Raw genomic sequence first — 57,671 nt, 5'->3', positions numbered from 1 at the left:
CAGCTTGATACCTTCAACCTTAACATCGGTAAAATTGATAGCCTGTTGGCCAATTCAAACACCGGATTATCCGGTGGCTTTGAAAGCTTTTTTGCCGCGTTGCAAAGTGCGGCCGATGACCCGTCTTCAACGCCGGCGAGGCAGTTGGTGATCGACCAGGCCAAAGGGTTGGCTTCGCGCTTTAACAACTTGTACGACCGCTTTGCCGTTATTGAAAACGGTATCGAGAGTGAGATTAATGTTGTTACCGGGCAAATCAATGGCCTGGCGGAGAACATTGCCGAGCTGAATAAAACCATTGTGCAGTTGCGTGGCGCCAACGGCGCGGAGCCAAACGATTTGCTGGACAAGCGAGATGAAGCGCTGCGTCAGTTGTCAGAGCTTGTGGCGGTTAATATCGTGCAGCAAGACGGCGGTGATATGAATGTCTATATCGGCAATGGTCAGCCGCTGGTCGTGGGCAGCAACACCGCATCGGTTAGCAGCAATGGCTCCGGCGACGTATTTTTGGGTACCACCGCAGGCGCCACCAACATCAGCGAGCAACTCTCCGGCGGAAAGTTAGGTGGCTTACTGCAGTTTAATGCCAGTGTACTTGAGCCCGCCCAAGCCCAGTTGGGCAAGCTTGCGGCGGTTGTCTCTTTTGAAATGAACAGCTTGCAAGCTCAGGGGATCGACCTAAACAGTGAATTCGGTGAAAACCTGTTCTCACCGGTCAGTGCCGGTGATGTGACCAGTGTGGCCGGTGGTGGCAGCTTAACGGTAGAAGTTACCGATGCCGGTGATTTAATGGACAGTGATTATCAGGTGGATATCGTCGCCGGTCAGGTCAATATTACCCGCCTTGATGATGGTGAGGTGACGAGCTTTGCCGGAGCGCCACCGCAGTCTTTGACCCTGGACGGCATCACCTTTGATATAACTGGTGCGGCGGGTGACAGCTTTAGGTTAGACACTAATCTGGCGGTTAATGCCAGTAACATTGCGGTTAACGAGTTAACCCCGCGGGACTTGGCGTTGGCCTCCCCGGTGCGCACAGAGGCCGCGGCGGGTAATGCCGGCTCTGGTGTTATTAGTGCTGGCAACGTGATTCGCGGCTTGGGGCCTGATACCCCCAACGTTGGTCCGCTCGCAGGGGCGCCAGTCACCATTGAGTTTATCGCCACCGACGAATACCGCTTTGTGGATAGCGCAGGCAATGAGCTTGAACCTGGCGTAACGCACGCCTACACACCGGGCGAGCCAATTTACCCGGAGTTTGCGGCCGTTGCGGGCGCCGAGAGTTATGAAATAAACATTCAAGGTAATCCGGCTCCGGGCGATAGCTTTACCATTAGCTTTAATGACAATGCGGCTAACGATAACCGCACCGCGCTTAAAATGGCGGGGTTGGAAACGGCTATAACGATGGCCGGCGGCTTAAGTTTGTCCGACGCTTACGGCCAAATGGTTGAGCAGGTGGGCGCCAAAGCCAATTTGGCACGTATGAATACCGATGCGGCGCGCAGTGTTCTGGAGCAAACCCAGTCTTTGCGTGACAGTATCTCTGGGGTAAACCTCGATGAAGAGGCGGCTAAATTGATTAAGTTTGAGCAAGCCTACAATGCCAATTCGCAGGTCATCTCCATCGCGCGCGACGTTTTTGACACATTGTTAAACGCTTTTTAATGTGACTGTCGCGCGGATAGTGATCGCGGCTGAATAAAGGGCACCTTAAGGGCATTAGGTACAGCATATGCGAGTATCAACATCACAAATCTATACCATCGCCAACATTGGTATGCGCGATGCGCAGGCGGCTATTAACAAAACCAACTCGCAAATGGCGTCGGGCCAGCGTGTTTTAACGCCCGCCGACGACCCGGTGGCGGCCACGCAAATTATGCAGTTAACCCAGCAGTTGGCGCGGCTGGAGCAATTTAACAAAAACATCGATGTGGCCGAAAACAAGCTGTCGCTTGAAGAGGTCGCTCTCGATAGCATTACCTCGCTGGTGCAGGGCATGCAAGAGCTCGCGGTAAGCGCAGGTAATACGGCAACCTTAACGCCCTCAGAATATAAAATGATGGCGGCCGAGGTCGACAGCCGCATTAAAGAGTTGCTCAATTTACAAAACACGAAAGACTCTTCGGGGCAGCATATTTTTGCCGGTTATCAGAGTGCTCAGCCCGCCTATGCCGAGCAGGGCGGGGCGGTTGCCTACCAGGGCGATGACGGCTCGGTATCACTGCAAGTGTCCGAGAGTGTCACTATTCAGGCGAGCGACCCGGGGCGCAAGATATTTGAAGGCATTAGTACGTCCCATAATACGTTTAGTGCCTATGATTTGACGGCAACCAGTGAAGTCACTGGTTTTACGGTGGCCGATCAGGACGCGCTGGATCAGATGGTGCCTGGCACGCTTAAGATAAGCGTGGCGGGCGGTGTGATATCGGTTACGGATAACAACGGCAATTCCGTGCCGCCTATTCCTGCCTCGCAGCCGAATACGGCCCCCATCGAAATTGCGGGTATCAGCATGAGTTTAGCCGACGGAGATACTCTGGCGCTTAATATTAAGCCCGAAGAGTCGAGCATCATGCAGACGCTGACTAATTTTCGTGATGCGATGCTAAACGCGGCTAATGTGACCGATGCCGAACTCTCCGGGGTTATCGATAAAACCCTTGGCACCTTAAATAATGCTGTTACCCGCATTGGCGAGGTTCAGGCCGAGGTGGGCGCGCGGTTAAATACTCTGGAGTCGACTAAGAACCTTAATGCCGATAGTGCGCTCTACACCCAAGAGGTACTGGGCTCACTGCAAGATTTGGATTACGCTGAGGCCACCACCCGGCTGCAAATGCAAGAGTTGGTGCTAAGCGCGGCGCAACAAAGTTTTGCCAAGGTCAGTAAGCTGACGTTGTTTAATTATTTGTAACACGGGCTTTTAGTAAACGGCTGCGACGCGGCTGTATAACCCGATCGACTTTGAGACTTTTATGGCTGACGATTCAACCTCCGGTACGGCAGACGATAGCGCCCTGGCACGGCAGTTCTCGCTGGCGATTAAAGCCTCGCACGAGCTGCTACAGCTGGCTCGCGCTGAACGCTGGCAGGATTTTGAGCGGCAGTTTCGCCAGCGCGACGCACTGCTGCAACGTATCGACGCCGAGGTGACCGGCATGCTGCCTTTATCCGAGCAAGATTCCGCGATAATTAGTGAAAAGCTGCAGCAACTGCGTGAATTGAACGATCAAATATTAACTGTGGCAGAGCTAAGTAAAAGTGCCACTCTGGGTGAGCTCGCCAAAGATCGCAGTGCCCGTAAAGCCTTAGCCGCTTACAACAAGCCCTAGTATTGCCAGTATCCCGCCGTGTTTTAATCCTCACAGCCTACCATCTGTAAAACAGCTCTGAGCTTACACCCTAACAGGGTTGAGTTCGCTGCTCTGACGCGTTGTAGCTACCGTTGCTTAGCCATTATCTACAGTCAGATTGAACCTCTAAGTGCCTGTAAAGTATAGGAATTATATATTTATTGGCGCCTGAGTTAAAAAAAGCCTAAAGCAATCAAACCTCCGGACGATAACCTACACAGAAGTGCTGCAAACACGCAACTTCATCATCGGCTGATCACAGCTGGCAAGACTGTGAACAGGAATAAAACTTAGGAGATTACTCATGGCTCTAGTAATTAATACCAACGTTGCCTCCCTGAATACACAGCGCCAGCTGTTACAATCAGGCAATTCGCTCGATCAAGCCACCGAACGTCTGTCGTCCGGTAACCGCATTAACTCGGCCAAAGACGATGCCGCCGGCCTCGCCATTGCCAACCGTATGACCTCGCAAATTCGCGGTCTGGACCAGGCAGTACGTAACGCTAACGACGGCGTATCCATGATTCAAACCGCTGAAGGTGCCCTGCAAGAAGCCACCAACATGCTGCAGCGTATGCGCGAGCTGTCGGTACAGTCTGCTAACGGCATCTACTCTGACTCTGACCGCAGCCGTCTGGACGCTGAAGCCCAGCAGCTGAAATCTGAACTTAGCCGTATCGCCGAAGAGACTACCTTTAACGGTAAAAATCTTCTGGACGGCAGCCTGCAAGAGACTTCTCTGCAAGTAGGCTCTGAGCAAAACCAAACCATCGAAATCACTGTTGGCTCTTTCGCGGTTGACAAGCTGGGTGGCGGTGCTGGTGGTGATATTGTTGGTAGTGAGCTTACTCTGGCTGGTACAGGTGATGGGTCCGCACCTTTAATAGCATTGGCAGGCGCGAGTGTCACTATTAATGGGCAGGCCTTAAGCGACACTGACTTGGAAGGCGCTACCACAATGGATGAGTTGCGTGATGTGATTAATTCGGGTGTGTCTAATGTTCAGGCTGATGCCGTTACTGAGGCAGTTGCTACCTCTGAGGGCGATGGGGTTATTCGCGGCACTGACTCACTAAACCTTAGTGTTGTTAATGGTGACGGTTCAACCTCAACTTTCCAAATCCGCGACACCGGCAGTATGGATGAGTTGGTTGCGAAGATTAACTCTGAGTCTGGCGGAACTATCGAGGCAAGCCTGAATGACGATGGTCGTTTAGTATTGGCTAACGAGGGCGGCGCTTCGATTACAGTTGGGTATACCGGCGGTACAAATACGTCTACAGGCGCAATTGCGGCTAGTACCAGTGCAAGCCTCACATTGTCCTCTACGGACGATAGCGGTGTTACTGTTGCGTATGACGCCGCCGCAGACGCTGGGGTTTTAGGTATCGATGCTCGTTCCGAAGCAGGTGATATCACGGGTCAGGCGTTAACTGCAGCGGATCTAGCTGAAGGTGATATCAAAATAAATGATGTAAGTGTTGGAGCGACTGTAACAGCTGATGGTGCTCAAGGCATTGCTGATGCGATTAACGAAATATCTGATCAAACAGGAGTTGTAGCTTCTGTTGATACCGGCGCGCTGGTATTAAACTCAGTCGACGGCACTGAAATGTCAATCGAATTGAGTGGTGCGGCTACCTCGGTAAACACAGGTCTCCAGAACGTTAATACCGCCACCACCGTAGGCGATAGCGTTGCTAACATCGATATCACCACTCAGGAAGGCGCGCAGAAAGCCATTGGCATTCTCGACCGTGCGATCGACCAGGTAGGTGAAACCCGCGCTGATTTGGGTGCGGTTAACAACCGCTTAGACTTTACTGTGTCCAACCTGTCTAACGTAAGTGAGAAGACTGCAGCGGCCCGCTCGCGGATTACCGATGCGGACTTCGCGGCCGAGACTGCAAACCTCAGCCGTTCTCAGGTGCTGCAACAGGCCGCTACGGCAATGCTGGCTCAGGCCAACTCTCGTCCGCAGCAGGTACTGTCGCTGCTGCAGTAAGTCCGAATCATCCCGCCGGGTAACCGGCGGGATTTTTTGCTTGAGGGTTAAGCTATGAATGAAGTGAACGCAACCGCCGCGGGGCATTTGGTTCCCGTTTCCCCGGTGACGGCTTCATCAGCACCCGCCAACCGCGAAGCCAGTAGAGACGGCAAGGAGTTGCCGCCGGCAATCACCGAGACGTCAAAATCGGCTTCGCGCGAGGCTCAAAAGGAAGCAGACTTTCAAAGTAGTGTCCAAGAGGCTGTGGCTCATATGAATGAGTTTATTCAGTCTACCCAGCGCGATTTACAGTTCAGCTACGACAGTGACACGGGTGACACCATAGTGAGAGTCGTGGATAGCGCCACGCAAGAGGTGATACGCCAGATTCCTGACGAGATTTTCGTAAAGTTGGCCCGCCAATTGAATGCCGATGAACCGGTACAGCTATTGTCTGCCCAAGCTTAATTTACTGGCCTGAACAGACCGATGAGGGGGTACCTATTTGGGGCCCCCTTTTTTGTGCTCGGGTTTTGTGAACTGAGTGGCTAAAGTTTAGCCTTTGGTGGCCGATAGCGAGAGACCAGTACAGATATTTGGCTATTAAAGTACTCACTTTGGCGGGCGGTTATGGCGACGATTGGCAACGATATCATCAACACCATTGGTTCTGGCTCGGGCATTAACAGCTCGCAGCTGATCAACGATTTGGTCGAGATCAACGATTTGCCCCAGCAGCAGCGGTTGGATAGCCGCGAGACCCTGCTGGACGCGCAAATATCCGATTACGGTATGCTGCGCAGCGCCATGTCAGAGCTCGAAGCTTCTATCGCTCAGCTCAGCAGCGCCGACACCTTTGACGCCAAGGCGGTGTCGATTCCCGATACCTCACTGCTGGCGCTGACCAAGCTTGACTCAAGCGCCGCGGCCGGAAATTACCAAATTAAAGTCGAGCAGGTGGCTCAATCGCAATCACTCAGCAGTGGTGGCTACGCCAGCGCCGACGCGGAAATTGGCACCGGCGAACTCACCCTGCGTTTTGGTGCCTGGAACGGGGCGTTGGATGCCTTTACGGTAGATGCCGAAAAGACCGGCGCCAGTATTACCATCGATGAGACCAACAACACGCTCGAGGGGCTGCGCGACGCCATCAACGACGCCGACATAGGCGTTCAGGCCTCTGTGGTCAGCGATGGCGGCCAGTACCGCTTACTGTTAACCAGCCCCAGTGGTGCCAGCAACGAGCTGGAAATCAGCGTTGCCGAGGACGGTGTTGTGCCCGGGCTCGGCGATTTTGCCTTTGCCGAGTCTGGCCAGTCGCTCACCCAGCAGCAAGAGGGGCTCAATGCCCGTCTGCGTGTTAACGGCCTGCAGGTAGAGCGCGATAGCAATAATATTACCGATGTGATTCAGGGGCTTGAGTTTGATATTTTTAGTGCCTCGACCAGCGAGTCGGTGAGCATCTCGATTAGCGCCGATCGCACCCTGGCGGAAACCGCCATTCGCGACTTTGTGGCCGCTTACAACACCTTTTTGGGTGAGACCGAGAAACTGGTGGGCTATAACGAAGAAACCGAAGAGTATGGTTCGCTGCGCAGTGACTCGCTGGCCAATAATATGGTTGATTCGGTGCGCAGCTTTTTAGGCGCAGCCGTGCCGGGTATTGGCGCGGGCTTTACCAACCTCGCTAACCTGGGTATTCAAACCCGTCTGGATGGCACCCTCGAAATTAATGAAGATCCGGATCGCCCCAATACTAACTTTCAGGCGGCCATGGGCGAAAACTACGACTTAGTCAAAGCGCTGTTTACGCCACAGGTAAGCTCGGATGACAACAAAATTGAGGTGGCAAGTTTTAGTGGTGCCACCACCCCCGGGGACTATGAAGTTGTTATTACTCAGCAGGCCACTAAAGGCTCGCTAACGGCGAATGCACCCGCCGGCGGCTTTCCGCTCGATACCACCGGTAAAGATTACAGTTTTAGCATTGCGGTTGATGGTGTAGTGGCCGATATCACGCTGCCCGACGGCGTCGTTTACAACTCGCTAGAGGACGTGGCGGTCGAAATTCAATCGCTGATTAACCTCGACAGCTCGGTGCAGCAGGCCGGTGTCTCAATCGAGGTTGACGTTGTAGGTGGCGCACTGCAGTTTGGCTCGGACAGTTACGGCCACGACAGCAGTGTCGCTATTAAAACCGTGGGCGCTGACGCAGGCGATTTAGGCTTACAAGTGGCGACCGGCACGGTGGGGGTTGATGTGGCCGGGACGGTCAACGGCGAAACCGCGTTTGGTTACGGCAACGTTTTACTGCCGGCTATTAACACGGCGGCCGAGGGCCTACAGTTTATTGTTAAAGACGGCGCCACCAGTGCCAACGTGAACTTCTCCCGTGGTTTTGCCGGTGGAATGTCGAGCCTGATTAATAGCTTTTTAGACAGCAAAGGGCTGATCGCCGAGCGAGAGTCCAAGTTTGAAGACGAGCGCACTGAGATTGAGGATGACCGCAGCGATGTCGAGCGCCGCTCCGATGCCTATCGCGCCCGGCTCGAGAGTCAGTTTTTGGCGATGGAGCTGATCGTTAATAATTTAAACAACACGCAAACCTTTCTGGAAGGGCTCAACGACAGGCTGCCTTTTACCGCGCCTAAATAGCGGTCAGTAAAGCGAGTAAAAGCCGCTCCAAAAGCCCGTGCCGCGATCGTGGTGCGGGCTTTTTTACGCTTTATGGCGCGGCGGCGGCGAGCAAAAAATTGGCAATTATGGGTAAAGTTTCGCGCCCGGTTGCCGAAAGCTAAATAACCCAGGCGTTAACGCCTTAACGATAATCTGAGTTAGCGGTCGAGACCTATTTATGAATTCTTACAGCGCCATTCAGAACTACCAGCAAGTTAATGTTCAGTCGAGCGTGGTGGATGCATCGCCTCATCGTTTGATTCAAATGCTCTTTGAAGGTGCCCTGGAGCGTATTGCCCAGGCCAAGGGCTCATTGGCGCGCGGCAGTTTAGTGCAAAAGTCAGAGCGTATCAGCAAAGCGGTTGCCATTGTGCAAGGCCTGCAGGGCAGCTTGAGCGATACTGAAGGGGGCGAGCTTACCGCCAACTTAGACGCACTGTACGATTATGTTATTCGCACTCTGATTCAGGCGAACCAAAGTAATGATGTGGCAAAGCTCGACGAGTGCGCGAAACTGCTTGGTGATGTGAAGTCAGGCTGGGATCAAATGCTCGACAAACAGGCGGCCGCCGCCGGAGCTTATTTGTGAGATTGCTTAACGCCCCGAGCTTAGCGGGCACCGATGGTATTGCCCAGCTGCAGCAGCTGCAGGGGGATATGCGCGAGGCTCTAAGCAACGGCAATTACACCCGCGTGCGCCAGCTAGATGATACTTGTACGGTAGTGCTTGATAAGCTGATCGAGCTGCACCGGGAGCAGCCTGGTGCACTGCTGCACACAATGCTCGATTTAAAGCAAATGTACGCTGAATTGCTCCGTGAATGCAGCGCTCGCCCCGCGCAAGTCTGTTAGCCGCCGCCCCGCACAGCCCGCTAAGCCCCTAACGCCAAAAGTCGCGCTAGGGGCTTTTTAATTGTTAATCATCCGCATTTAAAAGTCGCTTAACCCCTTGATTTATTTGCTTTTGCAAATCAACGCGTCAAATGTTTGACTATCCGGAATAAAACCGCTATCTATAGTGTTACTAGGTATTTTTACGTTCTTTGGTCTTTGCGGTTTCTTGTATTTAACCCATAGATCGGCTGCTTTAAGGTCCGGTATGTGTCGACACCATAAAATTTTAGTTATTGACGATAATGAAAACAGTCGCAACCAATTAGCCACGATATTTGCATTTTTAGAGGAGGACGCGGTACTCATCTCTTCTGACCAATTGGAGGAGACTCTGGAGGATGAGCAACAGGCCAAAGAGTGCCTGCTGGTAATGGTGGGCGAGCAGTGCCGTATTTGGGGCGAGTCGCTGCTTGAGCGGTTAGAGCACTGGAATGATAAGACCGCTGTGGCGCTGCTTAGCAGTGCTTACCTGCCAAGTATCGAGCAGTTTTTACCCAAGTTGCGAATTAAAGTGGTGGGGGCCGTCGCCAGCCCACTGAATTACACCTCGCTAATCGATATATTGCACCGTGCCCGGTTGTATTCCGATGCCCAGGAGCAAAACCGGCAACGCGCCCAGCGCCGACCGGTACACTTATTCCGCTCTTTGGTGGGCACCAGCCGCGAGGTGCAAACCGTACGCGAGATGATGACTCAGGTGGCCGACAAAGAGGTGTCGGTATTGATCACCGGTGAATCGGGCACCGGCAAAGAGGTGGTTGCCCGCAATTTGCATTATCATTCGGCTCGCCGGGAAAGCCCGTTTGTCCCGGTCAACTGTGGCGCCATACCTGCCGAGCTGCTCGAGAGTGAGTTGTTTGGCCACGAAAAAGGCGCCTTTACCGGTGCTATCTCGTCCCGGGCCGGGCGCTTTGAACTGGCCGAAGGCGGCACCCTGTTTTTAGATGAAATTGGTGATATGCCGCTGAATATGCAGGTTAAAATTCTGCGGGTGCTGCAAGAGAAGTGCTACGAGAGAGTGGGCAGTAATCGTACGGTTGCCACCAATGTTCGCATTATTGCCGCTACTCACCGCGATCTTGAGTCAATGATTGCAGAGGGCAGTTTTCGCGAGGATCTTTATTATCGCCTCAATGTGTTTCCTATCGAGCTTCCGTCGCTTAAAGAGCGCGCGGAGGATATCCCTCTGTTGATCAACGAGCTGGTGTCCCGCATGGAGAGTGAAAAACGCGGTTCTATTCGTTTTAACTCGGCGGCTATTTTGTCGCTGTGCCAACACGCCTGGTCCGGCAATATTCGCGAGCTTGCCAATTTGGTCGAGCGTATGGCCATTATGCACCCCTATGGTGTGGTTGGCGTGCAAGACTTACCCCCTAAGTACCGGCATATTGATGTCGAAGATGAATCTTTCACGCTGGAAGAAGAGCCCGGCCATGGTGCGGCGGTGGTTAGCCTAAACGACACCGCGTTACTGCCAGAGCAGGGCATTGATTTGCGAGAGTATTTAACCAACCTCGAGCGCGATTTGATTCAGCAGGCGCTGAACGATTGCGGCGGCGTGGTAGCCCGTGCGGCCGATAAGCTCGCTATCCGCCGCACCACGCTGGTGGAAAAAATGCGTAAATACGACCTCCAGCGCTAAACTAAACGGGTCGGTCCCGCCGGCCCTGTAGGTCCCGCTTGCGCGCCCTGCAATGCGGCGGCCGCTTTGTTTTTTTACCACTCAAGTTTTGAGTTGGCTGCCAAAGATTTGACTCCCCTCGGTTTTTATTTTCTCTAAGTCTTTGATATTTAATAATAATATTTGTTGGCATTGAGCTTGCAGTTACCCGTTATAACAACGCAATAACGATGGATTTCCGTTGCCTGGTTACCCCTATAGGGGCGTGAACTGAGCCATAAAGGTACTGTTATGACGGCCAAAGCCGACATTCTAAAAATTGATCAGCTGAATCAAAACGCCGCTAATACCCCGGATAAAGCCGCGGCGTTGGCCGATGCGTTTGAGTTGTTCTCGCAAATGTCGGATCAACTGACCAGTTCTTATCGGGCACTGGAGCAGCGGGTAGCAGACTTAAACGAGGAACTGACAGAAGTCACACAGCAGCGGCTCGAAGAGCTGGCCGAAAAAGAGCGTATCGCCAACCGGCTGGAGAGCCTGTTAAATGTGTTGCCCGGTGGCGTGGTGGTATTGGACAGTAAAGGCCGGGTGCGCGATTGCAATCCGGCGGCAATCGAATTGCTGGGTGAGCCACTGGAGGGAGAGCTTTGGCGCGATGTTATCGAGCGCTCATTTGCGCCTCGGCAGGATGACGGCCATGAAATTTCGCTGCGTGACGGCCGGCGTATCAGCCTGGCTACCCGCAACCAGGGCAGTGACGGGCAAATTATTTTACTGACCGATCAAACCGAGACGCGCCGTTTACAAAGCGAGCTTAGTAAGCACGAGCGGCTGTCGGCGCTGGGGCAAATGGTGTCGGCGCTGGCACATCAAATTCGTACACCGCTTTCAGCTGCGATGCTCTACTGCGGCCATTTGCGCAAAGAGCAACTGCCCCTCGAGCAGCGCCGTCAGTTTGCCGAAAAAGTATCCAACCGCCTGAACCATATGGAGCGGCAAGTACAGGATATGTTGCTGTTTGTGAAAGGTGAGCTGCCGATTAGCGATCAACTGCTTGTTCGCGACTTGCAGACCGAATTAGCCGAGGCCATGGAAGTGCCGGTAATGACGTCACAAAGCACGGTTAACTGGAATGTCAGTGGCGGCGAGTACGGCCTATCGTGCAACCGCGATGCCCTGGTAAGCGCGTTACTGAACCTAGTGAATAATGCCATTCAGGCGTCGGGGCGCGCGGCGCGGATCGATATCACCATGAGCGCTCAGTACGTGGCGGGCGAACACTGGTTGGCGATAGAGGTGCGTGACCACGGCCCCGGTATTGATGCGGAATTACTGCCCAGCTTGGGCGAGCTGTTTGTGACCACCAAAGCTCAAGGTACGGGTTTGGGGTTGGCGGTGGTTCAAGCCGTTGCCCGCGCTCACGGTGGGCGATTTAATTTGCGTTCTACGAAGGGTGAGGGTGCCGAGGCACTTATGCTGCTGCCGGCAATAGCGCCCGCTCTTAACACTACGGATTAAACTCCTGCGGAGATTTTGTTATGTCAAACCCAGCCACTTCGCTCACTCAGAGCTGCGCGCCCGCCATTATGGTGGTCGAGGATGACCCCAGCCTGCGCGAGGCGTTAGTCGATACCTTGATGCTGGCTGATTACTCTGTGGTCGAGGCCGACAGTGCCGAGTCCGCCATCGGCCAGTTAAAAAATGGCGCCGAGGTGGCGATGATTGTCTCGGACGTCAATATGGGCGTGATGAGCGGTTATGACCTGCTCAAACAAGTGAAAACCGAATACCCGCATATTCCGGTACTGCTGGTTACGGCCTATGCCAGTATTGCCGACTCGGTCTCGGCCATTAAAGAGGGGGCGGTGGATTATCTTGTGAAACCCTTTGAGCCCGAGGCCCTGCTCGAGTCGGTTGCCCGCCACGTCGGTGGGGTGGTGGCGCTTAGTGATCAGCCGGTGGCCGAAGCGCCCGGCAGCAAGCAGTTGCTGCAGTTAGCCCAGCGGGTTGCGCAATCGGAGTCCACGGTGTTGATTATCGGTGAGTCTGGCACCGGTAAAGAGGTGCTGGCGCGCTATGTCCATGATCACTCGCCCCGTCGCGATAAACCTTTTGTGGCCATTAATTGCGCGGCAATACCCGAAAACATGCTCGAGGCCACGTTGTTTGGCCATGAAAAGGGCGCTTATACCGGCGCGCACACCAGCGCCCCCGGTAAATTTGAGCAAGCCAATGGCGGCACTTTGTTACTCGATGAGCTCTCGGAAATGGATGTCGGCCTGCAAGCCAAATTATTGCGGGTACTGCAAGAGCGTGAGGTAGAGCGGGTTGGCGGGCGCAAAACCATCTCGCTCGATGTGCGGGTGATTGCCACCTCAAACCGCAATATGCGCGCCGAGGTGGTCGCCGGTCGTTTTCGTGAAGATTTGTACTTTCGCCTCAGCGTTTTACCGCTGGAGTGGGCGCCACTGCGCGATCGCATTGAAGATATTGTGCCGCTCGCCACTAAACTGCTCGAGCGTCACGCCCGCAAGCAAAAACGCGGCCGCGTGGTGCTCGATGCTTCCGCCAAGCAGGCGCTGTTGGCCTATCGCTGGCCGGGCAATGTGCGCGAGCTGGATAATATTATGCAGCGCGCTTTGATATTGCAGGCGGGGAACTACATCGGCGCCGCGGATTTAGGTTTACACAACAGCTCCAGCTACAGCGATAAACCCAGCTTGCTGGATGAGCCCGATGCCGCATTGGCGATTAGTGCGGCCGAGCCTGCTACCTCGGTTGTTGCGCCGCCCCCCATTGACGCTGCCGCAGCGCCCGGGCCCGCCGAGCTGGGTAGCGACTTGCGCCGCCACGAGTTTGAAATTATCGCCGAGGCCCTGCGGGCCGAGCGCGGCAGCCGCAAAAATACCGCCGTACGTTTGGGGATTAGTGCCCGAACTTTACGCTATAAGCTGGCGCGATTTAAAGACGAGGGTTTTGCGCTCGATTGTTAAAGCGCTACGGTGCCTAATCTCGGCCGCCGGGGAAACTCGTGCGGCCGTTTTTTGTGGTGGGCCGTGAGCGGGCCGCAATCGTAAAATATGGTTTTGGCCCAGTTTGTGCACTATTGGATGTAAACGCGACAAATTAGGAAAAACGCCAAAAACTTGTCGCCGGTTCATCAACCCCAATAGCGAGTATAAGCATGAGCAACCGGGTGGATATCAGTAATTTACTGACCGAGATGCGAGCGCTAAAAGCGCAAACCAACGCCTTTCAGAAGCCAGAAGCACTAGCCGATGTAAACCGCCCAAGCCGCCCAGGTGAGGTGCAGGCGGGCACTAAAGTGCCGGGCTTTTCTGAGGTGATGAGCGACGCTGTTAATAAAGTAAACGACTTGCAAAGTCAGGCCGGCGCCAAAGCCGAGGCCTATCAGCGCGGCGAAGCCAACGTCGACATCACCGATGTGATGATTGCCTCGCAAAAAGCCAGCGTGTCTTTTGAGGCCGCCGTGCAGGTGCGCAATAAACTGGTAGAAGCCTACCGCGACATCATGAACATGCCTATTTAATAGTAGGGATTGGGTTACAAGCTTATGGCACAGACAGATACCGCGACAATGGCCGATGAAGCGCCGGGTAAAATGGCCCGCGGCAACGATTTAATTGAAGGATTTGGCGGTTTATCGCTATTGCGCCAGATTGGTTTGATGCTGGGTTTGGCCGCCTCGGTTGCCATCGGCTTTTACATTGTGCTCTGGAGCCAGGGCGAAGAGTATCGGCCCCTGTATGGCAGTCTCGACCGACTGGACTCGGGCGAGGTCGTGTCGATTTTAGAGCAAAACCAAATCCCCTATAAAATTGAGCCCTCAACCGGCGCTTTGCTGGTGACCAGCGACAATATTCACACGGCGCGTTTAAAATTGGCCGAGGTGGGCATTGGGCAAAATCAATCGGTAGGCTTTGAGCTGTTGGAACAAGAGCAGGCTTTGGGCACCAGCCAGTTTATCGAGAGCGCGCGCTATCAGCGCAGCCTGGAAGGGGAGCTTGCCCGCACCATCACCAGTATTAACTCAGTGCGTTCGGCGCGGGTGCACCTGGCCATTCCCAAGCGTTCTGTGTTTGTCCGCGATGCCAGAAAGCCCAGCGCCTCGGTTTTTTTAGAGCTGTTCCCGGGGCGTGATATTGACCCCAAGCAAGTGAAAGCCATCGCCAACATGGTGGCCTCAAGCATCAGCGAATTAAACAATCAAGACGTTACCGTGGTAGATCAGTACGGCAATTTATTGTCGGTCGGGGAGGAGTCGCCAGCGTTGATTTTGGCCGATAAACAGCGTCAATACACGATCAACCTGGAGGACAAACTTGCCAGCCGCGTCGACAGTATTTTAGCGCCGGTAGTCGGTGCGGGTAATTTTCACGCCGAGGTGAGTGCCGATGTTGATTTTACGGCAATCGAGCAGGCCGAAGAGGCTTTTGATGATGCCGAGCCAGTGTTGCGCAGCGAGCAAAGTCAAACAGAAACGCGTATAGGTGATACCTCTATTGGAGGCATTCCCGGCGCGCTGACCAACCAGCCTCCTGTGGATGGCGAAGTGCCGCAACAGGTAAACCCAAACCTCGCTGGCACCGAGGCGGCACAGCCACAACATAGCCGCGAGAACGTAACACGCAATTATGAAGTTGACCGTAAGATTAGCTATACCCGCCGGCAGCAGGGCAATATCGAACGTTTAAGTGTCGCGGTAGTACTGGATAATAAGCGCGCGGTTAATGCCGATGGTGAAGCTCTAAGCGAGCCCTGGAGCGATGCCGAGCTTGAGCGTTTTACCACGCTAGTACGCGACGCAGTAGGGTTTTCGGCCGCGCGAGGCGACAGTGTCAATGTCATTAACTCGCCCTTTATTGAGCGCGAACCCATTGATACTGGCGCCTTAGAAGTGCCTTGGTGGCAGCAAAGCTGGCTCACGCCTTACATTAAACCGCTGGTTGGTTTCTTGTTGGTGATGGCGTTAATTTTTGGCTTGTTGCGCCCGGTACTAAAAACCATTGCCCGCTCGGGTTCGCGCTCGGCCGAAGAAGAAGAGGCCCGCCAGCTGGCCGCGCTTGAAGCGGCCGGTTTGGGGGGCGACATGTCGGCCGACTCTGTGACATTGACCGGGGGCGCCGTGGCTTTGCCCGGGCCGGAGGAGGGCTACGAGCAGCAGTTGAGTGCGATTAAAGGTTTGGTGGCCGAAGACCCTGGCCGGGTGGCACAAGTGGTTAAATCCTGGATTAACAAAGACGAGTAAACGATTGTGGCTGAACAAAAAACAGTAACCACTACACAAATGAGCCCTGTCGATCAGGCGGCCGTTTTGTTGATGTCATTAGGTGAGCAGGACGCGGCCGAAGTGCTAAAACACATGGGCCCCAAAGAGGTACAGCGTATTGGCGCCGCTATGGCGACCCTCACCAACGTTCAGCAAAGTGATGTGCAGCAAGTCATGCAAAACTTTCTTGAAGAGGCCCGTACCTTGACGGGGCTGGGCATGGGCTCCGACAGTTATATTCGCAATATGTTAATCACCGCGCTGGGCGAAGATAAAGCGAGCTCACTGGTCGACCGAATTTTACTTGGCGGTAATACCACCGGCCTTGATACCCTAAAGTGGATGGATCCGCGCTCGGTGGCCGATATTATTCGCAATGAGCACCCGCAAATCCAGGCAATTGTGATTGCCTATCTCGATGCCGATCAGTCGGCCGAAATTTTAGGCTACTTTACCGAAAAAGTTCGTACCGACATTATGATGCGGGTGGCCTCGCTCGATATGGTGCAGCCCAGCGCTTTGCAAGAGCTTAACGATATTCTCGAGAAACAGTTCTCGGGTAAAACCGGTTCGCAAAACAAAGCCATGGGAGGCTATAAAGTGGCGGCCGAAATTATGAATCACCTCGACGGCAGCATCGAGACCGAGCTGATGGACTCGATTAAAGAGGTTGATGAAGATATGGGCAACCAGATTCAGGATCTGATGTTTGTCTTCGAAAACCTAAAAGACGTCGACGACCGCGGCATTCAAATGTTGTTGCGCGAAGTGTCGTCCGAGGTGTTGATCGTTGCCCTTAAAGGGGCCGATGCTACGCTACAGGATAAAATATTTAAAAATATGTCTAAGCGTGCCGCCGAATTGCTACGCGATGATTTGGAAGTGAAAGGCCCGGTTCGTATTTCCGAGGTGGAGTCGGCGCAAAAAGAAATTCTTACCATTGCTCGGCGCATGGCCGATGCCGGTGAGATCGTGCTCGGGGGCAGCGGCGAGCAGCTGCTATAGTACCGCAGCCTATAACGGAGCGCCTTCATGGTCGATAAACCGAGAACCAACCCCAACCGTATTCCCGCCAGCCAAACCTCGGAGTGGCAGTCCTGGGCGGTGCCCGCCGTGGGTGGCAGCGCTAAAGTGAGTAATGCAAGCGAGCCCGAGAAAGGCGCCCGGGGCCCGGGTGCCCAGGCCGGTGAAACCATTGAAGATGTCGAGATCGACGGCTTAACGGCCAGTGGTTTAACCGCCGAGCAAATGTCTGAAATCGTTCACGAGGCCGAGCAAGAGGGCTTTAATCAGGGGTTTGAAAAAGGCCAGCAGCAAGGCTACGACGACGGCTACCGCCAAGGTCAGGAGCGCGGCGGGGAGGATATCCGCCAGTTGCTCACGATTGAGCAGCAAACGTTTGCCAGTTTAGTGCAGGCGTTAAAAGAGCCTGTCGATACACAAGATGAAAAACTCGAAGTACTTTTGCTTACGATGATCGAACGGATAAGTCGTGCGGTGGTTGGCCGCGATTTACTCACGCAGCCTGTGGATATTCTGCCTTTGGTACAGCAATCGATTGCCGCGCTGCCAAGCCCCGGTAACAATGTGACCTTGCATTTAAACCTTGCCGATCACGACTGCGTGCAGCGCTACGCCCAAGAGCATGGTCACGACTGGACATTGCGGGTTGACCCCGGCATTAGCGCCGGCGGTGTGCGTGTAAATACCGCCGATAGCCTGGTTGATTTTACCGTTGAGCGCCGCCTGGAAGAAACGCTGGAGCGCTTTGTACAGCGTCAAGATTTGGATGAAACCACCAGTGACGAGCAGTTACTGGCACGGGAGCTTCCGCGGGGAAACCAGAGCGAAGTGCCTAAGGGCGCAGAGGCCTCCGGGGACAATACCGATCAATCCGTGGTACCGCCAGATTTTGATGACGAGGGCGAGCCAGGTGTCTGAGCGCCGCGACTTGTGGTACAGGTTGCGCCCCTATCTGCCAGATCCGGTACCAGTGGTGCCTGAGGCCGAGGGTCGCTTGATTCGTTCGGTGGGGCTCACGCTCGAGGCGGTCGGGCTTAATTTGTCCGTGGGGCGTCAGTGCGTGCTCTTGTCTCGCGACGGCCGCCGGGTCGAGGCCGAGGTGGTGGGGTTTTCGGGTAAAAGTGTTTTTTTGATGCCGGTCAAACGGGTCGAAGGGTTAGAGCCGGGCGCGCGTGTCATTCCTCTGGCGCACAGCCAGGCCATGCGCATTGGTTTGCAAACGTTAGGGCGGGTGCTTAATGGCCTCGGGCAGCCGCTCGATGGTAAGGGCGCGCTGCAAGGCGGTGATTTTCTCGATTTTGCCCCGAGCGATATTAACCCGCTGAAGCGTCACCCTATCCACGAGCCACTGGATGTTGGTATTCGCGCGATTAATGGGCTGGTTACTGTGGGCCGTGGTCAGCGCATGGGGCTGTTTGCCGGCAGCGGCGTCGGTAAAAGTGTTTTGATGGGCATGATGACCAAATACACGACGGCCGATGTCGTGGTGGTGGGGCTGGTGGGTGAGCGCGGCCGCGAGGTAAAAGAGTTTATCGATCATATTTTGGGGCCAGAGGGCATGGCCCGTGCCGTGGTGGTGGCATCGCCGGCGGATGACGCCCCTTTGATGCGGTTGCGCGCCGCCCAACTGTGCAGTCGTATTGCCGAGTACTATCGCGATCAGGGCTTAAATGTTCTGCTGTTGATGGATTCTCTCACCCGCTTTGCTCAGGCCCAGCGAGAGATTTCGCTCGCTATTGGCGAGCCGCCGGCGACCAAAGGTTATCCGCCCTCGGTGTTTGCGCGAATCCCCGAGTTGGTAGAGCGCGCCGGTAACGCCGCTGAAGGCGAGGGCTCTATTACGGCGTTTTACACCGTGTTAACCGAGGGTGACGACCTGCAAGACCCGATTGCCGATGCGTCCCGGGCGATTCTCGATGGCCATATTGTGCTGTCCCGCCAGCTCGCCGAGGAGGGGGTTTACCCCGCGATCGATGTCGAGGCATCCATCAGCCGGGCGATGCCGCAAATTGTCTCGGCCAACCATTTATCGCAAATGCAAAAATTTAAACAGTTGCTGGCGAAATACGAGCAAAACCGCGATCTGGTGGCGATTGGCGCCTATAACGCCGGCTCAGACCCACAAACCGATGAGGCCATCGAAAAGTTTCCCAGGTTGCGCCAGTTTGTTCAGCAATCGTTAACTCAGGCGGTAAGCTTAGGCGAGGCGCACAAAGGTTTGGCCGATTTGTTACAGACTAAGACACAGGCGTCACGTCCGAGCCCTCTGGCGGCCGAACATGGACGCACGGGCGGGCCGGTAAATGGCTAAACCGCGCTCAGAGCGGCTAAAGGTAGTACTTAGAGTGGCCGAGCACCAGGAGCAAGAGGCCGCCGGTTATCTCGCACAATACCAGCAGCAACTGGCCGCAGAGCGGGCACAGCTGGAACAGTTGCAGCAGTATCGCCACAGTTACCTGGATGAATATGGCGATAGCTCGGCCTGCCACACAGTACAGGATATGATGCGCTACAGTGATTTTATTGGCCGGCTGGCCGGTGCCATCGATGAGCAGCACCAGAAGCTTGCCAATGCCGCCGAGCAGTGTGAAAAAGTGTTACAGCACTGGCAGATTAAGCGCCATAAGCGCAAATCACTGGAGTCGTTAATCGAGCGGCTGCGCCTTGGCGAAAACACCGAACTCGAGCGCAAGCTGCAAAAAGAGCTCGATGAGCTGTCGAGCCTCAACCGGCAATCGCCTCCCTACGGTTAAAGCCGCTATTGTTGATCGTAAAAATAGTCTATTCTCTAGGCACTGGGCTCGCGGGCGTGCCTATCGCGCGAGCCACCAAGGAATATCCACCTCGTTATCGGGGGGAACAACAGGTAAATAAGTGAGGCGAGTTATGACAGTTACGTCGACGGTAACCAGTGACGGCAGCGAACTGACCATTGTCATCAAAGGGCGTTTTGATTTTAGTGCCCATCAGGATTTTCGCAGCAGTTACGAGACGCTTCCGGCAAAACCCGATCGTTTTATTATCGATATGTCAGATACCGCGTACCTCGATAGTTCGGCGCTGGGTATGTTGCTGTTGCTGCGCGATTACGCCGGTGGCGATGCGGCTGATATTAGCATCATTAACGCCAGTAGCGATGTTAAGCGAATATTAAGCATCTCGAATTTCGAACAGCTCTTTACCATCCAATAACACATGGAGCCTGCTAAAAAAGACGAGCGCTTGATTACGGTGCTAGTTGCCGATGACACCGCCACCGACCGCACGATTTTAGAGGCCATATTGCGCAAGCACGGTCACCGGGTGCTAAGCGCGGCTGATGGTGAACAAGCCGTGGCCTGCTTTCGCGACGAGCGCCCGGATATTGTTTTACTTGATGCGCTAATGCCGCGGCTCGATGGCTTTGAGGCGGCGCGACACATTAAGTCTTTGGCCGGCGAAGAGCTGGTTCCTATTATTTTTCTCACCTCGCTGACCGATACCGACTCGCTGGTTAAATGCCTGGAGGCGGGCGGGGATGACTTTTTATCCAAGCCCTACAACCCGGTTATTTTACAAGCCAAAGTAAAGTCGTTTTTTCGCATGCGCTCGATGCAGCGTACGATGTTAGAGCAGCGCGATCAGATCGCCCAGCACAATGAGCATTTTTTGCAAGAGCAAACCGTTGCAAAACAAGTGTTCGACAATATTACCAGCAGCGGCCATGTTGATACCGAACACTTGCGTTACTACCTGTCGCCGTTGGCGGTATTTAATGGCGATGTGATGGTGGCCTCAACCACGCCGGCGGGTAACTTAATGGTGTTGCTGGGGGATTTTACCGGCCACGGTTTGCCGGCGGCCATCGGGGCCATGCCGCTGGCAACGACGTTTTACGGTATGGTGGACAAAGGCTTTGCCATGTCCGACATCCTCGCCGAAATTAACGGTAAGCTAAAAAGTATTTTACCCGTCGGGCTGTTTTGTTGCGCGGCGATGGTGGAGATGAACTTTCGGAAAAATACCGTACGTATCTGGAACGGTGGCTTACCCGCCGCCTACGTGTACCGCCGCGATGGCAGTGTCGAGCAAATTAAATCGACCCATTTGCCGCTGGGAGTACTGAGTAATAAAAAGTTTAAAGCCGATCCGGCGCTTATCAGCATGGAGCATGGCGAGCGGCTGTACCTGTGGTCTGACGGTATCCATGAGGCGCGCAATGCCGAGGGCGACATGTTTGGCGAAGAGCGCTTACTGGCCGCCTTTGCCCAAAACACAGAGGTTCCGGCGCTGTTTGACGAATTACTGCAACGGGTAAAAACCTTTGTCGGGCAGGGGCAGCGAAGCGATGATTTGTCGTTGATAGAGCTGCTGATGGCACCGGTTAGCTCGACTTACGTTACGCCGGGTACAGAGCAGGCAAACGCGCAATCGCAGCTGGCCGAGTGGAGCCTGAGTTTTGAGGTCAAACCCTCGAGTTTTGCGATGTTTGACCCGCTGCCGCTGCTGTTAAGTGTACTGCTTGAGGTGCCCGGGTTACGCAATCACAGCGGCACCTTGTATACCATTATCTCCGAGCTCTATACCAATGCGCTCGAGCACGGCGTGCTCGGGCTGGATTCGTCGATTAAAGACGACCCGGACGGGTTTGAACACTATTATCAGCTGCGCCGTGAGCGCACCAAAGCCATAAGCGAGGGCTATGTCAAAATTGATTTGGCCCACAGCACGGATATCGAGGGCGGCTCGCTGGCGATTGTTGTGGCCGACAGTGGTAATGGCTTTGACCCGGCTGCCCGCCCCGAACCTACCGGCAATGAGTACAGTGGCCGCGGGCTCAAAATGATTGAGTCTTTGTGTGATTCACTAGAGGTACGCGGTGCGGGTAATGTCGTTGCCGCGACCTATTGCTGGCACAATGATGACTAGATCGCATTTTGCCGGTCTATAACCACTTGATGCGCCAAGGGAAAAGGTTTAAAAGTGGTGCTAAGGATTTAGCCGACGAGTAGGGAGAGGCCATGAGCGATAGGCAGTTAATCGATCACGATACATTACTCACATTACAGGAGGTGATGGAGGATGACTTTGGCCGCCTGATCGAGACCTACCTTAACGACTCGGAAGACCGCCTAAGCGCTATGCAAAAAGCCCTTGCCAGTGGCGATGGCGAGGCTTTGCGCCGCGCGGCTCACAGCTTTAAAGGCAGCTGCAGTAATATCGGTGCGCAGACTCTGGTGGCACACTGCCAGCATATAGAGCAGGCGGCGGCCAACAACCAACTGACGGGGCTGGAGACTACTCTGGTGACACTGCAGGGAGAATTTGCTCAGGTGCGCCATCAGCTTATTATTTATCAATAGCATCAAACGGCCGGGGCGATAAACGCTAACCGGCACGCCCGCCGTACTTTTTACGACCAGCGTCAAGTGGCGTATGGTTTTGCCTTAATTCTGCAAGTTGCTTGTTTGCCAATCTGCCAATCCACCTTGGCACTGTGTTTGCTATATCCCTCCTGTTATTAAAGATGTTGTTCGCAAGCGGCAAGTGCTTGCCGCCCATGGTCTACAGGAGCACACATGGCAACGAATGAACCCTCTCTTCTGAGTATGCTGTTACGGCCGCAAACTGGCGTCCAATCGAGTCAGGCCCGCACCGATGCGACGCGAGATGCCAAGCTGTTTAGCGATTCGTTAAATACCGCTTATCGCGATCAGCGCAGTAGCCGACCCGAGCCTGCGGCGCGGCCCAATACCGGCCCCGATAACACCGAGCGCCCAGCGGTAAACGATAACCGCAATACGACAAATTTTGACGCGCGCGCGCGCACCCAGCAGCTTGAGCAGACACGCGCCGGCAAAGCGCAATCCCAGGAGCGCCTGAGCGCCCGGCAGCGGGAAACTCTAGAGCGCTTAGAGCCCGCTCAGCGAGAGGCAGTCGAGGCGCTGGAGCCGGCCCAGCAGGCCAAAGTGTTGGATGAGCTTGCCGAGCAAAGCGATGCCGGTATTAGCGATGAATCGCTACAGGCCATACTTGAGCGTCTGGACCCACAGCGGCGCGAGCAACTCTTGGCACTGATGCAATCGCTTACCGATCAGGCCGCCGCTGGAGAGGGGGTAGAGTCACTGTTGGCGAAGGTCGAGCAAGCGCAGCAGGCCGGGCAAGTACCGCCGGAGCTAGCCGCCTGGCTCAGCGGGCAAATCAAAAGCGAGACTAAGGGGGCCGACTTAGCGTCTTTGACCGCCCGCCTGGAAAGTGTCCAAAGTAACCTCAAGCAGATGCTGAGCAGCATTAGCCCCGCCGCTGGGCAGCCTCCTGGCGCCAGCCTGGCTAAAGAGGGCAGTGGCGCGATGGTCAATCCGGAGTCGGGGCAGGCGCCGTTGCCCGGCGGCCAATTGCATGTGGCCCAGCAAACGCCGTTAAGCCTTGACGGGCAGCGCGAGCGGGGCGCTTTACTGGAGACCGCCAAACTGCACAATCTGTTGGCTGGGCGTGCCGAGCCGGTTGATAAGCCCACGGCCGGCAGTATTACGGCACTGACTGAGTCGCTTGGTTTGGCAAATCGCACACCCGCCGCACAGGCCGCCCCTCGTGTGGCCGCCTCAGTGCTGCCTGGTTTTAATCAAAGTGGTTGGGGCGATGCGGTGGGGCAAAAAGTGATTTGGATGGCGCGGCAAAATATCACCAGCGCCGACATGCGGCTGGACCCGCCTGACCTTGGCAGCATTCATGTGCGGGTGACCATACAAAACGATCAGGCACATGTCAGTTTTAGCAGTGCGCAACCGGTGGTGCGCGAGGCTCTCGATCAGCACTCGGCGCGGTTGCGTGAGATGCTAACTGAACAGGGCATGAGCAGTGTCGATGTCGACGTCTCGGACGAGCAGTCGTTTGCCGACTCTGACTCGCGGGGTACCGGTGAGCGAGACTCCGGCGGCGCTGGCGCCTCCCGAACGGCCAGCTCTGAGAGCGCAGACGATGGCCTTAATGACGTCACCTCTAGCCTGCAGCAAGGCTCCATATCGTTGGTTGACCACTACGCCTAGCCCCACATAGGCCTATTGGCGGGTGGCGAGTTCTCGCTCACCGCCAATAGGCTCCACGCTGTAAATTCTCGCTTTTCCTCCTTTTTAGGCCGTTTTCTCCCTGCGCTTGTGTTTGGGGCAGGTGCTAATGTCTGTATGGCACGTCTATTGCTGATACCCCAGCAGAACAACGCAGACGACGGATATTTGACATGGCGGAAGACGAGCTAGAAAACAACGGGGAAGACGGCGAGCAAGAAGAGGGCGGCAGTAAACCGGGCCGTAAAAAAAAGCTGATTATCGCGCTGGCAATTCTTTTGCTGCTGGTAGTGGGCTCGGTTGCCGTGACCCTATGGATAATATCGGATGCTTCTGAGGCAGAGACTGATACGGAAACCAGCGAGGCCACCGAACAGCCCGCGCGCGAGGCCGCTATTTATTTTCCGCTAAAACCTGAATTTATTACCAGCTTTGAGGTGCGGGGCCGGCAGCGTTATATGCAAGTCGAGATGAATTTAATGCTGCGAAATAACAGCGCCGTTAAGGATATCGAGCTGCACATGCCGGCCATTCGCAATGCTCTGGTCATTTTATTGCGCGGGCAAATTTATGCCGAACTGCAAACCCCCGAAGGTAAAGAGCTACTGCGCCAGCAGGCGTTAAATACCGTGCAACAGGTGCTGGAAGCGGAAACCGGACAACCGGTGATCGAACAAGTGTTGTTTACCAACTTAGTGCTGCAATAGAGGCGGGCCGACGTGCAAGACTTACTGACACAAGACGAAATTGATGCGCTGTTGCACGGCGTCGATGAAGGTGATATCGACACCGAGACTGACTTAGAGCCGGGCGCGGTACGATCTTACGATCTCACCAGTCAGGACCGCATTGTTCGCGGTCGCATGCCGACGCTGGAAATGATTAACGAGCGCTTTGCCCGCTATACCCGGATTAGTATGTTTAATATGTTGCGGCGTACGGCGGATGTTTCTATTGGCGGCATTCAGATTCAAAAATTCGGCGAGTATGTTCATACCCTGTATGTTCCCACCAGTTTAAACATGGTTAAGTTTCGCCCGCTGCGGGGCACGGCTCTGGTTATTTTAGATGCTCGCCTGGTGTTTAAATTGGTGGATAATTTTTTTGGCGGTGACGGCCGTCACGCCAAAATTGAAGGGCGCGAGTTCACCCCAACCGAGTTGCGCGTTGTACAAATGGTGCTGAATCAGGTATTTGTCGATTTGGGCGAGGCCTGGAAGGCGGTAATGCCAATCGAGTTTGAGTACATCAACTCGGAAGTCAATCCCTCGCTCGCCAACATTGTCAGCCCCAGTGAAGTCGTTGTGGTAAGTACCTTTCATATCGAGCTCGACGGAGGAGGTGGTGATCTGCACTTAACCATTCCCTATTCGATGATCGAGCCTATTCGCGAGGTCCTGGATGCCGGCTTGCAAAGCGACTCTGACGAGCAAGACGACCGCTGGGTTAAAGCCTTGCGCGAAGATGTGTTGTCGGCCAAGGTTGGTCTCGAGTGTGAAGTCGTTAACCGTGAAATTACCTTGCGGGATATTGTCGATCTGGATGTAGGGGATGTGATTCCCATCGAGTTTCCACCGCACCATGTGCTTACCGCTAATGGCGTGCCGGTATTTCGCACTCAGCTCGGGCAGCACAAAGGTAATCTGGCGTTAAAAATAAAAGAATTTATTGATCACAGTAGCGCACACAATATTAGCGCTGCCGAAGGAGGCCCCAATGGCAAATGATGATGAAAACGTTGGCAGCGAAGAGTTAGACCAGCAGGCAATGGCCGATGAATGGGCGGCCGCTATGGAAGAGCAGCAAGCCGTAGATGACATCGTAGACGATGCGGGCGCGGCGCAAGAGAGTAATGCGCTGGCCTTGGACGAGCTGGAAAGTGAAGGGTCACCGCGGGAACTTGGCCCCGAGCTCGATTTAATTTTGGATATTCCTGTGAGCATTTCTATGGAGGTGGGCAGTACCGCGATTACCATCCGCAACTTGCTGCAACTGAATCAGGGCTCGGTTATTGAACTTGATCGCCTGGCGGGTGAACCCCTGGATGTAAAAGTAAACGGTACGCTCATTGCTCACGGTGAAGTGGTGGTGGTTAACGAGAAATTTGGTATTCGTATGACCGATGTTATCAGCCCGTCTGAACGTATTAAAAAGTTGCGTTAAACGTGAGCCGGTTACTTTTTCTCACTGTCGCGTTATGTGCGTGGCTTGGTTTGACAACACTGGCTCAAGCCGCCACCAAAGGGGCCGAAACTCAGGCAGCGGTTGCTCCGGTCGGGGCCGATACACTGCTGTCGGTGTTGTTGGGCTTACTGGGTATTGTCGCGCTGATACTGGGGCTGGCGTGGTTTGCCCGGCGCGCCGGTGCAACCGGATGGGCCCGCTCTAGCGATATGAAAGTGGTGGCAACCTTGGCGCTTGGAACACGCGAGCGGTTGCTGGTTGTCGATGTCGCAGGCACGCAAATTTTACTTGGGGTTACCGCGCAAACGATCAATCAGCTGCATGTGTTTGCTGAGCCGGTTATTGCCGCCGACGGTACCCAAAGCTCCGAGTTTAGTCAAAAATTAATGAGTATTATGAAAGGTAAGTCTGGTGGGTTTCCCGGGCAGGGCGACGTTAAGGCAAGCCGCGAGACACAAAATGGCCGTTAATTTATTGACATTACAATCGACTTTAAAGGTGCGATTGCGGCAGTGGCTGGTGTTGTTTTGTGTGCTCTTAATCAGCAGTCTTCCGGCGTATGCGCAGAATAACGACACGTTAGAGCCGGCTCCGGCACAGTCCAGTCAGCCGCAGTCAAGCGACATCGCCGGTAGCGCGCTGCCGGCGATTCCCGGTTTGCCGGCTTTTACCGTTACGACTCAGCCCGACGGTACGGAGGAGTATTCGGTAACTCTGCAAATTCTTGGCATCATGACGCTGCTGACGTTTTTGCCTGCGTTGCTGATGATGGTGACCTCGTTTACCCGAATTATTATAGTGTTTGCCATACTGCGGCAAGCGTTGGGGTTACAGCAGTCGCCCTCCAATCAGATCTTGATTGGCCTGTCGCTGTTTTTAACTCTGTTTATTATGAAGCCGGTATTCGAGCAGGCCAACGCCGATGCGCTGCAGCCTTATATTAATGGTCAAATTAATGCCCAGCAGGCTCTGGCATCGGCCGCTCAGCCGTTTCACAGCTTTATGTTGGCGCAAACTCGCGAGAGTGATATTGCCTTATTTGTCGGCATTGCCGGCAATGAGCCCATTGCCACACCACAGGACACACCGTTTTCAATTTTAGTGCCGGCCTTTGTCACCAGCGAGCTTAAAACGGCGTTTCAGATTGGCTTTATCATTTTTATCCCGTTTTTGGTGATCGATATTGTTGTGGCCAGCGTGCTTATGGCGATGGGGATGATGATGCTGTCGCCACTGATTGTGTCGCTGCCCTTTAAAATCATGTTGTTTGTTTTGGTTGATGGGTGGGCCATGATCATCGGCACCCTGGCCGCCAGTTTTGGGGTGTAGGGGGACGTTATGACTCCAGAGATTGCTCTGAGCTTATTTGCCGACGGGCTTTACCTGACCATTCTTATGGTGTTGGTTATCGTCGGTCCGAGTTTGATTGTCGGTTTGGTTGTCAGTATGTTTCAGGCAGCTACTCAAATTAACGAGCAAACCCTAAGCTTTTTGCCGCGTTTGATTGTGATGCTGATTACTATCATGATCGCAGGCCATTGGATGGTCATACGCCTAAGCGATTTATTTAATCGTTTGTTCAACGCTATACCGCAGTTGATTGGGTAACAAGATGGAGCCTATCGTACTCAGCGAGACGATGCTTTATCAATTTATTGGGCAATATTTATGGCCCTTTATTCGTATTGGCGCCATGTTTATGGCCGTGCCGGTTATTGGCGCGCGCACTGTACCCGCCAGAATCCGTTTGGTATTGGCCCTGGTGGTTACCGCTCTGGTTAGCCCGATGTTGGCGCCGGCGCCGGTTATCGAGTTGCTGGGCCTGCCTGCCATGCTGCGGGTTTTGCAAGAGGTGCTGGTCGGTCTCGCCCTCGGCTTTAGTTTTCAGGTGGTATTGCACATTTTTGTGCTCTCCGGTCAGTTGGTCGCCATGAAAATGGGGCTGGGTTTTGCGTCAATGAACGACCCCAGTAATGGTATTTCAGTGACTGTGTTGTCGCAGTTTTACCTGTTACTTTCGACGGTTTTATTTACTATATTTAACGGTCATTTGCTGGTTATCGATTTAATCGTTCGCAGTTTTTCCAGCATCCCTATTGGCACCGGCATTGGCTATCAAGAGTTCGCCATGATCGCCGGCATGGGCTCGTGGATGTTTAGTGCGGCTTTGGTTTTTGTGTTGCCACTGTTTACCGCCTTGCTGGTGATTAATATGGCTTTTGGCATTATGAATCGCTCGGCACCGCAAATTAACGTGTTTACCGTGGGTTTTCCCGTCGCGCTTATTTTTGGTTTGATTTTCATGTGGGTTAGCTTGGTGGCTTTTTTGCCGTACTTTACCTATGTGTTTGATGCGGCGGCTGTGTTTGCCGAGCAACTGTTGAGGTTACCTTAATGGCCGAGGGCGGAGACAGCAGTCAGGAAAAAACCGAAGAGGCCACCCCGCGAAAACTCGAAAAAGCGCGGGAAGATGGCCAGATTCCCCGGTCGCGAGACCTGACCACCACCTTTATTTTACTCGCCGGCACCATCGGTTTGTACACGTTCGGTCAAGCCATTGCCGGCAGCATGATGGACTTAACTAAAAATAATTTTAGCATAAGCCGGGTCGAGGTGTTTGATACACAGGCGATGTTTGCTCACCTGGTAAGTTCGTTTGCCGAGGGCTTATTCTCGCTTATCCCACTGTTTATTTTATTGTTGATCGCCTCGGTGGTGGGGCCGATTGCGCTTGGCGGTTGGCTGTTAAGTGCCAAAGCGATGGCGCCCAAATTTAGCCGAATGAACCCTGGTGCCGGCCTTAAGCGTATGTTCTCGTTCAAGGCCTTGGTCGAGCTGGCCAAATCGCTGGGCAAAGTGGCCACAGTGATGATCGCGGCGCTGTTTGCATTAAAAGTATGGCAGCAAGATATTCTACAGCTTGCCGGACAAGAGACCCGTACCGGGGTGGTTGAGTCACTCGAAATTAGCGGCATTACCACTATTTTAATGGCCGCGGTGACCATTTTAATTGCCTTGATTGATGTGCCATTTCAGATAATGGATCACAGTAAAAAACTTAAGATGTCGCGCCAGGAAGTAAAGGACGAACACAAAGACAGTGAAGGTAAACCCGAGGTAAAAGGCCGTATTCGCCAGTTGCAACGCGAGATGGCCCAGCGGCGGATGATGGCGCAGGTGCCGGACGCCGATGTGGTGATTACCAACCCAACGCACTATGCCGTGGCCTTAAAATACGACCCGGAAAAAATGGCGACCCCGGTAATGTTGGCCAAGGGGGGAGATCAAATTGCGTTAAAAATCCGCGAGGTTGCCAAAGCCCACGGCGTGGAAATTATCGAGTCGCCAGTGCTGGCGCGCTCGATTTTCCACACGACGGAGATTGATGAGACCATACCCACCGGCTTGTATGTGGCGGTGGCTCAGGTATTGGCCTATGTGTTTGGTCTGCGTAACTACCGCCGCGGCAGAGGGGAGCGCCCGCCATACCCCCGGGTCGATGTTCCTCGCGATTTACGCTATGACTAATCGTTCGCGCTCTGTTGAATAAAAATTTTCTAAAACGCTAAAACAGGTACAGTTCTTGCGATAGTCACCGGGTAACTCACTGGGGGCGTCAAAAAACCGTACACATGGCCATTTCACTCGCACACTTTAATAAAGAAAACGGCAAAAATGCCTTGTTGCAGCTGCGCGGTATGGGGCAGGGCAACATAGGTATTCCGGTACTTTTGATCATGCTGCTTGGCATGATGATTCTCCCCGTGCCAGCGTTTATGCTGGATGCGTTCTTCTCGTTCAATATCGCACTGTCCATCGTCGTTTTGTTGGTTGGCATCTACGCCATGCGGCCGTTGGACTTTGCGGCTTTCCCGACGATTTTGCTGGTGGCCACCCTGATGCGCCTTGCGCTTAACGTGGCCTCAACCCGCGTGGTGCTATTAAACGGTCACGAGGGGGGCGACGCCGCCGGTAAAGTGATTCAGGCGTTTGGTGAGGTGGTGATCGGCGGTAACTACGCGGTTGGTTTGGTGGTGTTTTTGATTCTCATGATCATTAACTTTGTCGTGGTAACGAAAGGTGCCGGCCGGATCTCTGAAGTAAGCGCGCGCTTTACCCTGGATGCGATGCCCGGTAAGCAGATGGCCATTGATGCGGACTTAAACGCGGGGTTAATCGACCAGGAAGAAGCCCGCCGGCGCCGTGAAGACGTGGCCAGTGAGGCCGATTTTTACGGGGCAATGGACGGTGCCAGCAAGTTTGTACGCGGTGACGCTATCGCCGGCATTTTGATTTTGGCCATTAACATCATCGGCGGTATTGGTATCGGGATGGTGCAGCACAGCCTGGAGTTTTCTGACGCGCTGGAAAAATACGTTCTGCTCACCATCGGTGATGGCTTGGTCGCGCAAATCCCCTCGCTGTTGTTGTCGACAGCCACGGCGATTTTGGTGACCCGGGTAAACAGCTCGCAGGATATGCGCGCGCAGGTGATGACCCAGATGTTCGACTCGCCTAAGGCATTGCTTATTGCCGCTGCGATTTTGTTTATTATGGGGGCGATTCCCGGTATGCCCCATGTCGCCTTTTTGGGGTTGGCGATTATCTGTGGCGCTCTGGCTTATTTTATTCACTGGCGCAAAGGCCAGCCCGAGGCCATGGACGAAGATTACATCCCTAAAAATCAACAGCACCGCGCGCCCAATGCGCCGCAACAATCTGGCAGTCAGGCGCAAATTTCCCAGCCGCACACAGCTTTGCCGGCTGGCGAGCCAGCGGTCGAGCTTAATTGGGACGATGTTCAGCCGGTGGATATTATTGGGCTCGAGGTGGGCTATCGATTAATCCCGCTGGTGGATAAAAGCCAGGGTGGGGCGCTGCTTGGTCGCATTAAAGGCGTGCGTAAAAAGTTGTCACAGGACATGGGCTTTTTGGTGCCGACGGTGCACATTCGCGACAACCTAGAGTTAGTGCCCAACGGTTATCGCATTACCTTGATGGGGGTTACCGCAGCCGAGGCCGAAATTCACCCCGACCGCGAACTGGCGATTAACCCGGGCCAGGTGTTTGGCGATTTAGACGGTATTAAAACCCAGGACCCGGCCTTTGGCTTAGATGCCATATGGATAGCCAGCTCACAAAAAGAGCAAGCGCAAACCCTTGGTTATACCGTAGTGGATGCCAGCACCGTGGTGGCAACACATCTCAATCAGATACTGCAGCAGCATGTGCACGAACTGCTGGGTCACGAGGACGTACAGCAACTGTTGGATATGCTGGCGAAGTCATCGCCAAAATTGGTCGAAGAGCTGGTGCCCAATACCCTCAGCCTTAACGCGCTGCTTAAAGTGCTGCAAAACCTGTTGCGCGAGAAGGTGGCTATTCGCGATATGCGTTCAATCGCCGAAGCATTGGCGGCTAACCCCGGTAAGAGTCAAGATCCCGCCGCTTTAACCGCCGCGGCGCGCGCGGCGCTGGGCCGGCAAATCGTCCAGAACATAGTCGGGACGGCGCCCAGCGTACCGGTTATCACCCTGAGCCCAGAGCTGGAACAGTTATTGCTGGGTACGGTTGTGCAAGCACAAAAAGCCGGCGTTGAAGATGGCGCGTATGTCGAGCCGGCACTGGCGGAAAAACTGCAACGCTCCCTGCAAGAGGCGGCACAAAAGCAAGAGATGGCCGGTAAATCAGCGGTGTTATTAGTGGCCGCGCCGCTGCGCCCAATGCTCGCACGCTTTTGTCGCCACAGCTTGCCGGATATGCCGGTACTGGCTTACACAGAGATACCAGATAACAAACAGATTTCGATTGAGGCGTCGGTTAACGCCGACCGCTGAGTGCGGGAAGAGGGTCAAACATGCAAGTAAAACGTTTTGTTGCGACAGATATGCGCCGCGCCTTAGAGTTGGTGCGACAAGAGCTGGGCTCAGACGCCATCATTTTGTCCAGCCGCCGGGTGCGCGAAGGGGTGGAGATTCTCACCAGTGCCGCGCAAACGGATACGGCGAGTGCGCCATCCGGGCAAGCGGCCGCACCGGCTGCCGGCTCTGATGCGGGTGTATTTGCCGGTGTCGGTGGTGACAAGGCGGCCCTCAGCGCCCGTGAAATACACGATGAAATTGCGTTGGCCAGTCGTCAGCGCATCGCCAGACAACAAGCGGCTGAATCGGCCGATGAGTTTCTCGGGAGCAATCAAGTGATCAATGCGGGTATTGCTCGCCGTGACACCGCGCCCGAGATTGCCCCTGTCAGCGCTGGGCCGCAGTCGGCGGCCGAGCGTTACGGCTTACTGGACGAGGCGCCAGCCATCACGGCTAAAGCCGCCAACGATCGCGATGAAATTGGCCAGCTGCACGAAGAAATTGCTCAGATGCGAGAGTTGTTAGAGGAGCAGCTTAGCCGCCTTGGTGCGACTCCGTCTGGCCCAAACAATGCTCAGGTGACAAGTTTAACGCGTCGCTTTGAGCGCATGGGGTTTAGTGCCGATATCTGTCAGCCGCTGTTACAGCAGCCCTTTAAAAGCCGGGTAATGGGCAAAGCCTGGCCCGAGGCGATGGCGCGCGTAGCCAAAGCTGTGCCGGTGCTGGAGCAGGATGTAACCGCGAACGGTGGTGTATTTGCCTTAGTGGGGCCAACGGGGGCGGGTAAAACCACCACAATCGCTAAGCTTGCGGCGCGCTATGTACTTGAGCATGGCGCCGATAAAGTCGCGCTGGTTACCACGGATACATACCGTTTAGCCGGGCACGATCAGTTGCGCTCGCTCGCCGCTATTTTGCAGGTGCCCGTGCGGGTGGTCGATGACAATAACTCACTGTCGAGTGTGTTGCGCTCGCTACGCCGTTGCGAACTGGTATTGATTGATACGCCCGGAATGCGCCACGGCGCTCCGGAGCTAAAACAGCAAATGGCGCAACTGGCCGATATCGCTAAAATTAACAGCTTGTTGGTGTTGCCGGCGAACAGCCAGATGCAGATGCTGCAGGCGTCGCGTCACGCCTACAGTGCGGCGCGTTTGGCCGGGTGTATTTTAACCAAGCTCGATGAAACCTCGAGCCTGGGGGAGGCCCTGAGTTGCGCGATTGGCGCAAAATTACCGATTGCCTATACGACCGACGGGCAAGATATACCGGCGGATATTGCGCCTGCGCGGGGGCATCAATTGGTGGCTAAAGCGCTGCAGTTGGCGCAACAAAATCAACAGAGTATGCAAGCGCGCGGCTAGCGGCTTTGCATGAGTATTTGCCTAATAAGGGCGGCCGGCGTTGCCGGCATGGTCTAGATTTATAAAGAGATGAATAACATGAGCCAAGCTCGCCCAGTGCAAGTCATCGCGGTTAGTGGTGGTAAAGGCGGTGTCGGAAAAAGCAATATATCGGTCAATCTTAGCCTCGCGCTGGCGCAGCTGCGCCGTCGGGTTGTACTGATGGACGCTGACCTAGGATTGGCCAACGTCGATGTTCTGCTGGGTTTAACTCCCAGTCACACCCTGGCCGACGTATTGGCTGGCACTCACTCGTTATCCGAGGTGCTGCTTAGCGGCCCGGGCGGTATAAAAATTGTACCGGCCGCGTCGGGTTTACAGCGTATGGCGCATTTGAGCGAGGCCGAACACGCGGGGCTGATTACCGCCTTTAGCGAGCTAAGCCAGCAACTGGATGTGTTGATTATCGATACCGCAGCGGGTATCTCTGATGCGGTGGTGAGCTTTGCGCGCGCCGCCAATGAGGTGATGGTTGTGGTGTGCGATGAGCCCTCGTCTATCACTGATGCCTACGCGCTTATTAAGCTTTTAAATAAAGAGTACGATGTTCAGCGGTTTCGGGTAGTGGCTAATATGACCCGCACCGCCTCTGAAGGGCAGCTGTTGTTTAACAAACTCGCGGGTGTCTGCGAACGCTTTTTAGATGTGGCCTTACAATATGTGGGGGCGGTGCCCTTTGATGAGTCTGTGCGCAAGGCTGTCCAGCGCCAGCAGGCGTTGCTGGAGTACGCGCCTCACTCTAAGGCGGCGCAAGCCATTCGCCTACTGGCCGACAAGGTGGATACCTGGCCTTTGCCGGTCGGGCCTAGCGGGCGATTAGAGTTTTTTGTCGAGCGGCTGTTGCAGGTAACAGCCCCGGAGTATTAAACCATGAACGCGGCAAGTGGGTTAGCTATGTACACACAGACAAAAGAGCAGGGTAAACAGATACGTGTGGAAGAGTATGCGGACCTTGTTAAGCGTATAGCCCATCATATGATGGTGCGAATGCCCGCCAGTGTGCAGCTCGATGATTTGATTCAGGCCGGCATGATCGGTTTACTTGAGGCCTCGCAGAAGTACGATGGCACCAAAGGCGCTAGTTTTGAGACATACGCCGGTATCCGCATTCGTGGTGCAATGGTTGATGAAATGCGCCGCGGCGATTGGGCGCCACGCTCAGTACACCGCAACAGCCGGCGGGTTGCCGAAGCGATTAGCCGGGTGGAGGGGCGCGAAGGGCGCGATGCCGAAGATGCCGAAGTGGCGGACGAGCTTGGGGTCGACCTCGACGAGTACTACAGTATTTTAAACGATACCAATGCCAGCCGGCTGTTTAGCTACGAAGAGACCTTTGATGACGACGCCAGCGCCGTGGATATCGCCTCGACCAGTGAATTTGCCAATCCCCAGGAAACTTTTACCTCATCAAGCCTAAAGCAATCGCTCGCGCAGGCGATAACCCTATTACCGGAGCGAGAAAAGATGGTGTTGGCGCTCTATTACGACCAAGAGTTAAACCTTAAAGAGATTGGTCAAATATTAGGCGTTAGCGAGTCGCGGGTTAGCCAGATACACTCTCAGGCGGCAGCACGGTTGCGTGCCAAGCTATCGGATTGGGGTCGATTAGATTGACCAATGGGTAAAATCCCAGTAATTTCTCGGCTCGCAGAGGTTGAGCGCAGGCGTTTACGCTAACGCAGCTCGCTCGGCGTACCATCGAATTTGAGTTACACACACTCCCGCGCGGGTAGACGGAGGACGCATTGGATAAAAACATGAAGATTCTCATTGTCGATGACTTTTCGACAATGCGACGGATCATTAAAAACCTGTTGCGCGATTTAGGTTTCGCCAACACCCACGAGGCGGACGACGGTGTTACAGCCTTGCCGATGCTAAAAAGTGGTGGGTTTGATTTTTTAATCACCGACTGGAACATGCCCGGAATGAGTGGCATTGAGCTGCTGCGCGCGGTGCGTGGCGATGAAAAGCTCGGCTCATTGCCGGTGCTAATGGTTACTGCCGAAGCAAAACGCGATCAGATCGTGGAGGCGGCTCAAGCCGGTGTTAATGGGTATGTGGTGAAACCTTTTACGGCTGCGGCCTTGAAAGAAAAGATCGAAAAAATCTTCGAACGTGTCGGTTAAGTTACCGCCGCGTCGTTGTCAACAATAAGGCACAGCGATGACTTCTGATATCCAGGAAAGGGACAATCAATTTTTTGTCCAAGAGATTAAAGAAAGTGCCGGTCTGCTGGTAGAAAAGCTACAGGGCAATGACTTTGATGCAGCCTCCCGCTTAATCGAGTCAATCACCGAATCACGCAATCAGCACCTGTATCAATCCGTGGGTCGACTGACCCGTGGCTTACACAGTGCCATCGTCAATTTCAATGTTGAAGGCGACCTTGATGGCGAGCCTCCCTCCATCGAATCATCGGAAATCCGCGACGCCTCTGATCGATTAAAGTACGTTATTGAGCTAACGCAAAAAGCGGCTGACAAAACCATGGACATGGTGGAAGAGGCCGCGCCTATTGCCATGAACCTGGGGCAAGAGGCAAAGTCATTGCGCAGCGAATGGGTGCGCTTAAAAGATGGCGACATGAACGCTGAAGAGTTTCGCTCGCTCTACTCGCGCATGGATGACTTTTTAATTCAAATGGACTCGGGCACCGAGCTGTTAGGGCGCAACCTACAAGAAATTATCCTGGAACAGGGGTTTCAGGATTTAACCGGCCAGGTGTTGAAGCGAGTCATGGGGCTTATTGCCGAAGTCGAGCAAGATCTGGTGAGCCTGGTGCGTATTGCCGGCCAGGTCGAAGAAATTACAGGTTTGCAAGTTGAAGCCGATAACGAAGGTAGAACGCGTGTGGTTGATCGCTCCAACGGCGAAGGCCCACAAATAGATACCAGTAAAAATGATGTGGTTTCCAGTCAAGATGATGTGGACGACTTGCTTTCCAGTCTCGGCTTTTGAGGGTTTCATAAATGGGGTTTGGTGACGACGAGGAAATTCTCCAGGACTTTTTAGTAGAGGCCGGTGAAATACTTGAAAATCTCTCTGAGCAACTGGTGCAGCTCGAGCGTCAGCCGAATGATGCCGATCTTCTCAATGCGATCTTCCGTGGCTTTCACACCGTTAAAGGCGGTGCTGGGTTTTTACAGCTGACCGAAATGGTCGAGTGCTGTCACGTCACTGAAAACTTGTTTGATATTCTGCGCAACGGTAAGCGATCGGTCACCCCCGAGCTAATGGATGTGGTGCTGGAAGCGCTCGATGTTATTAATCAGCAGTTTGATAACGTCTCGCAGGGGCAGCCGCTTAACGCTCCGGCCCCGGAGCTGATTGCAACGCTTGAGCGCTTAGTGGCCTGCGAAGATTTACAGGCGCCTGCGTCTGCCGCCGAAACACCGGCGCAGCCATCAAACGTCGTCACACCGGCACCAACGGGCAACTCTGGCGCGATGATTCGCGCTGGAAGTGACATCACGGATGACGAATTTGAAAACCTACTGGATGCTTTGCAGGCCGAGCCCGCGCAAACGCCCAGCGCGGCGGCCTCAGGTAATGCCAGTGTAGGCGCCGGCCGGTCAAGCTCAAACAGCGATGAAATGTCGGAAGACGAGTTTGACGCGCTGCTCGACCAGTTGCATGGCAAAGGTCAGGGCCCCGGTGTGATAGCCGACAGTGATCTTGCGACAAAACAACCCGGTAGTGATCAAATCAGTGACGATGAGTTTGAAGCGTTACTCGATGAGCTGCACGGTAAGGGTAAGGCGCCGACCGTGGCCGCCTCTGAGTCTGAACCAAGCCCCCAAGCGGGTACCCCTGCCACAAGCGGCGATGAGATCTCCGATGACGAGTTTGAGGCGCTGCTCGATGAACTGCACGGCAAGGGTAAGCCCCCTGCAGTGAGTGCGAGTAACGCGGCCGAGAAATCGGTTAACGAGCCTGCGCCGGAACTCGATAAGCCGGCAGCACGTGCGCCAGAGCCAGAGGCGATAGCGAATGAGGGCTCTGCAGCCAAAGCCCCCTCTGCGGTTCAGCCAACGTTAAGCGCCGCGCCTAAGCCTCAGGCGCCAGAGGCGGGCGGAAAAAATGCCGTGCAAGGCGAAACCACAGTGCGGGTTGATACTCAGCGGCTCGATGAAATTATGAACATGGTGGGCGAGCTGGTCTTGGTGCGAAACCGTCTGGTTCGGCTGGGTGATAGCGCGCAAGATGAGGCGTTAAGTAAAGCGGTCGCCAACCTTGATGTGGTGACGGCCGATCTGCAGACGTCGGTGATGAAAACCCGAATGCAGCCTATCAAAAAGGTGTTTGGCCGCTTTCCTCGGGTAGTGCGAGATTTGGCGCGCAGCCTTAAAAAGGAAATTAATCTCGAGTTGGTTGGCGAAGAAACCGACCTGGATAAAAACTTAGTAGAAGCACTTGCCGACCCGCTGGTCCACCTGGTGCGCAACTCAGTGGACCACGGTATTGAATTGCCGGAAGTTCGTGAAGCGAGCGGCAAGGCTCGCCAAGGTAGCGTTATTTTAGCCGCCGAGCAGGAAGGGGATCATATCTTGCTGTCGATTACCGACGATGGCGCCGGTATGGACCCGGATAAGCTGCGTAAAATCGCTGTTAACAAAGGCTTGTTTGATGAAGATGCGGTACAGCGTTTAACCGATGCCGAAGCATTTGATTTGATTTTTGCACCCGGCTTCTCGACCAAAGTTGAGATCTCGGATGTGTCTGGCCGTGGCGTCGGCATGGATGTGGTAAAAACCAAAATCAACCAGTTAAACGGCTCGATCGAAATCGAATCGACCATGGGTAAGGGCACACGCATTAACATCAAAGTGCCGCTTACGCTTGCCATTATGCCGACGCTGATGATTATGCTGGCTAACCAGACGTTTGCTTTGCCTCTGGTGAGCGTGAATGAAATCTTCCATATGAATCTGCGCAAGTCCCATGTGGTGGACGGCCAGGAGTGTGTCGCTGTTCGTGATCAGGCGATACCTATCTTTTATTTAAAAAACTGGCTGATTAAAGGTGAAAGGGTGGATGCCCGCTCGATGGAAGAAGGGCATGTGGTGATCGTCACTGTTGGCACCCGTCGAATTGGTTTTGTCGTCGACCAGCTTATTGGTCAGGAAGAAGTCGTGATTAAGCCGCTGGGTAAGATGCTTCAGGGCACCCCGGGTATGGCCGGTGCCACTATCACGGGCGACGGCACCATCGCCTTGATACTCGACGTGCCAAGCCTGCTTGCACATTATTCTAACTCGTAGCGTCTGGGGTCGGTCGCGGGCGTCCTCCAGACGTACAAGTTGAACAGCCATTTTAGTGGAGTACTCCCATGCCCGTACGGGTGTTGATCGTAGACGATTCGCAATTTTTTCAGACTCGTCTTAAACAAATTATCAGCCAGCATCCCGGGCTCGAGGTTGTTGGCGTGGCGAGTAATGGCCAGCAAGGCGTAAGTTTGGCCAGTTCGCTGAAGCCCGACGTGATCACCATGGACTTTGAAATGCCGGTCATGGACGGCGTTACCGCAGTGCGCACGATTATGGCCGAGCGCCCGGTTCCCATCTTGATGTTCTCCTCACTTACCTACGAAGGGGCTAGAATTACCCTCGATGCCCTGGCGGCCGGTGCGGTAGACTTTTTACCAAAAGATTTTGCGGAGGTCTCGCGTAACTCTATTGTCTTAACGCAAAAGTTACACGAGCGGTTGCTGACCTTGGCGGCTGGCGCCAAAAGTGGGGCGCCGTCTGTGGCAAAAGCTCCCGAACCGAAGCGCCCTCAAGATATAGACTTTACTCGTCAGCCCAGCCCTGCGCAGCTAAAGCCGCGGTCTCGCCCCAGTGGCGCCAAGCCTAGTTTGGTGGTGGTGGGGGCCTCTACTGGTGGCCCGGTCGCGCTTATGGAGGTGCTGGCGAGTTTACCCGCGGGTTTCTCGGTGCCAATTTTATTGGTTCAGCATATGCCGGAAAATTTTACCCGGGCATTTGCCGAGCGACTTAATAAGCAGTGCGCCATTGAAGTTCGTGAAGCCGTCGACGGTGATTTGGTTAAGCCCGGTCTTGCCTTGTTGGCCCCGGGTGGGAAGCAAATGATGATTGACCGGCGCGGAGTGGTTAAAATTTTGCCCGATGACGAGCGGGTAAATTATAAGCCGAGCCTCGACATTACCTTTGGCGCAGCGGCCAATGCTTATGCCGATCGCGTGTTGGGTGTAGTGCTCACCGGTATGGGCTCAGACGGCTGCAAAGGTGCCGGTTTATTAAAGCAGCGCGGCGCTCAAATATGGTCGCAAGATAAAGACAGTTGCGTGATTTACGGTATGCCGATGGCGGTTGCGCGTGAGAACTTAACCGATCGTGTGTTAAGTCTGAAAGAGATAGGCCCCGCCTTGGCCGCCGAGGTGCGCTAGTGGATGTTTTAAGTATTATTGGCGTGTTGATGGGGTTTGCGGTCATTATTGGCGGCAACTTTATCGAGGGCGGTACCTTATCATCGCTGGCAAATTTTCCGGCGGCGTTTATCGTGCTTGGTGGCACCGCGGGTGCCGCCATGCTACAAACACCTAAAGAGTGTTTGATTCGTTCACTGCGTATGATTCGCTGGGTGTTTCGCCCCCCGGAATTTGACTATCAGCAAGGCGTCAATAAAATTACTGAATGGTCATTAACCGCTCGCAAAGAGGGGCTGCTTGGGTTAGAGCGTTTGATTGATAGCGAGGCGGACCCGGTTGCGCAAAAAGCGCTGGCGTTACTGGTGGATGGCAACGAGCCAGATACTATCCGCCGGGTCATGGAGGGCGACTTGATACTCGCCGAGCAAAATCATCTGGACGCGGTTAAGTTTTACGAGAGTATGGGTGGCTATGCGCCGACGGTGGGAATTCTCGGGGCCGTTATGGGGCTTATTCATGTTATGCGCAATTTGGCCGATCCTGAACAGCTAGGCCCCGGCATCGCGGTAGCATTTGTTGCCACCATCTACGGGGTGGCACTGGCCAATTTATTTTTTCTTCCTATCGCTAACAAATTGCGTATGTGCGTCGACCGTGAAATACGTTATGGCGAAATGTTTATCGAGGGTGTGTTAGGTATCGCCAATGGCGAAAACCCGCGTGCGATCGAGGTTCGGTTAAGTGGTTATCTCGATAAATAGGTCTGCTTATGCCTAGACGCCGCAACCGCGAGTTGAGCGTTAATCACGAGCGCTGGTTGGTGAGTTACGCCGATTTTATTACGTTGCTGTTTGCTTTTTTTGTGGTGATGTATTCCATATCTCAGGTGAATGAAAGTAAGTATCGGGTACTTTCATCCACACTGACCGATGCATTTGACTCGCGTACACGGACACCCGCTGCAGCCAAAGGGGAGGTGTCACCATTACCGATTCCGCCGCCGGTTGCGGCACCTGATGCCGGTAATTTACCGCACTTGGAGCAAGCGTTTAAAAACGAGTTTTCGGGCCTGATTGATGAGCAGCTTATGCAGGTCTCCAGCAATGAGATGTGGTTGCAGGTCGAGCTGCGCGATAGCATTTTATTTTCGTCGGGCAGCGCCGAGGTGAGTGCTACGGCCGGGGAGATTTTTACCCGGGTAGCCCAGATCATTGCCAAGGTTAACAATCCGGTGCAAATCGAGGGGTTTACCGATAACGTGCCGATTCAAACCGGGCGCTACCCCAGCAACTGGGAGTTGTCATCAGCGCGTGCGGCGGCCATTGTCAAGTGGCTTATTGACGATGGCGTGGCGCCTGCCAGATTGGCGGCTGTGGGCTATGGCGAGTACCAACCGGTTGCGTCAAACGCCACCGAACAGGGTCGCATGCAAAATCGCCGGGTGGCCATTATGATTGCGCGGGATCAGCGGGTTCGGCCGCAGGCGGTTAAACCGACTCCGGCACAAGAGCGCGAGCCGACGGCTGCTGAGAGTAGTGTTGAGCCCGTCGAATTGGATGATGGGGAACTGCTCTATAGCAGTGATCCGGATTTGCCCCGTGTTAATAACGGCAACTAGCAAAACCTGTTTGGCGCAGGCAGCAGGGCATGAACTTTGCTGAAGGATGTAAATACCGGGATCTGCTAACGCTAAATTGACGCTTGGCATTTGAGTTAACTTTTGATGAGAAGAGTGTTGTGAGAGTCTGGACAGTGGCCAATCAAAAAGGTGGTGTGGGTAAAACCACCACCAGCGTTACGCTTGGGGGCTTAGCCGCCGAGCACAAACGCGTTTTGCTGCTCGATCTGGATCCCCATGGTTCTCTGACCAGCTATTTTCGTCAAGATCCCGACACTTTAACGCGCAGCGCCTATACGCTGTTTTCTCAGCGCGAGCGCCTTGGCGAGGGTGCGGGGTTTGTAAAATCTTTGATTTTCGCGACGGACTACCCGAATCTTGATGTTTTGCCAGCGGCCACGTCTTTGGCGACTTTGGAACGTCGCGCACTGGGCCCCGATGGCTTGGGTTTAGTGGTTAAACGTGCCCTGGCGCTGTTAGCCGATGACTATGATCTGGTTATTATCGACACACCGCCCTTGTTGGGCGTATTAATGGTTAATGCGTTGGCCGCTTGTGATGAGTTGCTAATACCCGTGCAAACAGAGTTTCTTGCCCTGAAGGGCCTGGAGCGGATGGTTAATACCTTAAATATGATGGCTAAGTCCCGGCGCCAAAAGCTCGAGTACACGATACTGCCGGCTCTATTTGACCGCCGCACACAGGCATCGGTCAGCACTCTGCGCACCATTCGGTTCGATCACCCAGAGCATACCTGGGCTGGTAAAATTCCGGTGGATACTAAGCTGCGCGATGCCAGTAAAGTCGGCGTCCCGCCGAGCCTTTACGAACCTGAAAGCCGCGGGGTTGAGGCTTATCGCTCGCTCTATAAGTGGCTGAAAAAACGCGAGCAGAATGTTGCGCAAGGCGACACTCAAGGGGCGGTAATCGGGGGTGGAGTGTGAGCGCCAATAGTGTAAACGACCTGCTGCAAGACTACTTTGACGAGCTTTTGAGTGAAGCGCCGGGTACTGCCGAGCCCGCAGCGTCGCAACCGCCTGCTGCGTCCGGGCGAGAGGCGGAGCAGGCGGTTGCGGCGCCGCTGGATGTGCTCGACAGTGACGTGCGTCGCGATCAATTGCAGCAGTTACTTTATAGCGCCCGGGCATCACTGACCCAGCACATGTCTGAGCCCGAGGCGAGCGGGCAAGCGCATTCTGAGGCAACGACAGCGCCAGAGCCGGCAGCGCTTAAGCCTAAAGCGCCCATCACTCACGAGGTGCCGGCCGATGTGTTGCAGCCAGTTGCCGAGCCGTCGTCTGTGCTCGATCAGGCCTTGCAGTGGCACAGCAATGGTCGGCCCGTTTGGGCGCAGGAGTCGTTCGAGGTTTTATTGTTTACCGTTAGCGGCTTAACCTTGGCCGTGCCCTTGATTGCGCTGGGGCAAATTCAGCCGCTCACCGACGAGTTGACCCCACTGTTCGGTCAGGCGGATTGGTTTATGGGGCTACAGCCAACCCCGTCCGGCAAGGTGCGCACCGTTAATACCGCCAAGTTTGTCATGCCCGAGCGATATGATCCGGCGTTTGTCGAGTCCGCCCAATATGTGGTGTCTATCAGTGGGGTGCCCTGGGGGCTAGCGGTCGATAACGTCGAGCAGCCGATGCGGCTGAACCCCGATGATGTTAAATGGCGCAGCTCTCGCTCGAAAAGGCCATGGCTAGCCGGGACGGTAAAAGAGCACATGTGCGCATTATTGGATATACCGATGATGGCTAAGCTCTTGACCGACGCCGACCGTAACAGCCGCAAATAACACGCGCGGCGCTGCCGGGTTTTAGCGGTGAGCGTGTAATAAGAGTGCAAAACCTGCGGGGTTTTGGCTTACACTGAAGAAAATACAGTTGTGGCCGATAACCTTACACACGCCGTGGCTGACGTAGCCTCTGGCCAAGGGGCAATCGGTGCAAGCAAGTATTAGCACCTAATAATTTTGTGCGAGGATCAAGCATGGCAAATAATGCCAATCAACAAAAAAACGCTGACGATGCAATACTGCAGTGGGTAACCTTCCGTCTGGATGGTGAAACCTATGGCATTAACGTAATGCAGGTGCAAGAGGTGTTGCGTTACTCGGAGATTGCCCCTGTGCCTGGTGCGCCGGCCTATGTGCTGGGCATCATTAATTTGCGTGGTAATGTGGTTACGGTTATCGACACCCGTCACCGCTTTGCCCTGCCAGCCGGGGAGTTAACCGATAACACCCGAATCGTGATCATCGAAACGGACAACCATGTCATCGGTATTTTGGTCGATAGTGTTGCCGAAGTGGTTTATCTTCGTCAATCCGAGATCGAAACGGCGCCTAACGTGGGTAACGAAGAGAGCGCAAAATTTATCCAGGGCGTTTGTCATAAAAACGATGAATTGTTGATTCTGATCGAGTTGAATAAGCTGCTAACCGACGAAGAGTGGGTTGAGCTGGATGATATTTAACCTGTTGCAGGGCTGATTATGGGCGCACTTGCCGACGTTCCCGCTGGGGTTGTTATCGCGCTCGCGGCCGCTGTGGGTGTGGCGATACTCGCTTTATTGGTGGCCGTTATGGCTGTGCGCCAGGGCAATCGGGCCACCCAGCAAAGCCGTCAGGCGCTGGCGCGGCTAGAGCGTGAGCTGGCGCTGCTACAAAGTGGCGCAGTGGGCATGGGGCAGCGCATTATGGCCATGGAGTCGCGTAAAAACACCCCGGTTGATACCTCGGGCGGCGACAGCCGCCTTAAACCTTACTCTGAGGCCAGCCACTTGTTGTCCCTTGGGGTTGACCGTGATGAGGTGGCAAATCGCTGCGGCCTGTCTCGTGCCGAGGCCTCGCTGCTGGATGCACTGCGACATAAAAAACAGCCTTAAGATCTGGTGCAATGCTAGGGCTTTTTGTCGGCGGCGCCCCTAAGGCGCCTGCCAGCGGTTATTGGGCGTTAAAAAGTTGCCCGTTAGTTTCTATACTATCCTTCCCCATTAAATACAGATACAGCGGCATCAAAGCCTGCGGAGTTTTAAGCTCGGTAGGGTTTTCGGCCGGGTAAGCGGCGGCACGCATGGCTGTGCGAGTGGCGCCTGGGTTAATACTGTTGGCGCGAATTCCCGTTACTCCCTCGAGCTCATCGGCCAGAGTTTGCATCATGTTCTCTTGTGCGGCCTTGCTGGCCGCGTAAGCTCCCCAGAAGGCGCGCCCCTGGCGGCCAACGCTCGATCCGGTAAAAACGATCGAGGCGTGTTCGGGTTTTTCCAGCAGTGGCAGTAGCGCCTGAGTCATCATAAAAGGGGCGTTGACGTTGACCTGCATCAGGCGCTGCCAGGTGTCGGCGGCGTAATCCCGGATGGCGGTGCGATCACCCAGCTCGGAAGCGTTATGCAGTACACCATCAAGCCGGCCAAACTCCTCGTTGAGGGTGTCACACATATCGCGATAGTCTTTCTCTACCGCTCCTTCCAGGTTCATTGGGTAAATCGCCGGCTGGCTGTGGCCGGCGGCCTCGATGGCGTCGTATACCTGCTCGAGCTTACTCATGGTTCGGCCAAGCAAAACAACGGTGGCACCGTGTGCGGCGTAGGTTTCGGCCGCGGTGCGCCCGATACCGTCTCCGGCACCGGTTACTAAAATAATCTTGTCCGACAGTAAATCACTGCCGGGCTGGTAGCCGTTTGGTAGCGTGTTTATGTGCTGTTGCATGGGGTTAACCTGTTGTGTGTCGCTCTTGGATAAGTTGGGCAATCAGTGGCGCCAGCTCGAGGCTGTGGTTGACGGTATAGTCGGCCTGCCACTGGCTGGGGTCGTCGTCCTCTGCAATATAGCCGTAGCCGCAGCCGATGGTGACGGCGCCGGCGCGGCGGCCGCACTCGATATCGCGGATATGATCGCCGAGATAAATGATTTGGCTCGGCTCGCACTCAAAGTGGCGTGCGGCCAGTAATAATGATTCCGGGTCTGGCTTACGGTGGGTGACATTGTCGGGGCAGATGACGATGTCGGGTGCCGGCTTGAGGGCCATTCGCTCTAGCAGCGCCTCAGTGTAGAGCTCTGGCTTGTTGGTGGCGATGCCCCAGTCGATACCGCTGCGTTTAAGGTCGTGCAGCAGTTCCACAATACCGTTAAAGGGCTGGGTGTAGACGGCGATATGCTGCATATACAGCTCCAGCAAGCGCTCGCGCAGTTCCCCGAACCCCGGCTCGCCCTCGGTACAGTTAAACCCTAGTTCAATCAGGGCGCGAGCCCCGTTTGATACCGTGCGCCGGATAGTGTTGTCGGGCAGCGGGTCAAGATTATGCTCGTGGCGCAGCTTGTTAAGTACCACAATAAAGTCGCCGGCAGTATCAAGTAAGGTGCCGTCGAGATCAAAGACAATAGCGCGGATAGGCAGCGAGGTAGGGCTCACGGTGTCTCCAGGATAAGGTTTAGGCGCGTTAGCCAGCTTTAGTGGTGCGCACAATATAGTTGACGTCTACATCCCGGGGGGCGAGCGAAAAGCGCTTGCTCAGAGGGTTGTAACGGATCCCGGAGATGTCTTCCAGGTCTAAATTAGCGCGTCGCGCATAGCTGGCAAGCTCCGAGGGGCGAATAAATTTTTGATAATCGTGTGTGCCTTTAGGCAGTAGCCCCAGAATGTACTCGGCCCCCACCACGGCAAGCCCCCAGGCTTTAGGGGTGCGGTTGATGGTGGAAAAGTAGACGCTGCCGCCGGGTTTTACCAGGCTGGCACAGGCGGCAATAACGGAGGCCGGATCGGGCACGTGCTCCAGCATCTCCAGGCAGGTTACGATGTCGTAGCGCCCGGACTGTTCGGCCGCTAGCTGCTCGGCGGTGCATTGTTGATAGTGAATTTGCAGGGCGCTTTCGGCGGCGTGGGCACGGGCGACAGCCAGGGGCGCCTCGCCCATGTCAATGCCGGTGACCTGGGCGCCGCGCTGGGCCAGTGCTTCGGCCAAAATACCGCCACCGCAGCCAACATCCAGCACCTCGCGCTCAGCGACCGGCGAATACTGATCGATGTAGTTGGCGCGCAGTGGGTTCATGCCGTGCAGTGGCTGAAACTCGCCCTCTAAGTCCCACCATTTATCGGCCAGTTGTTCAAATTTGGCTATTTCCGCCTCGTCTGCGTTCAGTGGGCTCTGGCCTTGGCTGGCTTCGGTTGTGTGCTGCGTCATAAGTGCTCCAATAGTCAGCTTGGGTTGCCGGAGTGGCGGACTTTTTTGGCCCAGTGGCGTGCTTTAGCGGCGATATCCCGCTCGTTGAGCGTTTGCAGGTGGCCCGATAACAACAGTGCTTTGCCTGCCACCCACAAATGCGACGCTTTGATTGCCCGGTTGTTGTACACCAGCGTCGCGGCGATGTCGTAATTGGGCTCGGCGCGCAGCTCGTCCAGTTCAAAGGCGACAATATCGGCTGCTTTGCCGGGTTCGAGTGAGCCGGTAATGTCATCAATGCCCAGTGCGCGCGCGCCATTGAGCGTCGCCATCTGTAACGCCTGGTGCGCACTTAGTGCACTGGCATCGCCTGCGACGGCTTTGGCCAGTAGGGCCGCTGTGTGCAGCTCGCCCAGCATCGATAAATCATTATTGCTGGCCGCACCATCGGTGCCAAGGGCGACGTTTACGCCGGCCGCCGCAAGTTTTGCGACCGGACTAAAGCCGCTGGCGAGTTTGAGGTTGGATTCGGGGCAGTGGATGACGTGGCTGCCGCTGCTGGCGAGGGCCTCGAGATCGCTGTCGTTAACCTGTGTCATGTGTACACACTGCGCCAGTGGCGACAGGACACCCAGTTCGTGCAGCCGCTCGATGGGCCGCTTGCCGTGCTGCTCAAGCGAGTCTGTGACTTCTTTGGCGCTCTCGTGCAGGTGAATATGAATTGGGGCTTCCAGCTCCTGGGCCAGTACCGCGATCCGCTTGAGGGGCTCATCGGAGACCGTATAGGGCGCGTGAGGACCAAAGGCAATGCGGATTAGGTCGTCGGCGCGGTATTCGTCGTGGAGCGCCAAGCCTTTGTTGATGTAGTCATCCGGCCCCTCGCCCCAATTGGTGGCAAAATCCAATACGGGGAAGGCAATTTGCGCGCGCATGTGGGCGCGGCGCGTTACCTGAGCCGCCTGCTCGGGGTAAAAGTACATGTCGGCGAAACAGCTGGTGCCCGATTTAATCATTTCGGCAAGCGCAAGCTCTGTGCCGTCGCGTACGAACTCCCCATCCACCAGACGCGCTTCGGCGGGCCAGATGTGGTCGTTTAGCCAGGTGTCGAGGGGGTGATCATCGGCGAAGCCGCGCAGCAAAGACATAGCCGCGTGGCCGTGGGTGTTGATAAGGCCAGGCATCAGGACGTGGCGCTCAAGGCTGACGGTTTGCTCGGCGCGATAGCGCTTTTCGGCCGCGGCGATAGGCAGTATTGCCACGATCTGTTGACCGTTGATGATCAGGGCGCAGTCTTCGTATACGCGCCCGGCGGGAACGATCGGCACGATCCAGCGGGCTTTGATCATTAACCGAATGACTTGCTGGTTGGGCATAGTGGCTCCTGAACGACGGCAACATCCTGACGGGCCCATAAGGGCGGTCGGCGCGAGTATAACTCAAACGCGGGTTTTGGCGTGAGGCCTGGCGGCGATTATGTGGCAGCGGTAGGCACCTATACGTCTGATTTTATGGTAATATTACGCCTTTTACGTCCGCGCGAAGCACTCTCGCGGGGGATATGTGTGTCGCGGGCGCCACCCCGGCTCTGACAGCAGTCAACACAATAAGGAAAGCGTTAATCCATGGGCGATTTAGCGAAAGAAGTATTACCCGTCAGTATTGAAGATGAGCTGAAGCAATCTTATCTGGACTACGCCATGAGCGTGATCGTGGGGCGAGCACTCCCCGATGCGCGAGATGGCTTAAAGCCTGTTCACCGGCGTGTATTGTTCGCCATGAGCGAGCTGAATAACGATTGGAACAAGGCTTACAAAAAGTCGGCCCGAGTGGTCGGTGATGTGATCGGTAAATATCACCCCCATGGTGACTCGGCTGTGTACGACACCATCGTTCGTATGGCGCAGCCATTTTCGCTGCGCTACATGCTGGTCGATGGTCAGGGTAACTTCGGTTCGGTCGATGGTGATAACGCCGCCGCGATGCGTTATACCGAAATCCGCATGGCCAAAATCTCCCACGAACTGCTTGCCGACCTCGATAAAGAAACCGTCGATTTTGTTCCCAATTACGACGGCACTGAGCAAATCCCCGATGTATTGCCCACCCGTGTGCCCAACCTGTTGGTGAACGGCTCATCGGGTATCGCCGTAGGTATGGCGACTAATATTCCGCCGCACAACTTAACTGAGGTTGTAAAAGGGTGCCTGGCGTTAATTGATAACGAAGACATTAGCATTGATGAGCTAATGGAAATTATCCCCGGGCCAGACTTCCCCACAGGGGCGATTATTAATGGCCGCGCGGGTATTTTGCAGGCCTACCGCACCGGTCGCGGGCGTATTTATATTCGCGCTAAAGCCGAGGTTGAGGTCAACAATAAAACGGGTCGCGAGACCATTATTATTCACGAAATTCCTTACCAGCTTAACAAAGCGCGCCTGATTGAGCGTATTGCCGAGCTGGTAAAAGAGAAAAAAATCGAAGGCATCAGCGAGCTGCGCGACGAGTCTGATAAAGACGGCCTGCGCATTGTGATTGAGGTTAAACGCAATGAGTCGGGCGAGGTGCTGCTCAATAACCTCTACACCCAAACTCAGCTGCAAAATGTGTTTGGTATCAACATTGTGGCGCTGGTGGATGGCCAGCCCAAAGTGCTTAACCTTAAAGAGTTGCTGGAGGCGTTTGTACGCCATCGCCGCGAAGTGGTAACGCGCCGCACCGTTTATTTGCTGCGCAAGGCGCGCGAGCGCGGTCATATCCTTGAAGGTTTGGCTGTGGCGATTGCCAATATCGATGATGTGATTGAGCTGATTAAAAGCTCGCCATCGCCGGCTGAGGCCAAAGAGGGCTTAATCGCCCGCGGCTGGGATGCCGCCGAGATGGCGCCGTTTTTAGAGCGCGCCGGCGAAGATGCCTGCCGCCCGGAAGACTTACCCGAGACCTTTGGCTTGCGCGATGGCAAGTACTACCTGTCGCCGGCACAGGCCCAGGCTATTTTGGAGTTGCGCCTGCACCGTTTGACCGGCATGGAGCACGACAAGCTGCTGGCCGAGTACAACGAAAAGCTTTTGCAAATTGCCGAGTACTTAGAAATTCTGGGCAACTTTGCCCGCTTAATGGAAGTGATCCGCGAAGAGCTGGAGCTTATTGTTAAAGATTACGGCGATGAGCGTCGCACCGAAATTACCGCTTCGACGCTGGATTTGACCGAAGAAGATTTAATTAATGAAGAGCAGCGAGTCGTTACGCTGTCTCACGGTGGTTACGCCAAAAGCCAGCCACTGGCCGATTACCAGGCGCAAAAACGCGGTGGCATGGGTAAATCGGCAACGGCCGTTAAAGACGAAGACTTTGTGGAGCATCTGTTAATTGCCAGCACCCACGATACGATTTTGTGCTTTACCAGCGCGGGCAAAGTGTATTGGCTGAAGGTGTACCAAATTCCGGTGGCCGGTCGTCAGTCGCGCGGTCGTCCGGTGGTGAACCTTATGCCGTTGGAAGAGGGCGAGCGCGTTACCTCTATCCTGCCAGTCAAAGAGTTTGATGCCGATCACTTTGTGTTTATGGCAACTCAAAACGGCACGGTTAAAAAGACGCCGCTGGATCAGTTCTCGCGTCCGCGCAGTGTAGGTTTGCGTGCAATCGCGCTGGATGAAGGCGATAGCTTGGTATACACCGCGATTACCAATGGCGAGCGCGACATTATTTTGTTTGCCTCTAACGGTAAAGCGGCACGCTTTAACGAATCTGCTGTGCGCAGCATGGGCCGTATCAGTCGCGGTGTGCGGGGCATTCGAATGGCCGAGGACAACTCCGTGATCGGTATGGTGGTGCCTGTTGAGAATGGCAAAGTGCTTACCGTTAGTGAAAATGGTTATGGCAAGCGTACCGACGTCGAAGAGTTTCCGGCTAAAGGCCGCGGCGGTCAGGGCGTTATTGCTATGACCGCCAGCGAGCGCAACGGGGCACTGGTCGGTGCCGTGCAAGTATTGGATGGCGAGGAGCTGATGCTGATCTCCGACCAGGGCACGTTAGTACGCACCCGTGTTGATGAGGTCTCCGTGTTAAGCCGTAATACCCAAGGCGTGCGCCTGATTAAACTGCGTGAAGGCGAGCATATGAGTGGCCTTGCGCGCATCGAAGAAACCGAAGATGAAGATCTCGAGGTACTGGGTGATGCATCGGGCGAGTCGGCAACCGAGGAATAGGGCGCTATGAGCGATACCAATACCGAGCGCGAGCAATTGCTGGCGCTGCGCGATCGCATTGATGAAATTGATGCGTCTATTGGCGAGCTGATATCTGAGCGCGCTCGCTGTGCGCAAAAAGTTGCCGAGGTTAAATCGGCCAGCGGCTCGGACGATGTTTTATTCTATCGCCCCGAGCGCGAGGCTCAGGTGTTGCGCAAAGCCATGGAGCGCAACCAAGGTCCGCTAAGCGACGAAGAAATGGCACGCCTGTTTCGCGAAATCATGTCGGCCTGCCTGGCTTTGGAGCGCCCAATTAAAGTGGCTTATTTAGGCCCTGAGGGAACCTTTACTCAGCAGGCCGCGCTTAAGCATTTTGGTGCTTCGGCGGTGGCTATGCCGTTTTCGGCCATTGATGAGGTGTTCCGTGAAGTTGAAGCCGGCGCGGTTAATTACGGTGTGGTTCCGGTAGAGAACTCCACCGAGGGGGTGGTAAGCCACACTCTCGATAATTTTATGGGCTCTAACCTTAAAATTTGTGGTGAGGTGGAGTTGCGGGTGCATCATAATTTGATGGTGTCTTCTGTTACCGACGTTAAAAGCATTTCACGTATTTACTCTCACGGTCAATCGCTTGCCCAGTGTCGCAAGTGGCTGGACGCACACTACCCCAAGGCCGAGCGCATCGCAGTATCCAGCAATGCCGAGGCTGCGCGCCGCTTAAAAGGCGAATGGAATGCAGCCGCTATTGCGCCAGAACGGGCGGCAGAGTTGTACGACTTACAGATTGTGGCGGAAAAAATTGAAGATCAGCCCGACAACAGCACCCGCTTTTTGATTATCGGTACGCAGGATGTGCCCGCCAGCGGTATCGATAAAACCTCTCTGCTGATTGCTATGCGCAACCAACCGGGGGCGCTGCACAATTTATTGGCTCCGTTTCATGCTCACGATATTGACCTGACGAGGGTCGAGACTCGCCCTTCACGCTCGGGCGTTTGGACCTATGTGTTTTTTGTGGATTTTACCGGGCATATTGATGACCCCGTCATTCGCACCACATTAGATGAGGTGTCGTCTCGTGTGAGCGATTTAAAAATCCTGGGTTCTTACCCTAAAGCCGTATTGTAAGGATGTCGGCAGTGTCAGAGCCTGAGTTTAATCAGCCAGCGGTTGGTAAGTTAGTCGTCATTGGGCTGGGGCTTATTGGTGGCAGTGTTAGTGCGGGCTTGCGTCAGCAAAACGGTTGTCGCGAGGCAATTGGAATTGTCCGTAACCAAGAAACCATCGACGTAGCGCTTGAGCGCGGCGTCGTTGATCGAGCTTACCTTAACCTAAGTGATGTTGCCCCAGAGTTAGGCGCGGGCGATGTTGTTTTTGTGGCCGTGCCCACCTTGGCGATCGAGTCTGTGTTGCGGGATATTCAAGCGCAGGTCAGCGCTGAAGTTACCATTACCGATGGCGCTAGTGTGAAGGGCAGTGTGCGCGAGGCCGCTATTAATGTGTTTGGCGAGGTGCCGGTTAATCTGGTGCTGGGGCATCCGATTGCCGGCTCCGAACAAAGCGGTGTGGCGGCAGCCAACCCCTCGCTGTACCAAAAGCACCGTGTGATATTAACCCCCGAAGCTTCGACCGGTGAACAGCATCTGGCGAGGGTAACCACATTGTGGCAAACCCTTGGCGCCGAAGTGTTAACCATGACGGTGGCCGAGCACGATGAGGTGTTGGGTGCTACCAGCCATTTGCCTCACGCCATTGCCTATTCGCTGGTCGATACTCTGGCTCATGATATCGGCAACCCCAATATTTTTCGTTATGCCGCGGGCGGCTTTCGCGATTTTACCCGAATCGCCTCCAGCGACCCGGTAATGTGGCACGATATTATGCGGGCCAATCGTAGCGCTGTGCTGCATTCGTTGGATAAATTCGTCGATAACTTGCTGCGCTTGCGCGACGGCATAGAGCGCGAAGACGGCGAGTATTTGCTCGGGGTGTTTACCCGCGCCAAAGCCGCTCGCGATCATTTTACGCGTATGCTGGCAGGCCGCGCATTGCAGGACTCGGCCGCAGTGGCGCCGGCAAAACTACGGGTGAAGCACTCATCCGGACTTACCGGGCGCCTGCGCGTGCCGGGCGACAAATCTATCTCTCACCGCGCCATTATGCTCGGCTCGCTCGCCAATGGCACCACCGAAATTACCGGTCTGCTCGAGAGCGAAGATTCGCTCGCAACTCTGCAGGCGTTTCGCGATATGGGCGTGGTGATCGAGGGCCCAACCGAAGGGCGAGTAACGGTATATGGCGTGGGTTTGCGTGGTTTAAAAGCGCCTCACAAGCCCTTGTATTTGGGTAATGCTGGTACCAGCGCCCGGTTATTATCCGGCATACTCGCGGCCCAGAAGTTTGCCTCAACCATCACCGGCGATGCATCGCTCTCGGCGCGGCCCATGGGGCGTGTTATCGAGCCGTTAACAGCGATGGGCGCGGTTATTGAGTCAGAGTCTGGCCAGCTGCCTTTAGCGTTTAGTCCGGCGCAGGGGTTTAACGCTATCGATTACCAAGTGCCAATGGCTAGCGCGCAGGTCAAGTCTTGCTTGCTACTTGCGGGGCTCTACGCCAAGGGGATTACCCGGGTAAAAGAGAGTCAGATAACCCGCGACCATACCGAGCGCATGCTCGGGGGATTTGGTTGTACCTTAGAGCAAACCCCGGATGGCTGGCTTACGGTACACGGCGGTAGTGAGCTGACGGCGTGTCAGGTAGATGTACCCGGCGATTTCTCGTCCGCCGCGTTTTTTATGGTGGCCGCCAGTATTACCCCGGGCTCAGATATTCTGCTTGAGCATGTGGGGGTTAATCCCTCGCGTACCGGGGCGCTGGATATTTTGCGTCAGATGGGCGCTGATATCGAGCTGCTAAACCCGGCAACCGCTGGTGGCGAGCCGGTAGCGGATATCCGGGTTCGCTATGCGCCGTTAACGGGGGTTGTTATCCCTACCGAGCTGGTTTCGCGCGCCATCGATGAGTTTCCTGCTCTGTTTGTCGCGGCGGCCTGCGCCTCGGGCACCACTGAGCTCTCGGGGGCTGCCGAGCTAAGGGTGAAAGAGAGTGATCGGCTCGCCAATATGGCGCAGGGTTTAATCGCGCTTGGAGTTCCTGTTACTACACGCGCGGATGGGTTAAGCATCTGCGGGGCAGCCTTGAGCGGAGGCGAGGTTGATTCGGCCGGTGATCACCGGGTGGCCATGGCCTTGGCGTTAGCGGGTTTACGTGCCTCGGGCACTGTAATGGTGAATGGCGCCGAGTGTATCGCATCGTCCTTTCCGGGGTTTGTCGCGCATGCCAAACAATTGGGCATATCCATAGAAGTAATTGATAGTTAACAAAGAGCAGGAAAACCGCTACCGTTGCTCTCGCACGGTGGCCGCTGGGGTGAATTAGTGAAATTTCTCCAGTTCACCTATAATACGCGCCGCCGACACTGGGTCGGCTCCAAATTGACCAACAAATTGTGAGTGGCATGTCCGAGCAATACACACAGACGCACCTAAAACAGCTTGAAGCTGAAAGTATTCATATCATCCGCGAAGTCGCGGCTGAGTTTGATAACCCTGTTATGCTCTACTCGGTAGGTAAGGATTCCGCGGTAATGATGCATTTGGCCATGAAGGCCTTCGCACCGGGTAAACCGCCATTTCCTTTGCTGCACGTAGACACCACCTGGAAGTTTCGCGAGATGATCGAGTTTCGCGACCAGCGTATTAAAGACCTCGGTTGGGATCTTTTGGTGCACATCAATCAGGAAGGCGTGGATATGGGTGTTGGCCCGTTTACTCACGGCAGCGCCAAGCACACCGATATCATGAAGACCCAGTCGCTGAAGCAGGCCTTAAACAAGTATAAGTTTGATGCCGCTTTTGGCGGTGCGCGTCGGGATGAAGAAAAATCTCGCGCCAAAGAACGTGTTTACTCCTTCCGCGACCGCAACCATCGCTGGGATCCCAAAAATCAGCGCCCCGAGCTGTGGAATATTTATAACGGCCGTGTTGATAAAGGCGAGAGCATTCGTGTGTTCCCTTTGTCTAATTGGACGGAGCTGGATATTTGGCAATATATTCACCTAGAAGGCATCCCTATTGTGCCATTGTACTTTGCCGCTAAACGCCCTGTGGTTGAACGTGATGGCACCCTAATTATGGTGGATGACGACCGTATGCCACTGGAGCCCGGCGAGGAAATACAGGAAAAAATGGTACGTTTCCGCACGCTGGGCTGCTACCCGCTCACCGGCGCGGTAGAGTCAGAGGCGGCGACCCTAACTGATATTATTCAGGAAATGTTGCTGACCACTACATCCGAGCGCCAAGGGCGAGTGATTGACCATGACAGCTCCGGCTCGATGGAAAAGAAAAAGCAAGAAGGCTATTTCTAATTAATCGCTTTACGCAATTGCATTGAATCGGTGGCGCCAGGCGCCGCCAATTTGTTAGGCACCGAAAACGCCAAAGGCTAAAAGTTTATGTCCCATCAATCAGAACTTATCGCTAACGATATTGATGAGTATCTCGCTCAGCACGAGCGCAAAGAATTACTCCGCCTGTTGACTTGCGGCAGCGTCGACGACGGCAAAAGTACCTTGATCGGCCGCTTGTTGCACGACTCAAAAATGATCTATGAAGATCAGTTGGATGCGGTTCGCTCCGACAGCACCAAGCACGGCACCACCGGTAACACCATCGATTTAGCTCTTTTGGTCGATGGCCTGCAGGCCGAACGTGAGCAGGGCATTACCATTGATGTGGCCTACCGCTATTTCTCGACCGCCAAGCGCAAATTTATTATTGCCGATACCCCGGGGCACGAGCAGTACACCCGCAATATGGCAACCGGTGCCTCGACTTGTGATTTGGCCGTTATTCTTATTGATGCGCGCTACGGTGTGGTGACTCAGACTCGCCGCCACAGCTATATCGCCTCGTTGCTGGGCGTCAAAAATATAGTCGTTGCGGTTAACAAAATGGATTTGTTGGACTTTGATGAGCAGGCGTTTATCAAAATTAAGTCTGACTATTTGGCGTTTGCACAAAAGTTAGGCATGCAGGATGTACAGTTTGTGCCAATCTCGGCGCTCGATGGCGATAACGTTGTTAACCCATCGGAGCGCTCGGCTTGGTACACCGGCCCAACGTTAATGGAGATTCTTGAGTCAGTTCCGGTGACCGCCGATATGAACTTCGATGACTTTCGTTTTCCGGTACAGTATGTCAATCGGCCCAACCTCGATTTTCGCGGGTTTTGCGGGACCATAGCCTCGGGCGTTGTAAAAGTAGGGGATGCTGTCAAGGTGTTGCCCGGTGGCAACAGCAGTACGGTAAAATCCATTGTCACCTACGATAATAACTTAGATGAAGCGTTTGCCGGGCAAGCGGTTACCTTGACGCTGAACGATGAGATCGATGTGAGCCGAGGCGATATGCTGGTGCTTGAGCGTGACGATGTTAAGCAAACCAACAAACTCAAAGCTCATGTGGTTTGGATGAATGCAAGCGCCGGCAAGATTGGCGGTGAGTATTTGTTTAAATTTGCCAGTCGGGTTGTCAGTGGCCATTTTGATGGGTTGGATTATCAAATCGATGTAAATACTCAAGAGCATCATCCAACCGAGACGCTTGAGCTTAACGATATTTCCGTTGCAAATTTGTCGCTTAGCCAGGAGGTGATCGTTGATAACTATCAGCACAACCGCGCAACTGGTGCGTTTATTGTTATCGATCGCCTGACCAATATCACTGTGGGGGCCGGTATGGTTATTGAGGGGCTGAGTTCCAGCGGTGGCGCTGATGCATCTGGCTCCGCGAACTACAGTGCGTTTGAAGTAGAGTTGAACGCGTTGATCCGTAAGCATTTTCCACACTGGAATGCGCGCGATATAGGCTCGCTGTTAAAGTAAGCTAAGCGTTCAACGTGTGTTAAAAAGAGGAGCTTGCTCCTCTTTTTTTTTGTCGTCAAAAATTGTGAGAAATCTCTTACGCTATTTTCAGCGATGTCTTCATTGCGAATCGTTTGGTTAGTGCCTAACCTGAAAGTGCGCAGGTACCGCGCTTTTATTCAAATATGGAGATTTCTTATGAAACGTCTATTTTGTAGTTTTGTCATTGCTGTTGCCGTCACCGTTTTTGCACCTTTAAATGCCTTTGCCGCCGGCCCCGATACGGAGGCAAGCGTTAGCGCGCCGATTAATATCAACACGGCGGATGTGCAAGCGCTGTCGGAGCTAAAAGGCATTGGTGAGTCTAAGGCGCAAGCGATCATTGCTTGGCGAGAGCAAAACGGCCCCTTCGATAGTGTCGATGAGCTGCTCCAGGTAAAAGGCATCGGCGAGGCAACTTTAAATGACATTCGCAAGAAGGTTGTTTTGTAGGCGCCAAAGCTTATTGCTTTAAGCCGCACCGCAAGCAGCTGTTTGCGGTGTATCATGCGTTTTTGGGTTACCGGCAGGGCTGATTCGATGGCTGATATGGCTGCTGCTGTACAGTAAGCGTCCGCTTTTTTGTCTTGTTTATAATATCCCTTCACGATTGCTGCGAAACTCCCCGAAGTTTGTTTTAATATCGCTCAGGCGGCGCCTTGTCGGTTACCGCGTACTATGGGGGAGATATGTCACAAGCCGGGTCGAATGCCAGTCACACACATCAGGGGCCTCGAATCGTCGTGGCAATGGATTACAGCAATGCAGACGACTGTCTGAGAGTCGCGCATCAGTTATCCCCACAGTTGTGCCGGCTTAAGGTGGGTAAAGAGCTGTTTACCGCTTGCGGTCCACACTTGGTGGAGCAATTGATGAGCTTGGGGTTTGACGTCTTTCTCGATCTAAAATTTCACGATATACCCAATACCACGGCCAAAGCCGTACGCGCTGCTTCGGAGTTAGGGGTCTGGATGGTGAATGTTCACGTCAGTGGCGGGCGGCG

At 54.5% G+C, this 57,671-nt stretch carries 54 protein-coding genes (1 of these 54 running past the window's edge); 50 read left to right on the top strand and 4 right to left on the bottom strand.

The features are described from left to right. From flgK to AAC019_RS06010, 43 genes are all read left to right on the top strand, one after another. On the top strand, positions 1-1,668 hold the 3' portion of the coding sequence (gene flgK, locus AAC019_RS06220; protein ID WP_339897780.1) for a flagellar hook-associated protein FlgK. Its footprint begins 252 nt before the window's first position; 1,668 of the gene's 1,920 nt are visible here — the last part of the coding sequence; its start codon lies beyond the left edge, outside the window; its stop codon occupies positions 1,666-1,668. Positions 1,669-1,735: 67 nt separating this feature from the next. Then, positions 1,736-2,920 (top strand): flagellar hook-associated protein FlgL, encoded by a 1,185-nt coding sequence (gene flgL / locus AAC019_RS06215; protein WP_339897779.1) that lies wholly within the window; start codon positions 1,736-1,738, stop codon positions 2,918-2,920. A 61-nt stretch (positions 2,921-2,981) separates the two neighbouring features. Then, on the top strand, positions 2,982-3,338 hold the full coding sequence (locus AAC019_RS06210) for a flagellar protein FliT (protein WP_339897778.1): 357 nt from the start codon (positions 2,982-2,984) through the stop codon (positions 3,336-3,338). Positions 3,339-3,663: 325 nt separating this feature from the next. Next, positions 3,664-5,367, top strand: a complete 1,704-nt coding sequence (locus AAC019_RS06205) for a flagellin (protein ID WP_339897777.1) — start codon at positions 3,664-3,666, stop codon at positions 5,365-5,367. Positions 5,368-5,421: 54 nt separating this feature from the next. Next, a complete protein-coding gene (locus tag AAC019_RS06200; RefSeq protein WP_339897776.1) occupies positions 5,422-5,817 on the top strand; it encodes a flagellar protein FlaG in 396 nt (131 codons plus the stop codon). A 162-nt stretch (positions 5,818-5,979) separates the two neighbouring features. Further along, complete coding sequence (gene fliD / locus AAC019_RS06195; protein WP_339897775.1) at positions 5,980-8,004, top strand: flagellar filament capping protein FliD; 2,025 nt, start codon at positions 5,980-5,982, stop codon at positions 8,002-8,004. Positions 8,005-8,203: 199 nt separating this feature from the next. Continuing rightward, complete coding sequence (gene fliS / locus AAC019_RS06190; protein ID WP_339897774.1) at positions 8,204-8,614, top strand: flagellar export chaperone FliS; 411 nt, start codon at positions 8,204-8,206, stop codon at positions 8,612-8,614. Then, on the top strand, positions 8,611-8,877 hold the full coding sequence (locus tag AAC019_RS06185) for a hypothetical protein (protein WP_339897773.1): 267 nt from the start codon (positions 8,611-8,613) through the stop codon (positions 8,875-8,877). Before fliS ends, AAC019_RS06185 begins: the two co-directional genes overlap by 4 nt. Before the next feature lie 247 nt (positions 8,878-9,124). Further along, entirely contained in the window at positions 9,125-10,561 is a 1,437-nt protein-coding gene (locus AAC019_RS06180; RefSeq protein ID WP_339897772.1) for a sigma-54 dependent transcriptional regulator, read from the top strand. Positions 10,562-10,831: 270 nt separating this feature from the next. Continuing rightward, a complete protein-coding gene (locus AAC019_RS06175; protein ID WP_339897771.1) occupies positions 10,832-12,058 on the top strand; it encodes an ATP-binding protein in 1,227 nt (408 codons plus the stop codon). Between the two features lie 20 nt (positions 12,059-12,078). After that, positions 12,079-13,533, top strand: coding sequence for a sigma-54 dependent transcriptional regulator (locus tag AAC019_RS06170; RefSeq protein WP_339897770.1), 1,455 nt, complete (start codon positions 12,079-12,081; stop codon positions 13,531-13,533). 191 nt (positions 13,534-13,724) lie between these two features. Next, on the top strand, positions 13,725-14,090 hold the full coding sequence (fliE, locus tag AAC019_RS06165; RefSeq protein WP_339897769.1) for a flagellar hook-basal body complex protein FliE: 366 nt from the start codon (positions 13,725-13,727) through the stop codon (positions 14,088-14,090). Between the two features lie 48 nt (positions 14,091-14,138). Continuing rightward, positions 14,139-15,809, top strand: coding sequence for a flagellar basal-body MS-ring/collar protein FliF (fliF, locus tag AAC019_RS06160; protein ID WP_339897888.1), 1,671 nt, complete (start codon positions 14,139-14,141; stop codon positions 15,807-15,809). 6 nt (positions 15,810-15,815) lie between these two features. After that, the gene (fliG, locus tag AAC019_RS06155; protein WP_339897768.1) at positions 15,816-16,835 is read left to right on the top strand and encodes a flagellar motor switch protein FliG; all 1,020 of its coding nucleotides are present in this window, start codon (positions 15,816-15,818) and stop codon (positions 16,833-16,835) included. A gap of 27 nt (positions 16,836-16,862) precedes the next feature. Beyond that, entirely contained in the window at positions 16,863-17,771 is a 909-nt protein-coding gene (locus tag AAC019_RS06150; RefSeq protein ID WP_339897767.1) for a flagellar assembly protein FliH, read from the top strand. After that, positions 17,764-19,164: a flagellar protein export ATPase FliI gene (fliI, locus tag AAC019_RS06145; protein WP_339897766.1), complete on the top strand. Its 1,401-nt coding sequence runs from the start codon at positions 17,764-17,766 to the stop codon at positions 19,162-19,164. Before AAC019_RS06150 ends, fliI begins: the two co-directional genes overlap by 8 nt. Continuing rightward, positions 19,157-19,606 carry a flagellar export protein FliJ gene (gene fliJ, locus AAC019_RS06140; RefSeq protein WP_339897765.1) on the top strand — a complete coding sequence of 150 codons (450 nt, stop codon included), beginning with the start codon at positions 19,157-19,159 and terminating at the stop codon, positions 19,604-19,606. The genes fliI and fliJ overlap by 8 nt, the downstream gene beginning before the upstream one ends. Positions 19,607-19,739: 133 nt before the next feature. After that, positions 19,740-20,045 (top strand): STAS domain-containing protein, encoded by a 306-nt coding sequence (locus AAC019_RS06135; RefSeq protein ID WP_339897764.1) that lies wholly within the window; start codon positions 19,740-19,742, stop codon positions 20,043-20,045. Positions 20,046-20,048: 3 nt separating this feature from the next. Beyond that, positions 20,049-21,761 carry a fused response regulator/phosphatase gene (locus tag AAC019_RS06130; protein WP_339897763.1) on the top strand — a complete coding sequence of 571 codons (1,713 nt, stop codon included), beginning with the start codon at positions 20,049-20,051 and terminating at the stop codon, positions 21,759-21,761. Positions 21,762-21,853: 92 nt separating this feature from the next. Further along, the gene (locus tag AAC019_RS06125) at positions 21,854-22,195 is read left to right on the top strand and encodes an Hpt domain-containing protein (RefSeq protein ID WP_339897762.1); all 342 of its coding nucleotides are present in this window, start codon (positions 21,854-21,856) and stop codon (positions 22,193-22,195) included. Positions 22,196-22,411: 216 nt separating this feature from the next. After that, positions 22,412-23,878, top strand: a complete 1,467-nt coding sequence (locus AAC019_RS06120; protein WP_339897761.1) for a flagellar hook-length control protein FliK — start codon at positions 22,412-22,414, stop codon at positions 23,876-23,878. Positions 23,879-24,069: 191 nt separating this feature from the next. Then, a complete protein-coding gene (locus AAC019_RS06115; protein ID WP_339897760.1) occupies positions 24,070-24,603 on the top strand; it encodes a flagellar basal body-associated FliL family protein in 534 nt (177 codons plus the stop codon). Between the two features lie 12 nt (positions 24,604-24,615). Next, positions 24,616-25,623, top strand: a complete 1,008-nt coding sequence (fliM, locus tag AAC019_RS06110) for a flagellar motor switch protein FliM (RefSeq protein ID WP_339897759.1) — start codon at positions 24,616-24,618, stop codon at positions 25,621-25,623. Then, on the top strand, positions 25,613-26,059 hold the full coding sequence (gene fliN, locus AAC019_RS06105; RefSeq protein WP_339897758.1) for a flagellar motor switch protein FliN: 447 nt from the start codon (positions 25,613-25,615) through the stop codon (positions 26,057-26,059). The genes fliM and fliN overlap by 11 nt, the downstream gene beginning before the upstream one ends. A 50-nt stretch (positions 26,060-26,109) precedes the next feature. Further along, positions 26,110-26,550 carry a flagellar biosynthetic protein FliO gene (fliO, locus tag AAC019_RS06100; RefSeq protein WP_339897757.1) on the top strand — a complete coding sequence of 147 codons (441 nt, stop codon included), beginning with the start codon at positions 26,110-26,112 and terminating at the stop codon, positions 26,548-26,550. Then, the gene (gene fliP / locus AAC019_RS06095) at positions 26,540-27,409 is read left to right on the top strand and encodes a flagellar type III secretion system pore protein FliP (protein ID WP_339897756.1); all 870 of its coding nucleotides are present in this window, start codon (positions 26,540-26,542) and stop codon (positions 27,407-27,409) included. The genes fliO and fliP overlap by 11 nt, the downstream gene beginning before the upstream one ends. 9 nt (positions 27,410-27,418) lie before the next feature. Next, on the top strand, positions 27,419-27,688 hold the full coding sequence (gene fliQ, locus AAC019_RS06090) for a flagellar biosynthesis protein FliQ (protein ID WP_041523328.1): 270 nt from the start codon (positions 27,419-27,421) through the stop codon (positions 27,686-27,688). A 4-nt stretch (positions 27,689-27,692) separates the two neighbouring features. Beyond that, entirely contained in the window at positions 27,693-28,475 is a 783-nt protein-coding gene (fliR, locus tag AAC019_RS06085; protein ID WP_339897755.1) for a flagellar biosynthetic protein FliR, read from the top strand. Next, on the top strand, positions 28,475-29,608 hold the full coding sequence (gene flhB, locus AAC019_RS06080) for a flagellar biosynthesis protein FlhB (protein WP_339897754.1): 1,134 nt from the start codon (positions 28,475-28,477) through the stop codon (positions 29,606-29,608). Before fliR ends, flhB begins: the two co-directional genes overlap by 1 nt. A 104-nt stretch (positions 29,609-29,712) precedes the next feature. Next, positions 29,713-31,917: a flagellar biosynthesis protein FlhA gene (gene flhA, locus AAC019_RS06075; protein ID WP_339897753.1), complete on the top strand. Its 2,205-nt coding sequence runs from the start codon at positions 29,713-29,715 to the stop codon at positions 31,915-31,917. A 20-nt stretch (positions 31,918-31,937) separates the two neighbouring features. Next, the gene (gene flhF / locus AAC019_RS06070) at positions 31,938-33,305 is read left to right on the top strand and encodes a flagellar biosynthesis protein FlhF (protein WP_339897752.1); all 1,368 of its coding nucleotides are present in this window, start codon (positions 31,938-31,940) and stop codon (positions 33,303-33,305) included. A 78-nt stretch (positions 33,306-33,383) separates the two neighbouring features. Next, positions 33,384-34,211, top strand: a complete 828-nt coding sequence (locus AAC019_RS06065) for a MinD/ParA family protein (RefSeq protein ID WP_339897751.1) — start codon at positions 33,384-33,386, stop codon at positions 34,209-34,211. A gap of 27 nt (positions 34,212-34,238) precedes the next feature. Beyond that, positions 34,239-34,958, top strand: coding sequence for an RNA polymerase sigma factor FliA (locus AAC019_RS06060; RefSeq protein WP_339897750.1), 720 nt, complete (start codon positions 34,239-34,241; stop codon positions 34,956-34,958). A 131-nt stretch (positions 34,959-35,089) separates the two neighbouring features. After that, positions 35,090-35,473: a chemotaxis response regulator CheY gene (cheY, locus tag AAC019_RS06055; protein ID WP_041523321.1), complete on the top strand. Its 384-nt coding sequence runs from the start codon at positions 35,090-35,092 to the stop codon at positions 35,471-35,473. Between the two features lie 37 nt (positions 35,474-35,510). Then, on the top strand, positions 35,511-36,305 hold the full coding sequence (locus tag AAC019_RS06050; protein WP_339897749.1) for a protein phosphatase CheZ: 795 nt from the start codon (positions 35,511-35,513) through the stop codon (positions 36,303-36,305). Between the two features lie 11 nt (positions 36,306-36,316). Further along, the gene (locus AAC019_RS06045) at positions 36,317-38,608 is read left to right on the top strand and encodes a chemotaxis protein CheA (RefSeq protein ID WP_339897748.1); all 2,292 of its coding nucleotides are present in this window, start codon (positions 36,317-36,319) and stop codon (positions 38,606-38,608) included. A 68-nt stretch (positions 38,609-38,676) separates the two neighbouring features. Beyond that, complete coding sequence (locus tag AAC019_RS06040) at positions 38,677-39,753, top strand: chemotaxis response regulator protein-glutamate methylesterase (protein ID WP_339897747.1); 1,077 nt, start codon at positions 38,677-38,679, stop codon at positions 39,751-39,753. Continuing rightward, the gene (locus AAC019_RS06035) at positions 39,753-40,496 is read left to right on the top strand and encodes a flagellar motor protein (protein WP_339897746.1); all 744 of its coding nucleotides are present in this window, start codon (positions 39,753-39,755) and stop codon (positions 40,494-40,496) included. The genes AAC019_RS06040 and AAC019_RS06035 overlap by 1 nt, the downstream gene beginning before the upstream one ends. Before the next feature lie 8 nt (positions 40,497-40,504). Continuing rightward, the gene (gene motD / locus AAC019_RS06030) at positions 40,505-41,353 is read left to right on the top strand and encodes a flagellar motor protein MotD (RefSeq protein ID WP_339897745.1); all 849 of its coding nucleotides are present in this window, start codon (positions 40,505-40,507) and stop codon (positions 41,351-41,353) included. 119 nt (positions 41,354-41,472) lie between these two features. Further along, positions 41,473-42,297 carry a ParA family protein gene (locus AAC019_RS06025; protein WP_339897744.1) on the top strand — a complete coding sequence of 275 codons (825 nt, stop codon included), beginning with the start codon at positions 41,473-41,475 and terminating at the stop codon, positions 42,295-42,297. Beyond that, a complete protein-coding gene (locus tag AAC019_RS06020; protein ID WP_339897743.1) occupies positions 42,294-43,148 on the top strand; it encodes a chemotaxis protein CheW in 855 nt (284 codons plus the stop codon). The genes AAC019_RS06025 and AAC019_RS06020 overlap by 4 nt, the downstream gene beginning before the upstream one ends. Before the next feature lie 194 nt (positions 43,149-43,342). Beyond that, positions 43,343-43,828: a chemotaxis protein CheW gene (locus AAC019_RS06015; protein ID WP_339897742.1), complete on the top strand. Its 486-nt coding sequence runs from the start codon at positions 43,343-43,345 to the stop codon at positions 43,826-43,828. Between the two features lie 18 nt (positions 43,829-43,846). Further along, positions 43,847-44,239: a DUF2802 domain-containing protein gene (locus AAC019_RS06010; protein ID WP_339897741.1), complete on the top strand. Its 393-nt coding sequence runs from the start codon at positions 43,847-43,849 to the stop codon at positions 44,237-44,239. Positions 44,240-44,297: 58 nt separating this feature from the next. Here the strand turns inward: AAC019_RS06010 and AAC019_RS06005 are convergent, their stop codons facing one another. From AAC019_RS06005 to AAC019_RS05990, 4 genes are read right to left on the bottom strand one after another with little or no spacing between them, the layout of a single operon-like run. Further along, a complete protein-coding gene (locus AAC019_RS06005) occupies positions 44,298-45,062 on the bottom strand; it encodes a YciK family oxidoreductase (RefSeq protein ID WP_339897740.1) in 765 nt (254 codons plus the stop codon). A 4-nt stretch (positions 45,063-45,066) separates the two neighbouring features. Next, entirely contained in the window at positions 45,067-45,765 is a 699-nt protein-coding gene (locus AAC019_RS06000) for an HAD-IA family hydrolase (RefSeq protein WP_339897739.1), read from the bottom strand. A 28-nt stretch (positions 45,766-45,793) separates the two neighbouring features. Next, the gene (ubiG, locus tag AAC019_RS05995) at positions 45,794-46,534 is read right to left on the bottom strand and encodes a bifunctional 2-polyprenyl-6-hydroxyphenol methylase/3-demethylubiquinol 3-O-methyltransferase UbiG (protein WP_339897738.1); all 741 of its coding nucleotides are present in this window, start codon (positions 46,532-46,534) and stop codon (positions 45,794-45,796) included. A gap of 14 nt (positions 46,535-46,548) precedes the next feature. Further along, positions 46,549-47,886 (bottom strand): TRZ/ATZ family hydrolase, encoded by a 1,338-nt coding sequence (locus AAC019_RS05990; RefSeq protein WP_339897737.1) that lies wholly within the window; start codon positions 47,884-47,886, stop codon positions 46,549-46,551. A 249-nt stretch (positions 47,887-48,135) separates the two neighbouring features. On the opposite strand from AAC019_RS05990, the gene gyrA reads away from it, so the two are divergent. The 7 genes from gyrA to AAC019_RS05955 all read left to right on the top strand — a co-directional run. Next, entirely contained in the window at positions 48,136-50,721 is a 2,586-nt protein-coding gene (gene gyrA, locus AAC019_RS05985) for a DNA gyrase subunit A (protein WP_339897736.1), read from the top strand. 6 nt (positions 50,722-50,727) lie between these two features. After that, on the top strand, positions 50,728-51,831 hold the full coding sequence (gene pheA / locus AAC019_RS05980; protein ID WP_339897735.1) for a prephenate dehydratase: 1,104 nt from the start codon (positions 50,728-50,730) through the stop codon (positions 51,829-51,831). A 2-nt stretch (positions 51,832-51,833) separates the two neighbouring features. Further along, positions 51,834-54,083: a bifunctional prephenate dehydrogenase/3-phosphoshikimate 1-carboxyvinyltransferase gene (locus tag AAC019_RS05975; protein WP_339897734.1), complete on the top strand. Its 2,250-nt coding sequence runs from the start codon at positions 51,834-51,836 to the stop codon at positions 54,081-54,083. 137 nt (positions 54,084-54,220) lie between these two features. Next, on the top strand, positions 54,221-55,132 hold the full coding sequence (gene cysD / locus AAC019_RS05970; protein WP_339897733.1) for a sulfate adenylyltransferase subunit CysD: 912 nt from the start codon (positions 54,221-54,223) through the stop codon (positions 55,130-55,132). A gap of 87 nt (positions 55,133-55,219) precedes the next feature. After that, on the top strand, positions 55,220-56,650 hold the full coding sequence (gene cysN / locus AAC019_RS05965) for a sulfate adenylyltransferase subunit CysN (protein ID WP_339897732.1): 1,431 nt from the start codon (positions 55,220-55,222) through the stop codon (positions 56,648-56,650). A 177-nt stretch (positions 56,651-56,827) separates the two neighbouring features. Then, positions 56,828-57,121, top strand: a complete 294-nt coding sequence (locus AAC019_RS05960; RefSeq protein WP_339897731.1) for a ComEA family DNA-binding protein — start codon at positions 56,828-56,830, stop codon at positions 57,119-57,121. 236 nt (positions 57,122-57,357) lie between these two features. Continuing rightward, positions 57,358-57,671, top strand: a 314-nt coding sequence (locus AAC019_RS05955) for an orotidine 5'-phosphate decarboxylase / HUMPS family protein (protein ID WP_339897730.1), incomplete at its 3' end; no start/stop codon positions are given.

The organism is uncultured Gilvimarinus sp. (assembly GCF_963975215.1).
In the GTDB taxonomy this organism is placed as follows: domain Bacteria; phylum Pseudomonadota; class Gammaproteobacteria; order Pseudomonadales; family Cellvibrionaceae; genus Gilvimarinus.
The sequence above is the reverse complement of the archived record's forward strand: the minus strand, read 5'-3'. Positions and strand labels throughout refer to the sequence as shown.

What these genes read in the sequence shown, in the direction of transcription:
- AAC019_RS06050 (WP_339897749.1), top strand. Translation starts at nt 35,511, where the DNA reads ATGACTTCTGATATCCAGGAAAGGGACAATCAATTTTTTGTCCAAGAG.
- AAC019_RS06150 (WP_339897767.1), top strand. Translation starts at nt 16,863, where the DNA reads ATGGTCGATAAACCGAGAACCAACCCCAACCGTATTCCCGCCAGCCAA.
- flhA (WP_339897753.1), top strand. Translation starts at nt 29,713, where the DNA reads ATGGCCATTTCACTCGCACACTTTAATAAAGAAAACGGCAAAAATGCC.
- flhB (WP_339897754.1), top strand. Translation starts at nt 28,475, where the DNA reads ATGGCCGAGGGCGGAGACAGCAGTCAGGAAAAAACCGAAGAGGCCACC.
- AAC019_RS06135 (WP_339897764.1), top strand. Translation starts at nt 19,740, where the DNA reads ATGACAGTTACGTCGACGGTAACCAGTGACGGCAGCGAACTGACCATT.
- AAC019_RS05990 (WP_339897737.1), bottom strand. Translation starts at nt 47,886, where the DNA reads ATGCCCAACCAGCAAGTCATTCGGTTAATGATCAAAGCCCGCTGGATC.
- AAC019_RS06015 (WP_339897742.1), top strand. Translation starts at nt 43,343, where the DNA reads ATGGCAAATAATGCCAATCAACAAAAAAACGCTGACGATGCAATACTG.
- motD (WP_339897745.1), top strand. Translation starts at nt 40,505, where the DNA reads ATGCCTAGACGCCGCAACCGCGAGTTGAGCGTTAATCACGAGCGCTGG.
- flgL (WP_339897779.1), top strand. Translation starts at nt 1,736, where the DNA reads ATGCGAGTATCAACATCACAAATCTATACCATCGCCAACATTGGTATG.
- fliP (WP_339897756.1), top strand. Translation starts at nt 26,540, where the DNA reads ATGGCCGTTAATTTATTGACATTACAATCGACTTTAAAGGTGCGATTG.
- fliF (WP_339897888.1), top strand. Translation starts at nt 14,139, where the DNA reads ATGGCCGATGAAGCGCCGGGTAAAATGGCCCGCGGCAACGATTTAATT.
- AAC019_RS06060 (WP_339897750.1), top strand. Translation starts at nt 34,239, where the DNA reads ATGTACACACAGACAAAAGAGCAGGGTAAACAGATACGTGTGGAAGAG.
- gyrA (WP_339897736.1), top strand. Translation starts at nt 48,136, where the DNA reads ATGGGCGATTTAGCGAAAGAAGTATTACCCGTCAGTATTGAAGATGAG.
- fliS (WP_339897774.1), top strand. Translation starts at nt 8,204, where the DNA reads ATGAATTCTTACAGCGCCATTCAGAACTACCAGCAAGTTAATGTTCAG.
- AAC019_RS06115 (WP_339897760.1), top strand. Translation starts at nt 24,070, where the DNA reads ATGGCGGAAGACGAGCTAGAAAACAACGGGGAAGACGGCGAGCAAGAA.
- pheA (WP_339897735.1), top strand. Translation starts at nt 50,728, where the DNA reads ATGAGCGATACCAATACCGAGCGCGAGCAATTGCTGGCGCTGCGCGAT.
- AAC019_RS06210 (WP_339897778.1), top strand. Translation starts at nt 2,982, where the DNA reads ATGGCTGACGATTCAACCTCCGGTACGGCAGACGATAGCGCCCTGGCA.
- AAC019_RS06040 (WP_339897747.1), top strand. Translation starts at nt 38,677, where the DNA reads ATGCCCGTACGGGTGTTGATCGTAGACGATTCGCAATTTTTTCAGACT.
- fliR (WP_339897755.1), top strand. Translation starts at nt 27,693, where the DNA reads ATGGAGCCTATCGTACTCAGCGAGACGATGCTTTATCAATTTATTGGG.
- fliJ (WP_339897765.1), top strand. Translation starts at nt 19,157, where the DNA reads ATGGCTAAACCGCGCTCAGAGCGGCTAAAGGTAGTACTTAGAGTGGCC.
- flhF (WP_339897752.1), top strand. Translation starts at nt 31,938, where the DNA reads ATGCAAGTAAAACGTTTTGTTGCGACAGATATGCGCCGCGCCTTAGAG.
- AAC019_RS05960 (WP_339897731.1), top strand. Translation starts at nt 56,828, where the DNA reads ATGAAACGTCTATTTTGTAGTTTTGTCATTGCTGTTGCCGTCACCGTT.
- AAC019_RS06180 (WP_339897772.1), top strand. Translation starts at nt 9,125, where the DNA reads ATGTGTCGACACCATAAAATTTTAGTTATTGACGATAATGAAAACAGT.
- AAC019_RS06045 (WP_339897748.1), top strand. Translation starts at nt 36,317, where the DNA reads ATGGGGTTTGGTGACGACGAGGAAATTCTCCAGGACTTTTTAGTAGAG.
- fliQ (WP_041523328.1), top strand. Translation starts at nt 27,419, where the DNA reads ATGACTCCAGAGATTGCTCTGAGCTTATTTGCCGACGGGCTTTACCTG.
- AAC019_RS06130 (WP_339897763.1), top strand. Translation starts at nt 20,049, where the DNA reads ATGGAGCCTGCTAAAAAAGACGAGCGCTTGATTACGGTGCTAGTTGCC.
- AAC019_RS06065 (WP_339897751.1), top strand. Translation starts at nt 33,384, where the DNA reads ATGAGCCAAGCTCGCCCAGTGCAAGTCATCGCGGTTAGTGGTGGTAAA.
- fliE (WP_339897769.1), top strand. Translation starts at nt 13,725, where the DNA reads ATGAGCAACCGGGTGGATATCAGTAATTTACTGACCGAGATGCGAGCG.
- ubiG (WP_339897738.1), bottom strand. Translation starts at nt 46,534, where the DNA reads ATGACGCAGCACACAACCGAAGCCAGCCAAGGCCAGAGCCCACTGAAC.
- cysD (WP_339897733.1), top strand. Translation starts at nt 54,221, where the DNA reads ATGTCCGAGCAATACACACAGACGCACCTAAAACAGCTTGAAGCTGAA.
- AAC019_RS06200 (WP_339897776.1), top strand. Translation starts at nt 5,422, where the DNA reads ATGAATGAAGTGAACGCAACCGCCGCGGGGCATTTGGTTCCCGTTTCC.
- cysN (WP_339897732.1), top strand. Translation starts at nt 55,220, where the DNA reads ATGTCCCATCAATCAGAACTTATCGCTAACGATATTGATGAGTATCTC.
- AAC019_RS06170 (WP_339897770.1), top strand. Translation starts at nt 12,079, where the DNA reads ATGTCAAACCCAGCCACTTCGCTCACTCAGAGCTGCGCGCCCGCCATT.
- fliD (WP_339897775.1), top strand. Translation starts at nt 5,980, where the DNA reads ATGGCGACGATTGGCAACGATATCATCAACACCATTGGTTCTGGCTCG.
- AAC019_RS06125 (WP_339897762.1), top strand. Translation starts at nt 21,854, where the DNA reads ATGAGCGATAGGCAGTTAATCGATCACGATACATTACTCACATTACAG.
- AAC019_RS06205 (WP_339897777.1), top strand. Translation starts at nt 3,664, where the DNA reads ATGGCTCTAGTAATTAATACCAACGTTGCCTCCCTGAATACACAGCGC.
- AAC019_RS05975 (WP_339897734.1), top strand. Translation starts at nt 51,834, where the DNA reads ATGTCGGCAGTGTCAGAGCCTGAGTTTAATCAGCCAGCGGTTGGTAAG.
- AAC019_RS06005 (WP_339897740.1), bottom strand. Translation starts at nt 45,062, where the DNA reads ATGCAACAGCACATAAACACGCTACCAAACGGCTACCAGCCCGGCAGT.
- fliN (WP_339897758.1), top strand. Translation starts at nt 25,613, where the DNA reads ATGGCAAATGATGATGAAAACGTTGGCAGCGAAGAGTTAGACCAGCAG.
- AAC019_RS06175 (WP_339897771.1), top strand. Translation starts at nt 10,832, where the DNA reads ATGACGGCCAAAGCCGACATTCTAAAAATTGATCAGCTGAATCAAAAC.
- AAC019_RS06010 (WP_339897741.1), top strand. Translation starts at nt 43,847, where the DNA reads ATGGGCGCACTTGCCGACGTTCCCGCTGGGGTTGTTATCGCGCTCGCG.
- AAC019_RS06120 (WP_339897761.1), top strand. Translation starts at nt 22,412, where the DNA reads ATGGCAACGAATGAACCCTCTCTTCTGAGTATGCTGTTACGGCCGCAA.